Origin of the sequence: Microbacterium sp. ANT_H45B, assembly GCF_008369345.1 — a bacterium.
Taxonomy (GTDB): Bacteria; Actinomycetota; Actinomycetes; order Actinomycetales; family Microbacteriaceae; genus Microbacterium.
Map to the genome: position 1 here is coordinate 1,132,752 of NZ_VOBK01000001.1, position 57,471 is coordinate 1,190,222.

Here is a 57,471-nt window from a genome sequence, read left to right on the forward strand (position 1 = left end):
CGCCATGATCGCCGCCGAGTTCGTCGATCCCGAGACGAAGGCGCCCGACGCCGCGCTCACCGCGGCCGTCGCCAAGGCCTGCGTCGCGCAGGGGGTCATCGTCCTCACCTGCGGCACCTATGGCAATGTCATCCGCTTCCTCCCTCCGCTCGCCATCGGCGACGACCTGCTGAACGAGGGTCTCGACGTGGTCGCCGCCGCACTCGCCCAGGCCTGACATGTCGGCGGAATCGGAATCGCAGTGGGACCGGCCCGTCTCTCCTGAGACGTCGGCCGGTTTCGCCGGGGCGAACCCGCGCACGAAGAAGCTGCGGTCCCGTCACGTCACGATGATCACCCTCGGGGGGATCATCGGCGCGAGCCTCTTCGTCGGATCCGGCAACGTCATCCGCACGGTCGGACCGGCCGCCGTGGTGTCCTACCTCATCGGCGGACTGCTCGTGTTCCTCGCGATGCGCATGCTCGGCGAGATGGCGGCCTCGCGCCCGGCCATCGGGTCCTTCATGGAGTACGCCCGAGTCGGCCTGGGCAACTGGGCCGCCTACCTGGTGGGGTGGCTGTACTGGTACTTCTGGGTCGGAGTGCTCGCCTACGAGGCGGTGCTCGGCGGCGAGACCCTGGCGGGCTGGTTCCCGGTCGTCCCGTCGTGGGCATGGTCGCTGGTCCTGATCGCGATCTTCGTCGGCACGAACGTCATCTCGGTCCGCACGTTCGGCGAGGTCGAGTTCTGGCTCGCCAGCATCAAGGTGCTCGCCATCGTCGTGTTCCTCGGCGCCGGTCTGCTGTTCGCCTTCGGCCTCTGGCCGAACTCCGAGGTCTCGGTCTCGAACCTGTGGGAGCACGGGGGCTTCGCCCCGAACGGCTTCGGCGTCGCATTCACCGGAGTCGCGCTCGTGATCTTCTCGTACTTCGGCACCGAGATCGCCGTGATGGCATCCGCCGAGTCCGAGAACCCGGCCAAGGGCATCCGTCAGGCGACGAGCACGATCATCTGGCGGATCCTGCTCTTCTTCGTCGGATCGGTGCTCATCATCGTCACGGTGGTGCCCTGGGACGAGCTCCCCGTGCCGACCGACGTGGCCACCGCCCCGTTCACGTACGCGCTCGAGCAGTTCGGCATCCCCGGCGCGAGCATCATCATGCAGCTCGTCATCTTCACCGCGGTCATCTCGGTGCTGAACTCGGGTCTCTACTCGGCATCCCGCATGTTCTCGGCGCTCGCCGAGCAGGGTTTCGCGCCGCGCGTCGTGGCGAAGAAGTCGAGAAGCGGCGTGCCGGTGATGGCACTGCTCGCCTCGACGATCGGCGGGCTGATCGCCACGCTGGTGAACTTCTTCACGCCGGGGTCGGGGATCTTCGACTTCATCATGAACTCCGCCGGACTCGTCGCGCTGTTCGTCTACGTCTTCATCGCGCTGACCCAGTGGCGCCTGCGGCAGCGGATGACGTCGGAGGAGGTCGCGAACCTCACGCTCAAGATGTGGCTGCACCCGTGGCTGAACTTCCTGCTGATCGCGTGCATCGCCGCGGTGGTCGTCGTGATGCTCACGACCGAGGGCGGGCGCACCCAGGTGTGGACGAGCCTGATCGCCACCGGCGTCCTCGTTCTCTTCTGGCCGCTCGTGCGCCGAAATCTCGCGAAGCGCCCCGCGGTGCCGACCACCACGACTCCGGGAAGCGACGCCGTCGCGACCTGAACACCCGTCCGGTCGCGATCCATATCGGGGGATGTGGGATCGCGACCGGCACGACACTTTCCAACGAAGGAGAAGCAGATGGCTGAGATCACTCGTGACGTGCTGATCGTCGGCGCCGGAGCCGCAGGGCTCACGGCGGCGAACGACCTGCGCAAGGCCGGCCTGTCGGTCGCCGTGCTGGAGGCCCGCGACCGGGTGGGCGGACGGCTGTGGACCGACGTCGTCGACGGCGCCATGCTCGAGCTCGGCGGCCAGTGGGTCTCGCCGGATCAGGACGCGCTCAAGGACACGATCGAGGAGCTCGGTCTCGAGACCTACAGCCGCTATCGCGAGGGCGACAGCGTCTACGTCGGACCCGACGGACAGGTGCACCGTTTCACCGGCGAGATGTTCCCGGTGTCGGCGGCGACCGAGGCGGTCATCGCCGAGATCACGTCGCAGCTGGACGCGATGGTCGCCGAGATCGACCCCGACCAGCCGTGGGCGCACCCCCGCGCCGCGGAGTGGGACTCGGTGACGTGGGACGCCTGGCTGCGCGCGCAGACCGACGACGACGAGGCTGTGCTGAACCTCGCGTTCGCCACGGGCTCGGCGATGCTCACCAAGCCGACGCACTCGTTCTCGCTGCTGCAGTCGCTGCACATGGCCGCCTCGGCAGGGTCGTACTCGAACCTCGTCGATGCCGACTTCATCCTCGACCAGCGCGTGGTCGGCGGACTGCAGAAGGTGCCGCTGCTGCTCGCCGAGCGCCTGGGCGACGACGTCCTCCTGAACCAGCCCGTGCGCTCGCTCGAGTGGAGCGATGACGGCGTCACGGCGACGACCGACGAGCTCACCGTGCGCGCCCGCTTCGCGATCCTCGCGCACGCTCCCGTGCTCTACAGCCGCATCGCCTTCGTGCCGCCGCTGCCGCGTCGCCAGCACCAGCTGCACCAGCACCTCTCGATGGGCTTCGTCATCAAGGTGCACGCCGTCTACGACCGCCCGTTCTGGCGCGAGCAGGGCCTGAGCGGCACCGCCTTCAGCCCGTACGAGCTCGCCCACGAGGCGTACGACAACACCAATCACGGTGACGAGCGCGGCACCCTGGTCGGCTTCGTCAGCGACCAGAACGCCGACGACCTCTTCGCGCTGTCGGCCGAGGAGCGCAAGGAGCGCATCCTCGCCTCGCTGTCGCACTACTACGGACCCGAGGCCGAGAACCCCGTTGTCTACTACGAGAGCGACTGGGGCACCGAGGAGTGGACGCGCGGGGCATACGCCGCCAGCTTCGACATGGGCGGCCTGCACCGCTACGGAGCGGATCTGCGCACCGCCGTCGGCCCGATCCACTTCGCCTGCAGCGACATGGCGGGCGCCGGATTCCAGCACGTCGACGGCGCCATCCGCATGGGGCACCTCGTCGCGTCGACCATCGTCGAGTCCCGCAGGGCAGCCGGCGACCAGGCCGAGGTCGGCTGATGCCCGGCGCGGTCGTCGTGGGGTACACGGCGACGGACGCGGGTGCGGATGCCGCGGCTCTCGGCGCGCGGCTCGCCCGCAGTCTCGGGGCTGTCCTGCATCTCGTGATCGTGCTGCCCTCCGAGGGCACGCGCAGCGCGGCGGTCCCGCCGGAGCGCGCGTACGAGGACCACATCCGCCGCCAGGCGAAGGAGTGGCTCGAAGATGCGGTCGTGCGCCTGCCGCAGGAGCTGACCCGCACGGGGCACGTGCGGTTCGGGGAATCCTTCGCCGAAGGGCTGATCGCCGCGGGTGAGGAGTTCGACGCCCGCATCATCGTGGTCGGCACGGCCAACGGCAGCATCTTCGGACGCCACCGCCTCGGCAGTGTGGCGTCGGAGTTGCTGCACTCGTCGACCATCCCGGTCGCGCTGGCCCCCGCGGGCACCGCCGAGGAGGACGATCATGTGCTGCCGCGCGTCACCGTCGCGGTCGGCACCCGCCCCGGCGCCGACAACCTGCTCGACGAGGCGGCGGCGATCGCCACCACGTCGCGAGTCGGTCTCCGCCTGGTCTCCCTCGTCCCGTTCGACGTCCCACCCGGACTCGACACCGGTGCCATCCGCCTGGTGGGCACCGAGCACGGCCGCGACGTGCTCACGGTCGCCAAGGGGCTGCTGCCCGAGGACCTGCCCGCCGACGTCGAGGAGGCCCCCGGCGACACGGTCGAGGATGCGGTGTCGAACCTGTCCTGGCTCCCCGGCGAGGTCGTCCTGGTCGGCTCCAGCCGCCTGGCGCAGCCGCGCCGCCTGTTCCTCGGCTCGACCGCGGCGAAGATGCTGCACGAGCTCCCCGTCCCGATGATCGTCGTCCCGCGCACCCGCGCCGAAGCAGGAGTCCGCTGATGAGCAGCTCGAACCGGGCGACGGAGCCCGAATCCGGTGTGACGACCGGAATCTCGCAGAAGGGCCTCAGCGCGGGGTCCGTCGGCGTGCTCGGCGCCGTGGTCATCGGCGTCTCGACGATCGCCCCCGCCTACACGCTGACCGCCTCGCTCGGCCCGACGGTCGCGGTCGTGGGCACCCAGGTGCCGGCCATCATCCTCGTCGGTTTCATCCCGATGCTGCTGACGGCGTTCGGCTATCGCGAACTGAACCGGATGATGCCCGACTCCGGCACCTCGTTCACGTGGGGCGTGCGCGCCTTCGGCCCGTGGATCGGCTGGATGACCGGATGGGGACTCATCGCCGCCACCGTCATCGTGCTGTCGAACCTGGCGGGCATCGCGGTCGAGTTCCTCTTCCTCCTCATCGCGCAGCTCTCCGGCAACCCCGGGATCGCCGACCTCGCGTTCAACCCCGTCATCAACGTCGTGGTCTGTCTGCTCTTCATGCTGGGCGCGACCCTCGTGTCGTACCGCGACATGCAGACGACCCAGAAGTTCCAGTACATCCTCGTCGGCTTCCAGGTGCTCGTGCTCGTCGTGTTCGCGACCGTCGCGATCATCAAGGCGGTCTCGGGCGATGCGCCCGAACCCACCGCGTTCTCGTGGTCGTGGTTCAATCCGTTCGAGGTCCCCTCCTTCAGCGCCTTCGCCGCGGGCCTGTCGCTGTCGATCTTCATCTTCTGGGGCTGGGACGTCGTGCTCACCATGAACGAGGAGACGAAGGACCCCGCCAAGACCCCCGGCCGCGCCGCGATGGTCACCGTCTTTGTCGTGGTGAGCCTCTACCTGCTGCTCGCGATCGGCCTGATCATGTTCGCGGGAGTCGGCTCGGGCGCGTACGGTCTCGCGAACGAGGACATCTCCGCGAACGTCTTCTTCGCCCTCTCCGACCCGATCCTCGGGCCCCTCGCCTTCCTCGTCTCGCTCGCCGTGCTGTCGAGCTCGGCGGCATCGCTGCAGTCCACCGCGGTCGGCCCCGCCCGCACGCTGCTGGCGATGGGGCACTACGGAGCGCTGCCGAAGAAGTTCGCACGGGTGAGCCCGCGCTTCTTCACCCCCGGCTACTCCACGATCGTCTCGGCCGTCGTCGCCTCGGTCTTCTACGCCGTGATGCGCCTGGTGAGCGAGAACGTCCTCACCGACACGATCCTCTCGCTCGGCATGATGATCTGCTTCTACTACGGCCTCACGGCGTTCGCGTGCGTCTGGTACTTCCGGCGCCAGTGGTTCGACTCGGCCAGGAGCTTCTTCTTCACGTTCCTGTTCCCGCTTGTCGGCGGCGCCATCCTCGCGGTGCTGTTCGTGACGACCCTCATCGACTCGATGGATCCGGCCTACGGCAGCGGATCCAACATCGGCGGCCTCGGGCTCGTCTTCGTGCTCGGTGTCGGCATCATCGTGATCGGCATCGTGGTCATGATCTGGCAGTCCATCCGTCGCCCGGCGTTCTTCCGCGGCGAGACCCTCGGCGTCGACGCGCCGCCGAGCGCTCGCCGCCGCTGACCCTTCCTCCCGTTCCCATAGAAAGAGATTCCCATGAGCACTCAGACAGAGCAGGCGCTGCTCGACAGCATCCCCACCGGCCTCTTCATCGGCGGCGAGTGGGTCGAGGGCAGCACCGGCAAGACCTTCGACGTGCAGGACCCGGCCACCGGCGCGGTCATCCGCACGATCGCCGATGCGACGCCCGAAGACGGCATCCGCGCGTTGGATGCGGCCGTCGCCGCGCAGGACTCGTGGGCGGCCACGGCGCCGCGCACCCGCAGCGAGATCCTGCGCAAGGCATTCGACCTCGTGCAGGAGCACAAGGAGGACCTCGCGCTGCTGATGACTCTCGAGATGGGCAAGCCGCTCGCCGAGGCCCGCGGCGAGGTCGGATACGGTGGCGAGTTCCTCCGGTGGTTCAGCGAGGAGGCGGTGCGCATCAGCGGCCGCTACGGCATCAACCCCGAGGGCACCGGACACATGGTGGTCTCGCAGCGTCCCGTCGGCCCGTCGTTCTTCGTCACGCCGTGGAACTTCCCGTTCGCGATGGCGACGCGCAAGATCGCCCCGGCGCTGGCCGCCGGCTGCACGGTCGTGATCAAGCCCCCGGCACTGACCCCGCTGACCACGATCTTCTTCACTTCGCTGCTCGAGAAAGCGGGACTTCCGAAGGGCGTCGTGAACGTCGTGCAGACCTCGAAGTCCTCGGCACTGTCTGCTCCGATCATCGCGGACCCGCGGCTGCGCAAGCTCTCGTTCACCGGCTCGACCGAGGTGGGCCGCAAGCTCATCGCCCAGGCCGCCGAGGGCGTGCTGCGTGTGTCGATGGAGCTCGGCGGCAACGCCCCGTTCGTGGTGTTCGACGACGCGGACCTCGACAAGGCCGTCGACGGCGCGCTCGCGGCGAAGTTCCGCAGCATCGGTCAGGCCTGCACCGCCGCCAACCGCTTCATCGTGCACCAGGACGTCGCCGACGAGTTCGCGCGCAAGGTCACCGAGCGCGTGAACGCGATGAAGATCGGCCGCGGCACGGAAGAGGGCGTCGCGATCGGACCGCTCATCGACGCGGATGCCGTCGCGAAGGCCGGCGAGCTCGTCGACGACGCGGTGAACCGCGGTGCGACGCTGCTGGCCGGCGGCAAGGCCGTCGAGGGCACCGGCACCTTCTACGAGCCCACCGTGCTCACCGACGTGGTCGCCGGATCCGCGATCCTCCGCGAGGAGATCTTCGGGCCGGTGCTCGCGATCGCGACCTTCGAGACCGAGGACGATGCCGTGCGCCTCGCGAACGACACCGAATACGGACTCGTCTCGTACGTGTTCACCGAGAACCTGCAGCGCGGCCAGCGGATGATCGACCGGCTCGAGACCGGCATGATGGGTCTCAACGTGGGTGTGGTGTCGAACGCCGCGGCCCCCTTCGGCGGCGTCAAGCAGTCGGGCGTCGGCCGCGAGGGCGGCCTCGAAGGCATCCACGAGTACCTGTCCACCAAGTACACGCTGATCCCGGTCTCCTGACCGCTCGGCCCAGAGGAGGATGAACACATGACCGACTACACCGTCATCAACCCCGCCACCGGAGAGACGCTGGCGTCTTTCGACACGTTCACGGACGCGCAGATCGAGGAGGCGGTCGCCGCCGCCGACGCGGCGCACCGCGACTGGTCCCGGTCCTCGACCGTCGCCGAGCGCGCCGAGATGCTGCGCCGCGCGGCCGCTCTGCACCGCGAGCGTCGCGAGGAGCTCGCCGACGTCTTCGTGCGCGAGATGGGCAAGCCCCGTGAGGCCGCGCTCGGAGAGGTCGACTTCGCGGCCGATATCGCCGAGTACTACGCCGACCAGGCCGAGGCCATCATGGCCGACCAGCCGATCGCGATCCTCGGTGACGGCTCGGCCATCGTGCGTCGCTCGTCGCTCGGGCCGCTCATCGGCATCATGCCGTGGAACTTCCCGGCGTACCAGATCGTGCGTTTCGCGGCGCCGAACCTGATCGTGGGCAACACGATCCTGCTCAAGCCCGCGCCGCAGTGCCCCGAGTCGTCGACCGCCATCGAGGCGATCTACCACGACGCCGGATTCCCGAACGGGGCGTACCAGAACGTCCTCGCGACGAACGACCAGATCGCCGACATGATCGCCGACCCGCGCGTGCAGGGCGTCTCTCTCACGGGGTCGGAGCGTGCCGGTGCCGCCGTCGCCGAGATCGCCGGACGCAACCTGAAGAAGGTCGCGCTGGAGCTCGGCGGCTCCGACCCGTTCATCGTGCTCTCCACCGACGACCTCGACGCCACGGTGCAGGCCGGCGTCGACGCACGTCTCGACAACAACGGCCAGGCGTGCAACGGCGCCAAGCGGTTCATCATCGTCGACGACCTCTACGACTCGTTTGTCGAGAAGTTCACGGCGGCGATGGCGTCGGTGACGGCGACCGATCCGACGCTCGATGACACGGTGCTCGGCCCCGTCTCGTCGGAGGCCGCGGCGGAGAACCTGCAGAAGCAGATCGATCAGGCCGTCGAGCAGGGCGCGACGCTGCTGACCGGCGGCACCAGGGACGGCGCGTTCTTCGCGCCGACCGTGCTCGCCGACGTCACGCCCGAGATGAACGTCTACCGCGAGGAGCTCTTCGGCCCCGCGGCGGTCGTGTACCGGGTCGCAGACGAGGACGCGGCCGTCGCCCTGGCGAACGACACGACCTTCGGCCTCGGATCGTACGTCTTCACGACGGATGCCGAGCAGGCCGAGCGCGTCGCCGACAGCATCGAGGCGGGCATGGTCTACGTGAACCTCGTGCTCGCCGACAGCCCCGAGCTGCCCTTCGGCGGCATCAAGCGCAGCGGCACCTCGCGGGAGCTGGGCCACCTCGCCGCCGACGAGTTCGTCAACAAGAAGCTCATCCGCATCGGCTGAGCACCGGCCCGTCGTCTCGCCGCGCGGTTCCTGAGCGCAGCGACGAGACGAAGGGCCGCCCCGATCCAGGCCGTGCACACGGCGGCGGGCGTAGGTTGGAATCATGGCAACCGTCGCAGCGAACATCGTCAAGACCCTCCGCGCCAACGGGATCGACCGTGTCTACGGTCTCCCGGGTGATTCCCTCAACGGCTTCACCGACGCCCTCCGCAAGGACGGCGGGATCCGATGGGTGCACGTGCGCCACGAGGAGTCCGCGGCGTTCGCGGCGGCGGCGGATGCGGCGCTCACCGGCGACCTCGCCGTGGTGGCAGGTTCCTGCGGGCCGGGCAACCTGCACCTGATCAACGGCCTCTACGACGCCAACCGCTCGCGGGTCCCGGTGCTGGCGATCGCGGCCCACATCCCGACCACCGAGATCGGTACCGGATACTTCCAGGAGACCCACCCGCAGGAGCTCTTCCGTGAGTGCAGCGTCTACGTCGAGTACGTCGCCGATCCTTCGCAGATGCCGCGACTGCTCGAGATCGCCATGCGCGCGGCGATCGAGCAGCGGGGTGTCGCGGTGCTGGTGATCCCTGGTGATGTGGCCCTCTCCGAGATCGCCGACGATCGTGCGGTCGTCATCGAACGCACTCATCCGGTCGTCGTGCCCCGCGCCGACGAGCTCGAGCGGGCGGCGACCCTGCTCAACGCGTCGAAGAAGACCACCATCCTCGCGGGTGCCGGCGTCGAGGGTGCACACGACGAGGTCGTCGCGCTGGCCGACCGTCTGGGTGCTCCGATCGTGCACGCCCTGCGTGGCAAGGAGTTCATCGAGTACGACAACCCCTTCGACGTGGGGATGACGGGACTGCTCGGCTTCGCCTCCGGCTATCGCGCGATGGAGGCCGCCGACACGCTGCTGGTGCTGGGAAGCGACTTCCCATACGAGCAGTTCTATCCCGAGCACGCCACGACGATCCAGGTCGACATCCGCGGATCACAGCTGGGCAAGCGGCATCCGCTCGATCTCGGCCTGGTCGGCGACGTCGGCGCGACCGTCTCGGCGCTGCTGCCGCGCCTCGCCGAGAAGAGCGATCGCGGCCACCTCGACGACGCGACGGCGCACTACCGCAAGACCAGGGCGAAGCTCGACGACCTCGCCACGCCGACGAAGGCGGGGCGTCCGATCCACCCGCAGTACCTCGCCCGGCTGCTCGACGAGCAGGCCGCGGATGACGCGATCTTCACGGCCGATGTCGGCTCGCCCACCGTGTGGGCCGCGCGCTACCTGTCGATGACCGAGAACCGTCGACTGATCGGATCGTTCACGCACGGCTCGATGGCGAACGCATTGCTGCACGGGATCGGCGCCCAGGTGTCGCATCCCGACCGTCAGGTGGTCGCTCTCGCCGGCGACGGCGGACTGGCGATGATGCTGGGCGAGCTGCTCACCCTCACGCAGAACCGACTGCCGGTGAAGACGATCGTGGTCAACAACTCGTCGCTGAACTTCGTCGAGCTCGAGATGAAGGCGGCCGGGTTCGTGACCTACGGCACCGATCTCACCAACCCGAGCTTCGCGGCGATCGCCGAGGCCATGGGCATCTTCGCGCGTCGCGTCGAGAACAGCGAGGACCTGCCCGAGGCCGTGCGCGAGGTGCTCGCCCACGACGGCCCCGCACTGCTCGACGTCGTGACCGAGCGGCAGGAGCTGTCCATGCCGCCGGCGATCGAGGCCGAGCAGGTCAAGGGATTCGCCCTGTATGCCATCCGCACGGTCATGTCCGGCCGGGGCGACGAGCTGCTGGACCTCGCCAGGGCGAACTGGCGGCAGCTCCTCTGAGCTCGGCCGGCCCGCGTCGGCCGGGAGGAGCGCCGGCCCCCGTGTGCGTCAGCTGTCGAGCAGGCCCCGCACCTCTTCGGCCTCGGCGTGGCGTCCGAGCGTCTCCAGCGCGGTGCCCAGCTCCAGAGCGGCGACCTCGCGCAGCGCGGGCACGCCGTCGGCGTGTTCGATCGCGCTGCGATAGATCGGCACGGCGTCGCCGGGGCGCTCGTCCGACACGAGCAGCCGTGCCGCGAACAGCTCCGATCCTCCCGCCGCGCCGAGGTCCCCGACCGCGGCGAACCCGTCCGCCGCGGTGAGTGCTGCGGCGACGGCCTCGTCCGTGCGCCCGAACTGCGCGAGCACGCGACCGCGGGAGTCGGTGACATCGGCGAGCAGCCATCCGGCGTCATGCTCCCGGGCGAGGGCGGCGACCTCGTCGAGCAGCGAGAAGGCCCGCTCGTCCTGACGGGCTCCGTACGCCTGGCCGAGGTTGTGCAGCACGTCGGCGAGTGTGCCGACCGCCTCGGGGGCCTGCCGTGCGAGTGCGGATGCCGTTTCGAGCGCCTCGATCGCCTCGTCGTGCTCGTCGAACCTGGCGAGGATCTTCGCGCGCTCGGTCAGCGCCACGGCCTGCTCGGCGTGCTCGTCGTCCTGGCCGAAGAGCTCGGCGGCGTAGCCGAAGGCGCCGACGGCCTGTCCGTACTCTCCCGATGCCGCCAGCGCACGAGCGAGCAGGGACGCCGTCATCGCACGTGACGCGGCCGGCACCTCGGTCTGCTCCTCGCGCTCCAGCACCTGGGCGAACAGCTCCGCGGCGACCGCGGCATCACCGGCCGAGAGCATGGCGCGTGCGAGGCGGAAGTCGGCGCCGGCCTGATCGCCGCCCTCCTGCGCGACGAGCCGCGAGGTCACGCGGTAACGGGAGACCGCCTTCTCGGCGTCCCCCGCGTCTTCCCACAGTGCGCCGGCGAGCAGATGCGCGGCGGCCAGCGCCGTGGTCGCGCCGAGCCCGGCGAGCAGGCGGCACGCCTCGTCGGCATCCGCCGCGCCCTCGACGAACGCGTCGCTGCCGCCGCGCACCCTGGCCCGTGTCTGCAGCGCCTGCGCCCGGTGGCCGATGCTGAGGTCGTCCTGTGCGAGGAAGCGGTCGAGCACGGCCGACGCGTTCTCGATGTCACCCGCGTGCAGCATCGCCGCGATGGCCACCAGTGTCGTGGTGTTCGCGAGCCGCACGTCGCCGGCCTCGACGAAAGCCCTCGCGGCGATCTCCGCCATGTCGAGAGCCGCCGCGGGCTCCTCGGACTGCAGGTGAAGCGAAGCCCGGCTGAAGGCGAGGTCGCCGCGCGACCACGCGGGCAGGGATGCCGACTGGGCGAGCGCGTCTTCGAGGGCGGCCACGGCGTCGGGCGTGGTCGCGCCGAACGTCGCGAGGCCGAGCCGCTGTTCGAGCTCGGCCTGCGCGTCGAGTCCGGCCGCCCGCAGAGCGTCGACGCGCTCCGGGAGAATCTCGGCCGCCTCGGCTTCGCGGTCCAGGGCGACGAGGATCCCGAGCTGCATCGACAGGAGCTGCGCGATCTTCGCGGGATCCTCGACGCCCATCGCGTGCGGCAGCGCCTGGAGCGTCTCGTGCTCGGCGCCGAACTGGGCGAGCTGCATGGCGCGGTCGAACCAGGCGTCCGGATCCGCCGGAGCGGCGGCGTCGGGAGCGGTGGAGAAGACATCGGAGCGGATCGGCACGTCGTAGTGCTCGCTCGACAGGGCGCGCGTCCTGGCGAGGCTGCGCGCGTGGCCGTCGGTTCCGTCACGCCGGTCGAACTCCGCGCCGAGGCGTTCCGCCGCCGCCCACGATGCCGCGGCGAGCTCGTCGGCATGCCAGGCGCCTTCGTGGGCGCCGAAGAACTCGACGAGCGCGGGGGAGTCCGCACCCCGCACCGGGGTGTCGCCGTGTCCGGCCGCGGTCACCCGATCGAGTGCGAAGGCGAAGGCCCCCAGCGCCACGACGTGCGCGTCGACGTTGAGGCCGTCGTGGCCCAGCCACGAGATATGACGCTCGACCTGGGCGAGCGCGCGAGCCTCGTTGCCGGTGAGCGCCGAGAACACGATGTTGTTGGCCACGATGCGCAGGTTGTCGGGGTTGTCCTTGGCGAGGCGGTAGCTGCGCAGATGGGCGCTCCTCGCCTCGTCCAGCCGCCCGGCGCGCAGATACGGCACGAGTACGCGGGAGAGCGCGTGCTCGGGTTCCTCACCGCAGGAGAATCCACCCTCCAGCATCTCCTCGACCAGACGGATGGCCTGGTCCTCACGGCCCGTCTCGGCGAAGAATCCGGCGAACTGGCTGCGTCCGCAGGCGTCGCAATGGCTGTGGTCATCGCGGGGTGTGGCCTCCAGCTGCACGCGCAGCGCCTCGGCGTCGTCGATGCGGCCGGCCTCCCAGGCGTCCTCGAAACGCGCCGTCAGCACGCCGCTGAGCCCGAGTCCGCCCGCCCGGTAGTGCGCCTCCATGTCGTCCAGCACGGCCGCGATCTGCTCGGCGGAGAACGCCGGCGACGAGCGCAGCGACGAGGCCATCCACTTGAACTGCCACATCAGGTCGGCGCCGCCGTACTCGAGATCGGCGGGGAAGCGCTGCGGGTCCGCGTCGTGCCGGGCCAGGCACCAGGCGAACGAGTTCAGCATCACATCCGTCGCGCCGTTCATGTTGGCCGACGCGGTCTGCCGCATCCGCGCCTGGTACTCGAGTCGTTCGTCGCCGATCTCGATGGCGAGCGCCACCGCTTCGGCGACGAGGGCCTGCTCGGCCGGGCCCCAGGGGGTGCGGTCGATCTCCTCGACGAGCTGCGTGAAGCGCGTGCGCGAGCGTTTCATGGTGAGTCCTTCGGGCTGTGGTGGGCGGGTCAGAACGCGTCGTCGAACGGCAGCGAGTCCTCTTCGAGGCCGGCCGAGAGGGCGACCAGGTCGGTGAGGGCTGTCGTCATGAGGGCGCGGTCGGAGTCGGAGAGCGGATGGTGTCCGGACAGCAGGGCCTGGATGTAGAGCAGCTGCACGGTACGGGCGAACACCGCGTCGTCGGCGACGCGCACCAGGGCCCGCACCACGCGGTTCGACCAGTTCAGACACAGGCGGGCGCGGAGATCCTCGGGCCCGCTCGCCGCGGCGGTCGCGTCGATGCGATCGAGCACCCCGCCCCACAGCGATCCGGTGATCCCTCGTGTGCGACCGCGATCGATGCGGCGCAGCACCTCGGGGTCGGCGACGTAGAGCGCGGCGAGCTCGGGCTGGTCGACGGAGCGCACCGTGACCGAGCAGTCGGAGGCGCTCAGCACCGCGCTCGCCCTCTCCTCGAGGGCGAGCGCGGCGTCGCGGTCGTCCAGGGGAGGGGGATCGAGGCGGTCGAGTTCCCCGGTCACGTCGACGACCTCGACGGTGACCTGGGGATAGAGGTCGGGCAGCATGCGCACGATGTCGGAGTCGTAGAGGTAGCCGCCGTTGACCAGGACCTCGGATGTCGGTGAGATGCCCGCGACCTGACGGAACTCGTCGACCGACGGGGCGACGCGCACGTGCGGGTACCGCTCGACCAGATCGCCGATGCGCATCGTGCCGTGCGTGGTCTCGAGGGTCAGCCACCGGGTGATGAACCGCGCGAGCTCCTCGTCGTGGCGGACGAGCGACTTCAGCCCCACCTCGTGGATCGCCACGAACTGCGCGAGCCGGTGGGGTTCGCGCAGCCCGAGCTCGAGGACCCAGCGACGGATGCCGGCGCCGAGGTGCTCTCGCACGCGCTCGAGGGCAGCGTCGTCGACGAGGGACTCGCGGCTCGCGGTCGGCGACAGGCCGGTGGAGTCGACGACCGCGCGGACGAAGAACGCCCATTCCGGCAGCACGTCGTCGACGCGCTCGCCGAGCAGCATCCGACCCAGATACATGCGCGTCGCCTGGCGTGCGCCCGGAGGCGGGGCGAACGGCAGCACGTAGGCGAGTCCGCGCGTGCCGGTCGCCGGCTCGTGCAGCTCGATCGCGTCGAAGGGGGCGGCGCCGAGGAGGTCGCGCCCGTACCGCACGGCCTGCTCGATGTCGTCCGCGGCATCGAGGAACGGCGCGGGGCGGGTGATGTCGATGTCGCCGGTCGGTGAGTCCACCGTGACCCGCACGGGCAGGAACTCGGCGAACGCCGTCGCCAGCTCGCGCACCGCGGCGGGGCGCAGCAGGTCGTCGGCGTCGAACCGCGCCGACAGGTGCACGCTGGTGCCGATGGGCAGATCGTCGTCGATCTCGACGACGCGGAAGGTGCCGTCCGCGTTGCCGGTCCATTCGACCGCCGAGCCTCCGCGTGCGCTGCGCGAGCGGATCACGATGGTGTCGGCGACCATGAAGCAGCTGAGCAGCCCGATGCCGAACTGGCCGAGGTAGTCGCTGCGCGGGAGGTCGAAGATGTCGCGTTTCGAGCTGCGCCCCACGGTGGCCAGCAGATCCGCGACCTCGTCGATGGTGAGACCGATCCCGTCGTCCCGCAGCACGAACTCGCCGGAGGCGTCGGTGAGCGGGGTGATCCGGATGTGACCGCCCGCACCGTCGACCTCTCGGCGCGCCGTGACGGCATCCCGCGCGTTCTGCAGGAGCTCGCGCAGATAGACGCGTGGGCTCGAGTAGATGTGCCGGCTCAGAAGGTCGACGACCCCGCGCAGGTCCACCTGGAACTGCTGCACGTCAGCACTCACCGCATCGCCTCCTGTCGCGTCCGCTCGCCGAGCCTAACAACAACGGCACGTCGGGGTCCGGTTCGGCCGCAGCCGAAGGATGCCGTATGCTTGACGAGCAGTTGTTGTCTGCATTCTTTCGCCGTGCCCGGTCCTCCGGTCAGGTCAAGGATGGCAGGATGAAGATGACACCCCGAGACCATCCGGTCTCTAGGGCGGTAGCTCAATTGGCAGAGCAGCGGTCTCCAAAACCGCAGGTTGCAGGTTCGATTCCTGTCCGCCCTGCGCGTCAGCACACGCTGACACACGAAAGGTACATTCAGGATGGATCAGGACGAACCGCGCGGCGAGGTCGTCGCGTCCGGCGCCACCCGCGAGAAGAAGCGTGGACTCGTGGGCTTCTTCGCGGGCATCGCCCTGTTCTTCCGTCAGGTCATCGCCGAACTGCGCAAGGTCGTCACCCCGACCCGCAAGGAACTGGTCAAGTTCACCGCAGTGGTGCTCGTCTTCGTCTTGATCGTCATGGGCATCGTCTACGGACTCGACACCCTGTTCGCCTGGGTGACGCACGTGGTGTTCGGGGTTCCGGGCGCCTGACGCCCTCGCGGCCCTGGCCGCAGTGATTGGAAAGAAACAACGTGGCTGAACGATATTCCGACGACGCCGACTGGGCGACCGCTGCCGAGCAGTCCAGCGAGGAGGACGAGGCCCAGGAGGGCAACGTCCTCGCCGCTGAGGAGAACTCGGTCACCCCGGCCGAGCACGTCGCGCTGCACGTCGAGGACGTCGACGCCGAGCCCGACACGCAGGACGACACCGACATCGAAATCGACGACCCGGAGGCGGACGCGATCGTGAACGACGCTCTCAACCTGGACGAGGCGGCAGAGGCTGAGGCCGCCGCCGAGGTCCTGAACGAATCCGTGGCGGACGAGACCGCCGAGCTCGAGGCCGCCGAGGCCGATGAGGTCACCCCCTACGACGGTCCCGACGTGAACGGCGAGGACGACCGTCCTGCGGCGGACGCGGACGAGGATGACGACGACGCCGAGGAAGACCCGTACGAGGCGTTCCGCCTCGACCTGCGGATGCTGCCGGGCAAGTGGTACGTCATCCACTCGTACGCCGGATTCGAGCGCAAGGTCAAGGCGAACATCGAGCAGCGCAAGTCGACGCTCGAGGTCGAGGACGAGATCTACCAGATCGAGGTCCCGATGGAGGACGTCGTCGAGATCAAGAACGGCCAGCGCAAGATGGTCACCCGCGTGCGCATCCCGGGCTACGTGCTCGTGCGCATGGAGCTCACGGAGGACACCTGGTCCGTCGTGCGGCACACCCCGGGCGTCACCGGCTTCGTGGGCAACGCCCACAACCCGACTCCGCTGCGCTTCGAAGAGGCCTTCAACATGCTGAAGTCCCTCGTCGAGGTCAAGGACGTCCCCACGGCCAAGAACATCGCGTCGAAGGGCGGCGTCGCCGTCGCTCGTCCGCTGCCGGCCGAGGTCGACTTCGAGGTCGGCGAGACCATCACGATCAAGGAGGGCTCGTTCGCGGGTCTGCCCGGTTCGATCAGCGAGATCAAGCCCGAGAGCGGAAAGCTCACCGTGCTCGTGTCGCTCTTCGAGCGTGAGACCCCGGTCGAGCTGTCGTTCGACCAGGTCACGAAGATGATCTGACACACGTCGCACGAGAACGGCCGTCCCGCTTCGGGGCGGCCGTTCTCGCATGCGGGGTCACTTCTGCATCCGCGATTCTGTGCGGGGCCACTTCCGCATCCGTGATTCCGTCCGGGGACACTTCCGCATCCGGAACGGGCTGTTCCGCTGCGTTATCGACCCCGCTCGGCATCCGGCACGTCGATGAGGCGGCGTCCCGCGGACAGAATCCGTGCGGGGTCAGTTCTGCATCCGTCATTCCGGGCGGGGTCAGTTCCGCATCCGTGATTCTGTGCGGGGCCACTTCCGCATCCGGAACGGGCTGTTTCGCTGCGTTATCGACCCCGCTCGGCATCCGGCACCTCGATGAGGCGGCATCCCGCGGGCAGAATCCGTGCGGGGTCACTTCTGCATCCGTGATTCCGGCGGGGTCACCTAAGCATCCGTGATTCCGTCCGGGGTCACTTCCGCATCCCGAACCGGCTGTTCCGCTGCGTTATCGACCCCGCTAGGCATCCGGTACGTCGATGGGGCGGCATCCCGCGGACAGAATCCGTGCGGGGCCAGTTCTGCATCCGGGATTCGGTGCGGGGCCACTTCTGCATCCGGAACGGGCTGCTCCGCTGCGTTATCGACCCCGCTCGGCGTCCCGTGCCGCCGAAAGGCGTGCGTCGTCGGCATGTCCCCGGATCGGGTAGACTTACCTGGTTTGTGTGCCGCTTCGGCGTGCGCGCGAACCCCACCGCTGTCCGGAACCGCCGGATCGCGGGAGAAACGGATGCCGAGGCATCCGATTCGATGAAAGGAAAGAGAATGGCACCGAAGAAGAAGGTGACCGGCCTGATCAAGCTTCAGATCAAGGCCGGCGCTGCCAACCCGGCGCCGCCGATCGGCCCCGCGCTCGGTCAGCATGGCGTCAACATCATGGAGTTCTGCAAGGCGTACAACGCCGCGACCGAGTCGCAGCGCGGCAACGTCATCCCCGTCGAGATCACCGTCTACGAGGACCGCAGCTTCACGTTCATCCTGAAGACCCCGCCGGCGGCGGAGCTCATCAAGAAGGCCGCGGGCGTCCCCAAGGGCTCCGCGACCCCGCACACCGTCAAGGTCGCGAAGATCACCAAGGAGCAGGTCCGCGAGATCGCCGAGACCAAGCAGGCCGATCTGAACGCGAACGACATCGAGGCTGCCTCGAAGATCATCGCCGGCACCGCCCGTTCCATGGGCATCACGGTCGAGGGCTGAGGAGAATAATCATGGCTACCAAGTCCAAGGCTTACAAGGCTGCCGCCGAGAAGATCGAGGCAGACCGTTTCTACACCCCCTCCGAGGCCGTCGCTCTGGCCAAGGAGACCGGCTCGTCGAAGTTCGATTCGACCGTCGAGGTCGCGCTGAAGCTCTCGGTCGACCCCCGCAAGGCGGACCAGATGGTGCGTGGCACCGTCATCCTGCCGCACGGAACCGGTAAGACCGCCCGCGTCATCGTCTTCGCCACCGGCCCCGCGGCCGAGGCAGCGATCGCCGCAGGTGCCGATGAGGTCGGCGGCGCCGAGCTCATCGAGAAGGTCGCCGGCGGATGGACCGCGTTCGACGCGGCCGTCTCCACCCCTGAGCTCATGGGCCAGGTCGGTCGTCTCGGAAAGGTGCTGGGCCCGCGCGGCCTGATGCCGAACCCGAAGACCGGCACCGTGACCCCCAACGCTGCCAAGGCAGTCGAGGAGATCAAGGGCGGAAAGATCGAGTTCCGCGTCGACAAGCACGCCAACGTGCACTTCGTCGTCGGCAAGTCCTCGTTCACCGCTGAGCAGCTCGACGAGAACATCGGCGCAGCGCTCGAGGAGATCGTGCGTCTGAAGCCGTCGAGCTCGAAGGGCCGCTACATCCAGAAGGGCGCCGTGTCGACCACGTTCGGCCCCGGCATCCCGCTGGACGTCAACGCCATCTGAGTGTGACATCGGAAAGGCCCCCGCCGTGTGCGGGGGCCTTTTCGCATTCTCCCGGCGCGACATCCGACGACATCCGATGCGCGATGCGACCCGGATGCCGCGTACTGTGGGGGAGTTCCGCGCCACAGCACCGCGCCTCATCGCACCCCAGGAGGGTACCCATGTCCCGTCGCCTCATCGCCGTCACTGCACTGGTCGTCGCCGCCACCGCACTCACCGCATGCAGCGGCACAGCCTCCCCCGAGAGCACCTCGACATCAGGGGGAGCCGGGTCCGACCTCGGCCTCATCACCGACGGCACCCTCACGGTCGCGACCGAGGGCACGTACCGCCCCTTCAGCTTCCACGACGACGGCGGCACGGGAGACCTCACCGGCTTCGACGTCGAGATCATCCAGGCCGTGGCCGACAAGCTGGGACTCGAAGTCGAGTTCCAGGAGACCCAGTGGGACGCGATCTTCGCGGGCCTCGATGCGGGGCGCTTCGACGTCATCGCGAACCAGGTCACCGTCAACGACGACCGCACGGCGAAGTATCTCTTCAGCACTCCCTACACCGTGTCGCCCGGAGTCATCGTCGTCGCGGAGGACGACGACTCGATCTCCTCGTTCGACGACCTCGAGGGCAAGACCACCGCGCAGTCGCTCACCAGCAACTGGAAAGACCTGGCCACCGAGTCCGGTGCCACGGTCGAGGGCGTCGAAGGCTGGGCGCAGGCCGTCGAGCTGCTGCGCCAGGGTCGCGTCGACGCGACTATCAACGACAAGCTCACCTTCCTCGACTACGAGAAGACCACCAGCGACTCGGGTCTGAAGATCGCCGCCGAGACCGACGAAGCCGGCGAGCAGGCGTTCGTGTTCACCAAGGACAAGACCGCGCTCGTCGACGCGATCGACACCGCTCTCGACGAGCTGCGTGCCGACGGAACCCTGGCCGAGATCAGCGACAAGTACTTCGGCGAAGACGTCACCCAGTAACCCATGGACAACCCCTGGCAGCTGTTCCTCGACTCGCTCGGGCCCATCGCCCTCGCGGGTGTGACGGTCACGGTTCCGCTCGCGCTGGTCTCCTTCGCGCTCGGCCTCGTGATCGCGGTCGGCATCGCGCTGATGAGGATCTCGGTGAACCCGGTGCTCTCGGGCATCGCGAGGTTCTACATCTCGGTCATCCGCGGGACGCCGATGATCGTTCAGCTGTTCGTGATCTTCTACGGCCTCGGGTCGATCGGTCTGAAGATCGACCCGTGGCCGAGCGCGATCATCGCTCTGTCGCTCAACGTCGGCGGCTACGGGGCGGAGGTCGTCCGCGCGGCGATCCTCTCGGTCCCCAAGGGGCAGTGGGAAGCCGCGTACACGGTGGGCATGAACCGCACGCGCACGCTGACCCGCGTCATCCTGCCGCAGGCCGCTCGGGTATCGGTGCCGCCGCTGTCGAACACGTTCATCTCGCTGGTCAAGGACACCTCGCTGGCATCTCTGATCCTGGTGACCGAGCTGTTCAAGGTGGCCCAGCAGATCGCCTCGGCGACCCTGGAGTTCATGGTGCTGTACCTCGCCGCGGCGCTGGTGTACTGGGTGCTCTGCCTGATCCTCTCGTTCGGGCAGAGCGCACTGGAGAGGAGACTCGACCGCAATGTCGCTCACTGACCCTCCGCACTCGCCGGATCCGATGCCCGACGATGTGTCCTCCCCGGCGCCGGGCCCGACGGCCGACGCGCTGCTGACGGCTCGAGACCTGCGCAAGAGCTTCGGCGAAAACGAGGTGCTCCGCGGCATCGACCTGACTCTGCACCGCGGCGAGGTCGTGGTGCTGATCGGACCTAGCGGGTCGGGCAAGACGACCGTGCTGCGTGCGCTGAACGGGCTCGAGACTCCCGACTCCGGCACCATCGTGGTCGCGGGCGGCCCCGACATCGACTTCTCCCCGGCAGCCGCCGTCGCACCGCGAGTGCGGGCACGCAGGCGACTCGCGCTGCGCGACCGGTCGGCGATGGTCTTCCAGCACCACAATCTGTTCCCGCATCTGACGGTGCTCGAGAACGTCATCGAGGGGCCGTGGCGGGTGCAGCGTCGGCCGAAGGCCGAGGCGATCGCCGACGCGCGTGCACTGCTCGCGAGGGTGGGGCTCGCCGACAAGGAGGATGCGCACCCGCATCAGCTCTCGGGCGGGCAGCAGCAACGTGTCGGTATCGTGCGGGCGCTCGCCCTGCGGCCCGACCTGCTCCTCTTCGATGAGCCCACCAGCGCGCTCGACCCGGAGCTCGTTGGTGAGGTGCTGCTGGTGATCAAGGAGCTCGCCGACGAGGGGTGGAGCATGGTGGTCGTGACCCATGAGCTGAGCTTCGCGCGTGAGGCCGCCGACCGCGTCCTCTTCATGGATGCCGGGGCTGTGGTCGAGTCGGGAACCCCGGCCGAGATCTTCGGCGCACCGCAGCACGAGCGCACCCAGCGCTTCCTCGCGCGCATCCTGCGTCCCCTCGACGGCGCCTGAGGGCGGGGGCGTCGGTCAGGCGGCGATGGCGGGAAGCACGAGGCTGATCGCGAGTGCGATCATCACGACGGCGATCAGCGCGTCGAGCACCCGCCATGACCGCTTGGTGCGCAGCCATCGGCCGAGGTAGCGCGCACCGAAGCCGAGGGCGGTGAACCACAGCACGCTCGCCGCGATCGCCCCTGCGGCGAACAGCCACCGCTGCTCGCCGTGCGTCGCCGCGATGGAGCCGAGCATCAGCACCGTGTCGAGGTAGACGTGCGGGTTGAGCCAGGTGAGTGCGAGCACGGTGAGGACCACGGAGGCGAGGCCTGTGCGCCCGCCGGTGCCGGCATCCGCGGTCCGAGGGCGTGCGCCACCCTCGACCGTGTCGACGCGCAGCTGCCCGCCGCCCCGCCATGCACGGCGCGCGGCGAGCAGGCCGTAAACCAGCAGGAACAGCGCACCGGCCCATCGGGCGGCGACGACGAGCCAGGGCGCCGACGAGATGAGGAAGCCGAGCCCGGCGACCCCGGCGGCGATCAGCAGGGCGTCGGAGAGCGCGCAGATGACGACCACGGCCACGACGTGCTCGCCTCGCATGCCCTGTCGCAGCACGAAGACGTTCTGGGCGCCGATGGCGATGATCAGGGACAGGCCGAGGCCGAGACCCGAGAGGACGGAGAGCATGCCTCAAAGGTAAGGACCGCTGCACATGAGCACCAGCGAGGATTTCTACCGAACCATTAGCATGGCTGATGTGAAGATCGATCCCGAACTCGCCGCCACCGTGGCCGCCGTCGCCGACGAGGGCACGCTCGATGCGGCATCCCGCGTCCTCCGGATCACCCCGTCTGCGGTGAGTCAGCGCCTCAAGGCCCTCGAAGAGCAGCTGGGCAGAGTGCTGCTGGTGCGCACGAAGCCCGCCCGCCTCACCGAGGCGGGCGAGGCGGTGGTCCGGCTCGCCCGTCAGATGGCACTTCTCGAGCACGATGCGCTCGCCGGTCTCGGGCTGCAGAGCGAGGATGCGCCCCGCGCGCGCATCCCGCTCGCCGTGAACGCCGATTCGCTGGCGACCTGGTTCCTGCCGCCGCTCGCCCGGCTCTCCGCCGTCCACGACCTCGACTTCGACCTGCACCGCGACGATCAGAACTTCACGGCGCGGCTGCTCGAGTCGGGCGCGGTGATGGCCGCTGTCACGAGCGAGGCGACCCCGGTCGCCGGCTGCTCGGTCTCGCCCCTGGGGGTGCTCGAGTACCACGCGATGGGGGAGCCCGCGTTCGTGCGGCGCTGGTTCCCCGACGGGGTGACCGCGCAGGCTCTCGCCGCGACCCCGTTCGTCGACTTCGATCGCCGCGACGCGCTGCAGCATGAGTGGCTCGCGGCGCAGGGGGTCGATCAGCAGGGGGTGCCGCGGCACTATGTGCCCGCATCGCACGACTACGCGCTCGCCGTGCGGCTGGGGCTCGGCTGGGGAATGGTCCCGGTGCTGCAGCAGGGTGACGGCCTCGTTCCCCTCGGTGGCCCCCCGCTGCGGGTCACGCTGTTCTGGCAGCAGTGGAATCTGCGCTCCTCCCTGCTCGACACGATCGCCGCCGACATCGCCGCGGAGGCGCGGCGCGTGCTGTCGCGCTGAGGTCCGATCCGCAGACGACGACGCGCAACCATCCGACCGGTAGCTAAGACGCGTAGACGTTTTTATCTCAAAATGGGCACAAGTCGTACAGCTATGCGACTTCAGGGCTTGCTTTCCCGCATTACGTGGACAAAACTGTCCAGTACCGAACCGCGGATGCGCCCACAGTGGGCATCCCCAGAGCATCCGCGGTTCTCGGTTCCTGAGGGGGAGACACATGGTTCAGAAGGACACGACACGGAAAGTGCGGGCCGTTCTGGCCGGCGGGTTGGTGCTCGGCGTGGGAATCGGGGTGACACTCGCCGCCTGGAACGATTCGGAGTTCGCGTCGGGGACCTTCACCGCCGGATCCTTCAATCTCGAGGGCTCGACGACGAGCGCCACGACCGCGTATGCCAGTCACAACGTGGACAACGGCGACACCGCGGCCTCGCTGGTGTTCCAGCTCCCGGCCGTCGCCTCGTCGATGGCGCCGGGTGATGTGGTCTACGCCCCGTTCTGGGTGCGTCTCGACAGCACGACGACGAACAGCGCGACGCTCCTGCCCACGGGGGTCACCGCCGGGGCGGGCGGCAACACCGCGAACCTCGCCTACACCGTGACGGCCATCGCGCCGGGTGCGACCTGCGGGGCGGCGGCGACGGGAACGCTCGTCGCGTCGGGTGCCACCCTCGCCGCACAGACCGGCGCGACCTCGGTGCCGCTGACCAAGGGGTCGGCGGCAGGCACCGCGGGGACGCCGGTGCAGCTGTGCTTCGCCGTCACGGCCGGATCCGGCCTCACCCAGGGCGCTGCGGCGACCGCGACATGGAAGTTCACGGCGACCTCGACCGCCAACTGATCATGGCCGGCACCCGCAGATCCATGCGGGAGGGAAGGCTGTCGCGGTCCCGCCGGATCCGGGCCGTCCTCGCGGGCGGGCTGGTGTTCGGCGTCGGCGCGACGATGACCCTCGCGGCATGGAACGACTCCGAATACAGCAGTGCGACCTTCACCGCGGGCCGCTTCGACATCGTCGGGGCCGTGGACGGCGCGACGTTCAGCAGTCATCCGACGAGCACTCCGATCGGTTCAACGGCCGCACTGGCCTTCAGCGCCCCCTTCGGTGCGATGGTCCCGGGCACCACGGTCTACGCGCTGTTCAGCGTGAAGACCGCCAACCCGTCGGTGACAGGCTCGCTGCAGCTGAGCGTGGCATCGACGGCGGGGACCGGGCTCGGTCCCTACCTGCGCTATGGGGTGCGCACGATCTCGGGAACCACGTGCAATGCCACGACGTATCCGGCCGGCACCGCGGTGGTCGCCGACAATTCGACGATGTCCACCGCGGGCACCGGAACCCAGACGGTCGCCGCCAACGGCGGATCGACGGTCAACTACTGCATCGCGGTGACCCTCCCCTCCGGCGCCGACAACGGAGCGCAGGGGCTCACGGCGATCCAGACCTGGCAGATCCTCGGGACGGCGTCCTGACCGGGCGCCGCAGAAGCGGAGGGACGGCATGAGCGCACCGGCGACGAGACGAGGCCTCCGCGAGCAGGGGGCGGAGCGATTCGCTGTGCCGGATGCGGCCGGGAGCGAGGCGCGGCGTCGGGGTGCGATGTCCCGGGCCGGGCGTCTCGTCGTCGACGTGCTGCTGTGGGCGGCCGCGATCGCCGGGACGATCTGCATGGTGCTGGTGGTCCTCGCACTCACCGCGCAGATCACGCTGATCATGTTCCGCACCGGGTCGATGTCGCCGACCATCCCCGCAGGTTCCGTGGCCGTCGTGCAGCAGGTCCCGGCATCCGAGATCGCCGTAGGTGACGTCGTGACGGTCGATCGCCCCGGTGACCTGCCCGTCACCCACCGGGTCACATCCGTCGCCCCGGGCGAGAGCGGTGAGCAGCGAGTCCTCACGATGCGCGGTGACGCGAACGCGGCCGACGACCCCTACTCCTACACCGTGGAGTCGGTGCGCGTGGTGCTGTTCTCCGTTCCGGGAATCGCCACCGTGATCGTGGCACTCGGCGATCCGGTGGTGCTCGGAGGGCTCACGATCGCGGCGACCGCGCTGGTGGTCTGGGCGTTCTGGCCGCGCCGCGCACGAGGTGCCACGGGGGTCGACTCATGATCAGCAGGGCAGGAGTCAAGGCTGCCGTCATCGCGAGCGCGGTCGCCGCCGGCGTGATGCTCGTCGCGCCGACCGCCGCCTGGGCCGCGCCCTCGACCCAGATCGTGCAGGGGGAGGTGCTCACGCTCGTGTCGGTCGCCGACTGGGACGCCGCGTCGAGTCTGCGCCCTGGACAGCCCGTCCGGTGGGATGTCACCGTCAGCGCGGACGCCCCCGAGCCCGGAACCGTGCGCGTGGGCATCAGCGCCACCGGCGATGCCGGCCTCGTCCTCGACGCCGCCCTGTGCACGCACGCCTGGACCGCGGGAGGATGCCCCGGCGGAGAGACGGTCGTGCGGTCGGCCTGGCCGATCCCCCGAGACGGCTCCGAGATCTCGCTCGTCGAGATGTCCGACAGCGACGCGGCGCATCTGCGTCTGTCGATCGCTCTCGCCGATGAGCAGCCCGGCAGCACCGAGGTGCGCGTGCACGCGCAGGGCGCGGGGGAGTCGGCGACCGTGGGGCCCGGCGGGGGACTGGCGGCCACGGGCCCGTCGCCGGTGGCTCCCTGGGCGGTGGGCGGCGCGCTCGTGCTGCTGACTGTCGGGTGGGCGCTCGCCGCGGCCGCGCGTGCGCGTGCGGCCGCCCAGGGCGGCGGATCGTGAGCGCGCGCGGGCGGCGACGGATGCTCGGCGGAGTCGCCGGCGCCCTGCTGCTGATCGGGGTCGGCCTCACGCCACCCGCACAGGTGACGGACGCGGCCTTCACCGATCGCGAGTACTCCAGCGCGACGTTCGGCGCCTTCACCGTTCCGGCGCCGACGATCACCTCGTGCACCACGGTGAACAACGGCCTCGGGATCTTCCAGAGCGTGACGCTCGTATGGGCTTCTCCCTACCCCGCCACGGGGGTGAGTCTGACCCTGACGCAGGGGGCGACGACCGCCACGGTCCCCGCCGCGAACATCACGACCACAGGTCCGGTGTCGGGTTCCTACACCCATACGGCGCTGCTCACTCAGGGACTGCTGTCGAGTCTGCTGACGAATCTGCTGGGCAGCACCACGACGATGACGGCGCGCAACCTGCTCGCCGGCACGACCTGGGTGTCGGCCGGGGCGAGTCGACAGCTCGCGGTCGGTGCGCTGGGCGTCGGGTCCAGCTGCACCTGAGGCGCACGAGCGCCAGGATGCTCGTGCGGGAGGGGCGTCAGTCGGCGAGCGCCAGCGCGCGGAAGGCGTCGCGCTCGCGCAGGTGCTCACGACGGCTGGCGGCGGCGGCCGCCGCGGCTTCGGCGATCCGGGGCGGCACCTGCATGCCGGTGGTCCGTCGGTAGAGCTCGTCGATGAGGTCGGTGGCGAGACCGACGAGCTTCGCGATCTCGCGGTCGTCGCGGTCGATCCAGACGCACCGCGGCTCGTCGTGGATCGGAGCGAAGTCGACGTGCTCCTCCCAGACGAAGAGCGTGCGCTCGGCGCCGAGCACGTGCTGCTGCCACCAGATCTGGCGCAGGTACGTGCGGGGGATGCCGCGGAAGGCCTTGTTGGTCGTCTTGATCTCGGCGAGCTCGATGCGGCCGTCGGCATCGACGGCGATGCCGTCGGGGGTCGCCAGGTGGCGGTGCTCGACCTCGGCGCGGAACAGGGCCGACGAGGGGAGGATGCCGTGCGTCGCCGCCACCCACGCGGCGATCTCGGGCTCTCGGCGTCGGCCGTGATCGGTGTAGGCGTTGCCGCCGAAGCGGGGACCTCCGCCGAGCTTGGAGTCGGCAGCGCGGGTGATCGAACGTTCGCTGGTGAGCCCTGCGACATCCGTCGCGGTGATGCCGCGCGAGCGGGCTCGCATCCAGGCCACACGGTCACGGGAATCCGCGACGATGCGTGCGCGGAGTTCGGGAGTCACCTCTCGACCCTAACCCCGCCCGGGGACTCTGCGTCCCTTCACACGCCGCTCCGCCGCAGGTGCGGTGGTCAGGCGGGGGTGGGCCAGTCGGCGGGGCCGGACGACCCCGCCGGGTACTCGTCGAGCGGCACCTCGTCGCGCCGCCACGCGTCGAGGATGGGGGCGACGATCCGCCAGCACTCCTCGGCGGCGTCGCCGCGGACGGCGAGCAGCGGGTCGCCGTCGAGGACTCCCGACAGCACCTCGGCATAGGCCTTGAGAGCGCCCTCGCCGAGTTCGGCCGACAGGGCGGCGCGCTCCAGCTCGAACGGGTCGTCCGCGGCGTTGAGATTCAGCTCGAGGGAGATCCGATCGGGGCCGAGCGAGAATCGCAGCACCGCTCCGTCGGACGAACCGGTGAGCCCGGTCGGCAGATGCCGCACGGGCCGGAAGCGCACGACGATCTCGGTCGCCGGCGTGCCGAGTGCCTTGCCGGATCGCAGCCGGAACGGCGTTCCCGCCCAGCGGGCGTTGCGCACCTCGAAGGTCGCCTCTGCCAGAGTCTCCGTGCGGCGGTCGGCATCCACCCCCGGTTCGTCGACGTAGGAGGGCTTCTGCGCACCGCCGACCGATCCCGCGGTGTACCGGGCCCGACGCGAGGAGGCCACCGGGTCGTCGTCCCACACGGTGGTGGCGCGGAGGACGGCGCTCGTCGCGGCGCGGAAGTCGACCTCGTCGAGCGTGGCGGGCTCCTCCATAGCGAGCACCGCGAGCACCTGCAGGAGGTGACTCTGGATCATGTCGACCAGCGCGCCGGCCGCGTCGTAGTAGCCGGCGCGCCCCTCGAGCGCGAGCGCCTCGTCGTACACGATGTCGACGGATGCGATGCTGTCGGCCGACCACAGCGGCTCCAGGATGCGGTTCGCGAAGCGCGCACCGAGCAGGTTGAGCGTGGTCGAGCGTCCGAGGAAGTGGTCGACCCGATAGATCTGTCCCTCGGGGACCAGGGCGGTGAGGGTGCGGTTGAGGGCGCGGGCACTCGCCTCATCGGTGCCGAAGGGCTTCTCCATGACGAGCATCGCCCCCTCCGGCAGCATCTCGGAGGTGAGGGCGCCGATGGAGGCCTCGGCCACCGACGGCGGCACGGCGAAGTAGAGGGCGACCTGTCCGGTGCAGCCCTCGAGCAGCGCGCGCAGGTCATCCGCCTCGGTGATGTCGGTGCGTACGTAGGTCACGTCGACGCGGGAAGCGGCGTCTGCGGCATCCATCGAGGCGAAGGCCTTCTTCACCACCGTCTCGAGGTCGGCGTCGGTCCAGTCCGCGCGGTCGGCCCCCACGATGCGCACCGCACGGGACGGCTCCCGCGTCAGCAGTTGCCCCAGTGCGGGAAGGAGGAGCCGGGAGGTGAGGTCGCCCCCGGCACCGAAGATCACGAGCGTCGTCGCAGCGGCCATGGTCCCACCGTAACCGGTCCGACCCACAGACTGTCGTGCCAGAATCGGGCGATGCCCGCTCCCATCGAGGACTATGCCCTGCTCAGCGACTGCCGCACCGGCGCGCTCGTCTCGCGCGAGGGCAGCATCGACTGGCTCTGTCTGCCCCGGTTCGACGCCCCCTCGCTGTTCGGGGCGCTGCTGGGCGAGCCGCGCAACGGATGCTGGGGCCTGCGCCCCACCGAGGCGACGGCCACCTCGCAGCGTCACTACGTCTCGGACACGTTCCTCCTCGTGACCCGGTGGGAGACGGCCGACGGCGTCGCCGAGGTGCAGGAGTTCATGCCCCTGCATCCGACGCGCAGCGACGTGGTGCGACGGATCGTCGGCATCGCAGGTCGGGTCGAGTTCGCCACCGAGCTCCGGCTGCACTTCGACTATTCGCGTCGGCTGCCCTGGGTGCGGCAGGTGGGATCGGTCGAGGACCCCGCGCTCCACGCGACCGCGGGACCGGAGGCGGTGATCGTCCGCGGGGTGCGTCTCGTCGCCGAGGATCATGTGCACAGGGCGACGTTCACGGTCGCGGCCGACGAGGTCGTCGACCTCACGCTCAGCTGGTTCCCCTCGCACGAGCATCCGCCGAAGCCGCTCGATGTCGACGAGGCGATGGCCGCCACGCGGTCCTGGTGGCAGGGATGGGCGAGCGGCATCGAGCACGAGGGTCCTTATCGCGACGAGGTCGTCCGCTCGCTGCTCGTGCTGCGGGCGCTGACGAACAAGGACACCGGGGGCATCGTCGCCGCGGCCACCACATCGCTTCCCGAGGAGTTCGGCGGCGCGCGCAACTGGGACTACCGCTTCGTCTGGCTGCGGGATGCCGCGCTGACGCTCGAGGCCCTCATCGCGCACGGGTTCCTCACCGAGGCGCACCACTGGCGGCGATGGCTGTTGCGCGCTGTCGCGGGGGAGCCGAGCGAGGTGCAGATCATGTACGGGATCGCCGGGGAGAGGGACCTCGTCGAGCGCGAGCTGTCGAGCCTGCCCGGATACGACGGCGCGGCGCCGGTGCGCATCGGCAACGGCGCGGTCGACCAGTACCAGGGCGATGTGATCGGCGAGGTGCTGGTCGCGCTCGAGTGTGCGCGGATCGCGGGTCTCGAGGAGGGCGACTTCTCGTGGCCGCTGCAGCGCGCCCTCATCGAGCAGGTGATCGCCTCGATCTCGCGCCGCGACAACGGCATCTGGGAGATCCGCGGCGAACCGCAGTGGTTCACCCATTCCCGGGTCATGATGTGGGCGGCTCTCGACCGCGGCGTCCGCGCCGTGCAGGAGCAGGGCCTCACCGGTGATGCCGGTCGGTGGGCCGAGGTTCGCGACGGCCTGCGTCGCGAGATCGACGAGCGCGGAGTGGATGCCGAGCACGGGTACTTCACGCAGCATTACGGGTCCACCGAGGTCGACGCGTCCCTGCTCGTGCTGCCGCAGGTCGGGTACTGCGCGCCGGACGACCCGCGGATGCTGCGCACCGTGGAGCAGATCGAGAGCACGCTGCTCACCGACGGGTTCGTCCGCCGCTACCGCACCGAATCGGGTGTCGACGGGCTGGAAGGGGGAGAGCATCCCTTCATCGCCTGCAGCTTCTGGCTCGTCGAGCAGTACGCGAGCAGCGATCGCCCGGGCGACGCCCGAGACCTCATGGAGCGGCTGATCGCGATGGCGAACGATCTCGGTCTGCTGTCGGAGGAGTACGACGTCGCGAATGCGCGGCAGGCGGGCAACACTCCGCAGGCGCTCTCCCATCTGAGCCTCATCCGTGCGGCGGATGCCCTCGCCGGGCACGGCGGGCGTTCCGCCCATCGTCGGTGATCCTCCTGATTTGGGGAGGCGGCGGGGGTGGGGTACAGTGGGATCAACCGAAGACCGCTGGTCATCGTCGAGCGTGTGAACGCGAGTCGATCGAAGCTCTGCTCAGCAGGGGCCCGCGCAGGACACGAACTTCTCAAAGCTCCGTGCGCTTGCGCCGGAGCTTTTCTGTTGCATGCGGTCGGAGTCGGCGCCCCACCACCGTGCGGCGCCTCGTACACACCAAGGAGTGACCATGGCGCAGAAGGATGCATCGGTCGCCGAGCTCACGAAGTCATTCGAGAACTCGTCCGCCGTTCTGCTGACCGAGTACCGCGGTCTGACGGTTGCCCAGCTCAAGGAGCTGCGCAACAGCATCCGTCAGGACGCTGAGTACGCCGTGGTGAAGAACACGCTGACCAAGATCGCCGCCAACAAGGCTGGCATCACCGCGCTGGACGACGACCTCAAGGGTCCGTCGGCCGTCGCGTTCGTGCACGGTGACTTCGTCGCCACTGCCAAGGCTCTTCGTGACTTCGCCAAGGCCAACCCGCTTCTCGTGATCAAGGCCGGCATCTTCGAGGGCAACGCCCTCTCTGCCGACGAGGTCAACAAGTACGCCGCGCTCGAGAGCCGTGAGGCTCTGCTGGCGAAGGCTGCGGGCATGATGAAGGCGACGATGGGCAAGGCTGCCGCGACCATCGACGCGCTTCGCGAAAAGCTGGAGACCGCAGAGGCCGCGTAAGCGTCCGGCGATCTCGTCTACAAACCCCATCTATCTAGGAGATACATCATGGCTAAGCTCACCACTGAGGAGCTGCTCGAGCAGTTCGCCGGCCTGACCCTCGTCGAGCTCAACGACTTCGTGAAGGCGTTCGAGGAGAAGTTCGAGGTCACCGCTGCTGCACCCGTCGCCGTTGCCGGCGCTGGTGGAGGGGCCGCAGAAGAGGTCGAGGAGAAGGATTCCTTCGACGTCATCCTCGAGTCTGCCGGCGACAAGAAGATCCAGGTCATCAAGACCGTCCGCGAGCTCACCTCGCTCGGTCTCGGCGAGGCCAAGGCCGTCGTCGACGGTGCTCCCAAGGCCGTGCTCGAGGGCGCGAACAAGGAAGCAGCCGAGAAGGCCAAGGAGGCCCTCGAGGCCGCCGGCGCCACCGTCACCCTCAAGTAATCCGCTCCGGGTCGCGGCTTCTGCGCCGCGACCCGGATGGACGCTTCACGAAAGCCCCGGGTCGCCCCGGGGCTTTCGTGCGTCCGGGGCGTGCGCCTCAGCGTCGGCTGGCGGTGGAGCTGCGCACGACCAGGGCGGATGCCGTCACGGTGCGTTCCCGGGGCGCATCCGGATGATCGATCTGCCTCTGCAGCAGCCGCACCGCCTCGTGCCCCTGCTCGCGGGGGGACTGCTTGATGGTGGTGAGGGCGAACATCTCGGCGTGCTGGTGGTCGTCGACGCCGACGATGCTGAGCTCTGTGGGTACCGCGATGCCCAGGCGCCGCGCGCCGATCATGGCCCCGATCGCGGTCTCGTCGCACACCCCCACGATCGCGGTCGGGCGTCCCCGACGGTCGCCGAGCAGCTCGACGGCGGCCGCGTACCCGCCGGGCATGGTCGGCGGTGAATCCGCGATCCGCGCGATCGACTCGAGGCCGGCGGCGGCCAGGGCCTCGAGATACCCCTCGACGCGCTGGGCGTCGCCGAAGCTCAGGTCGTCGGATTCGCTCGCGCCGCCGACGAAGGCGATGTCGGAGTGTCCCAGCTCGATCAGGTGCTCGGTGGCGATGCGTGCCGCGCCCACATCGTCGATCGACACGGCACTGGACCCCTCGCTGTAGGGGCCGACGCTGACGAGCGGGCGGTCCGATCGGCGCAGGCGGTCGAGTTCATGGGCGCTCGGCTGGATGCCGACAGCGATGATGCCGTCGAAGCGGCGCCCCGGCAGCACGGAGTCGAAGAGCCGCTCCCTGGTCGCGGTGCCCTCCGGCATCCCGTACAGGGCGAGCTCGTAGTCGAGCGCGAACAGCGACTCCTGGATGCCGGCGAGCAGCTCGGAGAAGAACCAGCGATCGACCGGCGGGGTGATCACGCCCACGGTCTGCGTGCGCCCGGTGGCGAGGCTGGTCGCCGAGGGGTGCGCGACGTAGGCGAGTGCGGCGGCGGCCTCGGCGACCCGGCGGCGCGTATCGTCCGACACGTAGCCGCGGCCGCTGAGCGCGCGACTGGCCGTCGCCTTCGATACGCCCGCACGCGCCGCGACGTCCGCGATCGTGCTCATGTGGTCCTCCTCGACCATGCGGCGGCCATCGGCCCCTCCGCCGCCGTTGTCAGCGTAACGGCTGACCTCATAAAAGGGAACCGGTTCCAGCTCGCTGTGGAGGGAGCGCTCCCACGCGAGTCTCCGCGTGCGGGCGAAAGGTTGCGAGCTTGTGATGTTCTCGTGTTGTGTCCGGTTGTCGCGCCCCGGTAGGTTGGCCTGGAATCGGTTCCCGATTCCGCGCCAGGGGCGGCGCGGAATCAGCTCGGGACCGTGAAACTCGAAGAGGAGAATTCACATGGGTCTGTCACAGCGTTCTCGGCGTTACGCGCCAATCGCTCTGCTCGGAGTCGCAGGCATCGCGCTCGCCGGTTGTGGTGCTCCCGGCGGTGCGGCCGGCGGTGGCGGAGGGGGCGGCGGTGACAACACCGTCACCATCTACGGAACGATCGTCGAGGGTGAGGCGGAACTCCTCGCGCAGTCGTGGGCGGACTTCGAGAAGGAGAACGACATCACGATCAAGTACGAGGGAAGCCAGGACTTCGAGACGCAGCTCGGCACCCGCGCACAGGGCGGGAACCCGCCGGACATCGCGATCTTCCCGCAGCCGGGTCTGTTCGCGGACTACGCGTCGCGCGACCTGCTGAAGCCGGCTCCGGATGCCGTCAAGAAGAACGCCGAAGAGGGGTGGACCCAGGGCTGGATCGACTTCGGCACCTACGACGGCACCTTCTACGGCGCTCCGCTGATGGCGAGCGTCAAGGGATGGATCTGGTACTCGCCCACCAAGTTCGCCGAGTGGGGCGTCGAAGAGCCCACGACCTGGGACGAGCTGATGACGCTCACCCAGACGATCAAGGAGAAGAGCGGCGGGGCACCGTGGTGCGCCGGCTTCGAGTCGGGCGTCGCGACCGGCTGGCCTGGCACCGACTGGATCGAAGACCTCGTGCTCCGCAACGCGGGCCCCGACGTCTACGACCAGTGGGTCAAGAACGAGATCCCGTTCACCGACCCGCAGATCAAGGACGCCTTCGACACGGCCGGCGAGATCCTGCTCAACCCGGAGTACGTCAACGCCAGCTTCGGTGACGTGCGTTCGATCAACTCGACCGCCTTCGGCGACGTGGCGGGCAAGGTCGCCAGCGGCGAGTGCGCGCTGACCCACCAGGCGTCGTTCCTCTCGGGCTTCTTCCCCGAGGGCACCAACTTCGCCGAGGACGGCGACGTCTGGGCGTTCCTGACGCCGAGCTCGAGCCCGGACGAGACGCTCATCACCGGTGGTGGCGAGATCGTCGGAGCGTTCAGCGACGACGAGGCGACGCAGAAGGTGCTGGAGTACCTGTCGAGCCCCGAGTGGGCGGACAGCCGCCTCGCTCTCGGCGGTGTGACCTCGGCCAACAAGGGCGTCAACCTCGACGTGGTCGAGGACCCGATCCTGCAGGAGTCGATCAAGCTCCTCCAGGACGACTCGGTGACGTTCCGCTTCGACGGATCCGACCAGATGCCGGGTGCGGTCGGTTCGGGAACGTTCTGGAAGGGGATCGTGGCCTGGGTCAACGGCACCTCCACGGATGAGGTCCTGACGCAGATCCAGACCGGCTGGCCCTCCAGCTGATCGGATGAGGAGGGCCGCCCCGAGGGGCGGCCCTCCTTCTCACACCCGGCCTGAGCGGTGTCGCTCGGGCCGCTCGATCTGCTCCGTCTCTGCAAAGGGGAATCCGTGAACGCGACTGTGTTCTTCCAATGGATCGGCACGTTGCCGCCGATCCTCCAGGCCGTCGCCGTGGTCATCGCCTTCGCGGTGGTCGTGGTGGTCATCCTGCTTCTCGTCGACATCGCCCCCCGAAAGGGCGCGCTCTACACCGGCATCCGCCTCGCGATGTGCCTGCTCATCCCGCTCGCGGTGATGTTCTTCTTCAACTCCTACTACTGGGCGATGGGAGTCGCCGTCGCCGTCGGTGCACTGTTCTTCTTCCTCGACTACCGCTCCCGCGACGGCGCGGGATACCTGATCCAGCTCGTCGCGTTCATGGCACCGGCGATGCTGCTGCTGCTGGCGGGCCTGATCCTCCCGTCGATCCAGACGGTCTACGCGTCGTTCTGGAACTCGACGGGCAGTGACTTCGTCGGCTTCTCGAACTACCTCTGGATCTTCACCCAGTCCGACGGCGTCTCGTCGGTCGTCAACACGATCGTCTGGGTGCTGCTCGTCCCGACCCTCTCCACCCTCATCGGCCTCGCATACGCCGTCTTCATCGACAAGACCCGCGGCGAGAAGGTCTACAAGCTGCTGGTGTTCATGCCGATGGCGATCTCGTTCGTCGGTGCCAGCATCATCTGGCGCTTCGTCTACGCCTACCGCGGCGGCGAGTTCGAGCAGATCGGTCTCCTCAACCAGATCCTGGTCTGGTTCGGCGGCGAGCCGCAGCAGTTCCTGCTGAACGGGCCCTGGAACAACCTCGCTCTCATCGTGGTGCTGATCTGGGTGCAGACCGGTTTCGCGATGGTCGTGCTGTCGGCCTCCATCAAGGGCGTGCCGCAGGAGCTGCTCGAAGCGGCCGAGCTCGACGGCGCGAACGCCTGGGAGCGCTTCTGGTCGGTCACGATCCCGTCGATCCGACCGGCACTCATCGTCGTGCTGACCACGATCTCGATCGCCTCGCTGAAGGTCTTCGACATCGTGCGCACCATGACCGGTGGAAACTACGGCACGTCGGTGCTCGCGAACGAGATGTACACCCAGTTCTCGAAGTTCGAGGCGGGACGCAGCGCTGCGCTCTCCGTCATCCTGTTCATCCTGGTGCTGCCGATCGTCATCTACAACGCGCGCCAGATCAAGAAGCAGCGGGAGATCCGATGACCGACACCGTGAAGTCAGAGACCCCCGCCAGCACGAGGGCGATCACCACCGGGGGCAGGTTCGAAGCCTCGGCCGGACGAGCGCGCAAGCGTCTCAGCCGACCCTGGGCGACCGTCGCATCGATCGTCATCGCCGTCCTCTGGACGATCCCGACGGTCGGCCTGTTCATCTCGTCGTTCCGCGAACGCGAGGCGATCGAGACGACCGGCTGGTGGACCTTCTTCACCAACCCGCAGCTGACCCTGGACAACTACGCGGCCGTGCTGCAGTCCGGCACCACCCAGCTGACGATCCTGGAGTCCTTCTTCAACTCGATCGTGATCACGATCCCGGCCACGATCATCCCGCTGATGATCGCGGCCATGGCGGCGTACGCCTTCTCGTGGATCGAGTTCAAGGGACGCAACGCGCTGTTCATCTTCGTGTTCGCCCTCCAGATCGTGCCGATCCAGATGGCGCTGGTCCCGCTGCTGTCGTCGTTCTCGCGGGGCATCAACCTCTTCGGGGTGCAGGTGACGCTGGGGCTCGATGTCGCGGGCGGGTATGCGCAGGTCTGGTTCGCCCACACCATGTTCGCGCTGCCCCTGGCGATCTACCTGCTGCACAACTTCATGTCGGAGATCCCGGGCGAGATCATCGAGGCCGCGCGCGTCGACGGTGCATCGCGCGGGCAGATCTTCTTCCGCGTGGTGCTGCCGCTCACGATGCCGGCGATCGCGTCGGTCGCGATCTTCCAGTTCCTCTGGGTCTGGAACGACCTGATCGTCGCCCTGGTGTTCGCCGACGGCGCCGCCTCGCCGATCACGAAGGTGCTCGCCGAGATCACCGGTCGCGGCGAGGGCTGGTACCTGCTCACCGCCGGGGCGTTCGTGTCGATCATCGTTCCGCTGATCGTATTCTTCTCGCTGCAGCGGTTCTTCGTCCGCGGACTCCTGGCCGGGTCCACGAAGGGCTGATCCGGCAGGTTACGGAAGCGGATGACACGATGCCGCGATCGGGTGACATACAGTCCCGGTCGCGGCATCGTCGCACGTACGCTGTGAACATGAAGTACGCAGACTCCATCGTCGACCTCGTCGGCGACACGCCCCTCGTGAAGCTCCGGCATGTCACCGAGGGCGTGGAGTGCACCGTGCTCGTGAAGCTCGAGTACCTGAACCCGGGAGGGTCGGCGAAGGACCGCATCGCCTCGCGCATCATCGACGCGGCCGAGGCCTCGGGAGAGCTGAAGCCCGGCGGCACGATCGTCGAGCCGACGAGCGGCAACACCGGCGTGGGCCTCGCCCTCGTGGCGCAGCAGCGCGGCTACACCTGCGTCTTCGTGCTGCCCGACAAGGTCGGCGAGGACAAGATCGACGTGCTGCGCGCTTACGGCGCGCAGGTCGTCGTCACCCCCACGTCGGTCGCCGCCGACAGCCCGGAGTCGTATTACAGCGTGAGCGATCGACTCGCCCGCGAGATCCCCGGCGCCTTCAAGCCCAATCAGTACGAGAACCCGAACGGCCCCCGCAGCCACTATGAGACCACCGGTCCCGAGATCTGGCGCGACACCGACGGGCGGATCACGCACTTCGTCGCCGGCGTCGGCACCGGGGGCACCATCACCGGCACCGGCCGCTACCTGCGCGAGGTGTCGGACGACCGCGTGCGCATCGTGGGCATCGACCCCGAGGGCAGCGTGTACAGCGGGGGGACGGGACGCCCGTACCTGGTCGAGGGCGTGGGCGAGGACATCTGGCCCGGCGCCTACGATCCGAGCGTGCCCCATGAGATCGTTGCGGTCGGCGACGCCGAATCATTCGCGATGACCCGGCGGCTCGCCCGCGAGGAGGGGATCCTCGTCGGAGGATCCAGCGGGATGGCCGTCGTCGGAGCGCTGCGGATCGCACGCGAGCTGCCGGCCGACGCGATCATGGTGGTGCTGCTGCCCGACGGCGGGCGCGGCTACCTCGGCAAGATCTTCAACGACGGCTGGATGCGGTCGTACGGCTTCAGCGAGGTGGAGGAGGGGGAGACCGTCGCCGACGTGCTGGCGACCCGTTCCTCCCGGCGCGGCGAGGGGATCCCCGACCTCGTGCACGCGCATCCCACCGACACGGTGCTCGAGGCCATCGGCATGATGACCGAGTACGACGTGTCGCAGCTCGTGGTGCTGAGCGCCGAGCCGCCCGTCATGATGGGCGAGGTCGTCGGCACGGTCGACGAGAAGGGGCTGCTCGACCTGCTGTTCCGCGGAGACGCGAAGCCGGCCGACGCGGTCGGCCAGCACGTGGGGGAGAGGCTGCCGCTCATCGGCATCCACGCGCCCCTCGCGCAGGCGCGTGCCGCACTCGCCGATGTCGACGCGCTGCTGGTGACCGCCGACGGCAAGCCCCACACCGTGCTCACCCGCCAGGATCTGCTCTCGTACATCTCGCGGTGAGTCGCGGGCGACCCCGGGCGTAACAGGAGCGGATGCCGTCACCCGGCCGGACGTAGGGTGGAGGGCATGTCAGAGCATGCCTTCGCCACCCGAGCCATCCACGCAGGTCAGGCGCCCGACCCCACCACCGGGTCGATCATCCCGCCCATCTACCAGGCCTCCACCCATGTGCAGGACGGCATCGGCGGGTTCCGCGGCGGCTACGAGTACAACCGTGCGGGCAACCCCACCCGCTCATCGCTCGAGACGCAGCTCGCCGCCCTCGAGGGCGGAACGACCGCGCTGTCGTTCGCGTCGGGGCTCGCGGCCGAGGACGCGCTGCTGCGCGGCATCCTCAGGCCCGGGGACCACGTCGTTCTCGGCAACGACGTCTACGGCGGCACATATCGCCTGTTCGCGCGGGTGTTCGCGAACTGGGGCGTCGAGACGACGACGGTGGAGTTGTCCGATGCCGATGAGCTGCGTGCGGCGATCCGCCCGGAGACGAAGATCGTCTGGGTCGAGACGCCCAGCAACCCGCTGCTCAAGATCGTCGACATCGCGGCCGTCTCCGAGATCGCGCACGCGGCCGGTGCGATCGCCGTCGTCGACAACACCTTCGCCTCGCCGGCGCTGCAGCAGCCGCTCTCCCTCGGTGCGGATCTGGTCGTGCACTCCACCACGAAGTATCTCGGCGGGCATTCCGACGTCCTCGGCGGAGCGGTGGTGTTCGGCGACGACCGCTTCGTCGAGCAGGTCACGTTCCAGCAGTTCGCCGTCGGCGCCGTGTCGGCGCCCTTCGACGCCTGGCTCACGACGCGCGGCATCAAGACGCTCGCGGTGCGCGTGCGACAGCACTCCGAGAACGCGCAGGCGATCGCCGAGTGGGCGACCGGACGCCCGGAGTTCTCGACCGTCTACTACCCGGGACTCGACTCGCACCCCGGCCATGACATCGCGGCGGCCCAGATGAGCCGGTTCGGCGGGATGCTGTCGCTCGGCCTCTCGGCCGGAGCCGGCGCGGCGAAAGCGTTCGCCGAGTCGACCGAGCTCTTCCAGCTCGCGGAATCGCTCGGCGGCGTCGAGTCGCTGATCGGCTATCCGCCGGACATGACGCACGCCTCGGTGCGCGGCACCGCTCTCGCCGTGCCGGAGAACGTCGTCAGGCTGTCGGTGGGGATCGAAGGCGTCGACGACCTCATCGCCGACCTCGAGCAGGGGCTCGCCCGACTCTGAGGTCGACCGGTCGGCGGGACGCGCCTCCCCACATCTGCAGGTCCCGAAGACGGATGCAGGCGGGAACCCCCGGGGTTTTCGTCCTGCATCCGTCTTCTCGGCATGCGGATGCGCGCGAGCGGGGAGGTAGCATGGAGGCTCGCCCGGATCGAATCGATTCGAGATTCCTCGACCATCCGACCGTGCTGCGACTCGATCCCCTCCCCTCGACATCCCGGAAGGACCGTCGTGCCCGACGCTCCACGCACAGACTCCATTCCCACGACGCCCGACGTCGAGCGGACGGCCACCGGTAGCATCCGCGTCCCGTCCGCCACCGGCGCGATCCGCACGCTGGGCTCGAATCCCGCCACCGCGCCGATCATGCTGCACCCCGGCGACTCGCTCTCGAACGGCCGTCGCGCGCTGTACATCGTGCTGCTCGGCGCACTCACCGCTCTCGGTCCGTTCACGATCGACCTGTACCTGCCGGCGTTCCCCGTGCTCGAGCAGGATTTCGAGACCACCGCGGCGGCGATCCAGCTCACCCTCACCGGGACGATGATCGGCTTCGCGCTCGGTCAGCTCGTGGTCGGACCGCTGAGCGACAAGGTCGGTCGGCGGGTGCCTCTGATCGCCGTGACGGCGTTGCACGTGCTCGCGAGCGCCGCAGCCGCCTACGCCCCCACTCTTCCGCTGCTCAGCGGCGCCCGCGTGCTGATGGGCGTGGGTGCCGCGGCCGGCGGCGTCGTCGCCATGGCGATCGTGCGCGACCTGTTCGGCGGGCGTCGTCTGGTCGTGATGCTCTCGCGGCTCGCCCTCGTCTCGGGGGTCGCCCCGGTCGCCGCGCCGCTGATCGGCTCGTGGCTGCTCACGCTCATGCCCTGGCGCGGGATCTTCGTCGTGCTCGCGCTCTACGGCGTGGTCATGCTCGTCTCGACCGCGCTGTTCGTGCCCGAGACGCTGCCGGCCGCCCGGCGTCAGGAGAAGGGCGGCGCCACGGTGCTGCAGCGCTACCGCTCGGTGTTCTCCGACCGCGTCTTCATCGGCGTGCTCATCATCGGCGGCATGACCTTCTCGGGTCTGTTCTCGTACCTGTCCGCGTCGCCGTTCCTGTTCCAGCAGACGCACGGTCTCGACGCGCAGCAGTACGGGCTCCTCTTCGCGGTGAACTCGCTGGGCGTCGTCGCCGGTGTGCAGACCGCCTCGCGGCTCGCCGCGCGGTTCGGTCCGCAGTGGGTGATGGCCTACTCGACCGCCGTGCTGCTGATCGCAGGCGCGGCGATCATCGTCACCGACCAGCTCGGCCTCGGGCTGTGGGGCACCGTCGTCCCGCTCTTCGTCTTCATGACCGCCTGCGGATTCACCTTCCCGAACGTGCAGGTGCTGGCCCTCGACCGACACGGCAAGGCGGCGGGCACCGCGGCCTCGGTTATCGGGGCCACCAACTTCGGCGTCGCGGGGCTCATCTCCCCGATCGTGGGGTGGATCTCGCAGGGCGCGGGGATCACCGCCACCACGATGGCCTCGGTCATGGTCGGCTGCGCGGCGATCGGCGTGCTGTCGCTGTGGCTCATCGTGCGTCCGCGCACCGTGGGGATGCTCGCCCCCTGACCGCTCGGCGCCAGACGACTCGGCCCAGCGTCCCGAACGCCCAGGCTCCGACCGGCAGAATGGTCGGATGAGAACACGTGCGCTGCTGTGGTGGGGAATCGGGATGCTCGCTGCGGCGACGCTCCTCGGGGCGGCCATCGTCTTCGGGTACACCGAGCCGCCCGGGTTCGACGTCTGGTGGAACCGGGAGGTCGTCGAGAACCGCGCCGACTGGATGCTGTCGTTCGCCCTGACCCTCGATCACATCGGCGGCGGCTGGGTGGCGATCCTCGTCGTGCCGCTGCTCGTGATCCTCGCGCTGCTCATCGCGCGGCGATGGCAGGCGGCCGTCTTCGCCGCCATCGCCTTCCTCGCGAGCGCGGGAGCCGTGCAGCTGCTCAAGCAGCTCTTCGGTCGCGCGCGCCCGGAGGACATGATCGTCGCGAGCGACTTCGGGTCCTTCCCGTCGGGGCACACCGCGAACGCGGCGACGATCGCCGTGGTGCTCTGGCTGGTGTTCCCGCGTCTGTGGACGGCGATCCTCGGCATCGCCTGGATCGTCCTGATGGCGATCTCGCGCACGCTGCTGTCGGTGCACTGGGCGACCGACACGCTGGGCGGAGCGCTGCTCGGGGCCGGTGTCGTCCTGGTGCTCGGCGCGCTGCTCCTGCCGTGGGTGCGGCGGGACTCGCGGCGGGAGCCGGCACCCGCGCCGATAGGCTGAGCGCACACCCCATCTCATCGAGGAGCCGTCGTGTCCCGCATCCGTCCGTACCGTCCGTCCGATCGCGCCGCACTGTACGAGATCTGCACGAGGACCGCGGACGCCGGCGCCGACGCCACGGGCGTCCTCTCGGACGACGCGCTGTGGGGTGACCTCTTCGCCGTGCCCTACGTGGAGCGGCATCCGGATCTCGCGTGGGTGGTCGAGGCCGACGACGGCCGGGCGATCGGGTACATCGTCGCGACCGACGACACCGAGGCGTTCGCGACCTGGTTCCGTGACGAGTGGTGGCCGGCCCTGCAGGGGCGCTACCCCCGCGCCGAGACTCCGACGACCCGCGAGGAGCGGATGATCGAGCACGGCTACACCCAGGCGCCCGGACGCGACGCCCACTCCGCGGAGTACCCCGCGCACCTGCACATCGACCTGCTTCCGGAGACGCAGGGGCAGGGACTCGGTCGGCAGCTGATCCGGACCCTGTTCGCCGAGCTCACCCGGCGCGGGGTGCGCGGACTGCACCTGGGCATGGACCCGAACAACACCGGCGCCGCGGCGTTCTACGAGCGCCTCGGCATGACGCCGTTGCCGGCGGAGCCCGGCGGCCAGAGCTACGGTGTGCGCTTCTGACCCGACCGCGGCGTGGCGGGGCGGTGACGGCGGGACTCCGATCCTCGCTGGCGCTCGGTTCTCCCCGAATCCCACGGTGCTCGATAAAAAGATCAAGGGCCCCCGCTGGCGCGGAGACCCTTGATCTTTTTGGCGGTGACGGCGGGACTCCGGTGCTCGCTGCGCTCGCTCCTCCCCGAATCCCCAACGCTCGATAAAAAGCACGAAGGGCCCCCGCTGGCGCGGAGACCCTTCGTGCTTTTTGGCGGTGACGGCGGGATTCGAACCCGCGGTTGCTTGCACAACACACGCTTTCCAAGCGTGCTCCTTCGGCCGCTCGGACACGTCACCAGGAACAACCTGAACAGTCTAGCCGATCGGATGGAGGGGCCATGACCAGGCGGGGGCGGAGGGGACGCCCACGCCTGGTCGCGGTTCGGATGTACCGGAATGCGATCGTGCGAGCCGTTGCATCCGGGCTACGCGGTTCCTATCCTCGAATGAGGACGTTATGCTGTCAGGCGTACGTGTCAGTTCATGGAAGGACCTCGATGACGACCGTCGGTTCGACACCCCTGATCAGCAGCTCTGTACGCTCCGCGATGCGGGCGGCGCATGCGCGAGCCCTCGCGGAGATGGGGGCGCGCGGTCTCGGTCGCGTCAGATTCGGGTGGCGGGATCGCTCCATCGGCTCGGTCGTCGAGCACGCCGGGGCGCAGGTGTGGCTGCGGGTGGTCCGCTCCCGTCGTGCGCAGGCGGGCGGCGATTGGTGGACCGGCAATGTCGACGCGTCGACGCTCGTCGGCATCCCCAAGCCCAGGGTGCTCGACGTACGGGCCTGGGAGGATGCCTCCCTCGTCTACCGAGCAGAGCTCATGAGCCTGCTGCCGGGCCGGGCCTGCGCATCGACGGCGGTGCTCGAGCGGGTGCCGCGGCTGGGTGACTCGTGGTGGGAGGCGCTCGTCCAGAGCCTCGGCACGGTGTCACAAGCGACGACGGAGCGCAGAGTGCTCGACCCAGAGACCGTGCAGCGCCGCGTCTCGGTGTTCTTCGGCATCGATCTCGACGTCGACCCGAGCGCCTGGGTGCCCGGGCACGGAGACCTGCATTGGAACAACCTGCACTGCGATCCGTTCGCCATCGCCGACTGGGAGGCGTGGGGGCTCGCACCTCGGGGATACGACGCGGCGTTCCTGCTGGGGCATTCGCTCGGTGTGCCGCGCATCGCCGAACGGATCTCCCGCCTCTTCCGCGCCGACCTCGAGTCCGAGGGCGGTGTCGTCTCGCAGCTGTACGTGATGACGAGGCTGCTCGCCCGCGCCGACGCCGGAGAGAACGTCGCACTGGTCCCGGCCGTGCACCGCCATGTCGGCCGGCTGCTGGGTGCCAGGGCCCCGCTGCGCACGACGTAGGATCTCTGGGTGGCAACCCCCAAGATCGTCCTCTTCTACGTCTTCACCCCGATCGCCGACCCCGAGGCGATCCGGGTGTGGCAGCGAGACCTCGGAGAGGCGCTGGGGCTGCGCGGTCGACTGCTGATATCGAAGGACGGGGTCAACGGCACCCTCGGCGGCGACGTACGCGTGCTCAAGCGCTGGGCGCGGTCGTTCCGCTCGTACGCGCCGTTCGCCGACACCGACATCAAGTGGAGCGACGGCACCGGCGTCGATGCCGACGGGCGCAGCATCGACTTCCCGAAACTGAGCGTCAAGGTGCGCGAGGAGATCGTCTCGTTCGGGGCTCCGGGCGAGCTGCGGGTCGACGAGCACGGCGTCGTGGGCGGCGGTCAGCGCCTCACTCCCGACGAGCTGCACGAGCTGGTCGAGCGCCGCGGCGACGACGTCGTCTTCTTCGACGGGCGCAACGCGCTGGAAGCCCAGATCGGACGATTCCGCGGGGCCGTGGTGCCTGACACCGAGACCACCCGCGACTTCGTCCAGCTGCTCGACTCGGGCGCGTACGACGACCTCAAAGGCAAGCCGGTCGTCACCTACTGCACGGGCGGGATCCGCTGCGAGGTGCTCTCGAGTCTGATGACCGCACGGGGCTTCGGAGAGGTGTACCAGCTCGAGGGCGGCATCGTCCGCTACGGGGAGCAGTACGGCGACGACGGACTGTGGGACGGATCCCTCTACGTCTTCGACAAGCGCGGGTCGGTGGACTTCTCGCCCCACGCCGCCGTCATCGGCCAGTGCGTCGGATGCGGCGCGGCCACCAAGCGCACGGCCAACTGCCCCGATGCGTCATGCCGCACCCAGTTCGTCGTCTGCGAGGACTGCGACTCCGTGCGCTGCGAGCGCCACGCCGCCTGACCGCGTCAGGGCGTCAGCAGCGCCGGGTCGACGCGACCGCCGATGAACAGCGAACGCGGCGCCAGGAATGCGCGCACGCGCGCACCCCGGTCGACACTGTGCCGCAGACCTGCCAGCACCGTGTCGAGGGCGGCGCCGAGGGCGGTGTCGAGATCGTGCGCGGTCCGCGACGACGCACGGGCGTAGTTCGCCCGCTCGACCGCGGCGACGATCGTGCGCATCGCCTCGGCATCCACCCGGTCATCCCGGATGAGGTCATCGCCGCGCACCCGCGGAGTCTCCGCATCCGACAGCGGCAGATGCAGATCCTCCAGGGTGGCGCGCAGTTCCGCCCACGCGGCCGCCGCGTCGCCGCGTCGAGCACGCCCGCGACGTGAGGCGCGGACCGCGAGGCGGATCAGAGCCGGAAGCAGCAGCGCCACCAGCACGGCGAGCGTCGTGAGCAGCACCGGGGTGGGGTCCAGGGTGCGCAGCTGCGAGGTCGCGCCGGAGTTGTCCCCGGCATCCTGGCGCTCGATGTCGGGTCCCGAGCTGGTCTGCGCTGTCGGAGCGGTCGTCGGTGCGGGGGTCGCCGCCTCCAGAGAGCCGCCGCCCGTCGTGGCCGCCGCCGTGAACGCCGTGGGCACACCCAGCGAGGCGGTCGGCTCGAAAGGCACCCATCCGATGCCAGGGAAACGCACCTCGGGCCAGGAGTGCAGCTGATCGCTGGACACCGAATACACGGACTCGTCGCCGCGCTTCGTCTCGGTGAGCACACCGGGCAGGTACCCCACGACGATGCGCACGTCCATGTCGAGGCTCTCGGCCATCAGCGCGAACGCTCCGGCGAAGTGGATGCAGTACCCGGAGCGCACGTCGAGGAACTGCTCGACCGCGTCGGCGCCCGTGCCGTCGAAACCCTCGTCGACCGGCGTCTCGAGGGAGTAGGTGAACTCGCTGCGGAACCAGGACTGCAGATCGATCAGGCGGTCGTAGTCGTTGGTCGCACCGGCGGTGACCTCGGCGGCGGTCTCACTGACCGCCTCGGGGATCTCGAACGGCTCGTTCTCCGGGTCCGTCGCCGCCTCGGCGGCGGGGATCGCGCGGATCTGCTCGAGCGTGGGAGAGACCTCGACCGAGCGCACCGTGTAGTCGCTGCCGACCGCATCCGCGGTGCGCGAGGCGAGGGTGCGATTGTCCGGACTCACCCTCCAGGACGCGGGGAGGCCCTGCACGTCGGTGGCGGGGTAGGGGACCGGCAGCCAGGCGCTCGACATGCGGATGACGCGGATCGACGTGTTCTTGTCGGTGGTCTCGATGTCGTCGGTCCACTCCGCAGGCCCGAATCCCTCGTCCTGGGACTGCAGGCCGCCGCGGTCCGGCTCCCACACGCGTCCGTCGAACTCGGAGAGGGTCGTGAGCCGGAGATAGGGCGCGGTGTCGGCCGTGGTCGCGACCGTCAGCACCTCGACCGGATTCGGCTGGCGCAGGTCGTCGCCGAGGCGCAGCGAGGCGTCGACGGTGACGCCGGCACCGGTACCCGCGAGACTCGCGGACACCGGGAGCAGGGGGGCCACCACGACGGTCACCGCGAGCGCGGCGACGCCCACGACCATCCCGACCGCCACGGAGGAGCGTCGAGGGGACTCCGGGTCCTGGGTTCCCGAATACCGGAGCAGAGCGAGGATCAGGATGGCCAGGGCGATGAACCACACGATGTCCACGCCGCCGAGGGTGACGATCATCGGAACCGCTCCGACGACGGCGGTCAGGAGCCCGGCGAGCACGGCTCCACGTTGCGCGACGAGCTGGTCGAGCAGCACGGCGACGAGGGCGAAGCCGGCACCCATCATGGCCTCGAGGCCGGGCGACGCCGCGATCGGGGCGGCCCCGTACACGATCTCCTCCCAGGCGGCGGAGGCGAGCGTCTGGAACACGAAGACCGTCGAATCCGTCGGGATGACCCCGAGGACGGCGGTGTCACCGGCGACCACCAGCACGATGAGCCCGGCGGCGACCACCACCTGCACGCCGATCGTGGTGAGATCGCGGACCCAGGACGCACGTCTGCGCATCGAGGTGCGCACGACCATCCCCGTGAGGGCGATCGCGACGATGAGCAGGAGGACAGTGGACGCCCAGGCGCCCGGCTCGATGACAGAGGTGAACGGCCACAACGCGACGAGCGCGGCCGCCGCCGCGAGGACGGACGGCAGCACGGTGCCCGCGGGGAGCTCGTGCTCGCGACGCCACGGCAGCCGGGTCGAGCGCCGCGACCTGCGTTCAGTCCGCGACATCTGCGACCTTCCGCGGACCGGCGTGGCTCGGTGCGGTGCGCTCGGGGAGGGCATCCGCCCATGCCTCGGCGATGTCGTCCGAGAGCTCCGCGAAGCGCCAGCCGTGCTGTCCGGCTGCCTCCGCCGCGCCGGGGAGGGCACCCGTGGCGAACAGCAGGGGCGCGGCGGCGCCGGAGGGGCGCAGGAGCGCCGCATCCTCCTCGTCCAGCTCGCCGGTGATGTACACGAGAGGGCCGGGAGGCGTGCCTCCGACGAGGGCCGCGATGTCCCGCGCGTCCCCGCGCGGAGCGACCAGCGCGAGGGAGACGAGCAGGCCGTCGCGGTCGTCCTCATGTCCGCGCAGGGTGCCGAGGAGCGTGCCGCCGCTGTCGATCACGTCGACGCCGTACCCCTCCTGCTCCAGATGCACGGCGACGGAGGCGCACATCGACACCGCCGCCTCGAAGGCGGGGTCCGCCGCATCTCCCGGCCGTGCCCAGCGCCCCGCGCTGCGGTCGAGGACGACGAGCGCGTCCGGGCTCGATTCCTCCTCCTCCTGCCGCACCATCAGCTGCCCCCGATGCGCGGTCGCGCGCCAGTGGATACGACGCATCGAGTCGCCGGGGATGTACCGACGCGGCGAGAGGTTGTCGCTGCCCTGGCCGAGCCTGCTCGACGAGGTCTGCGCCGTGCCGCCGGCGGCGCCCACCTTGACCGCGAGCGGGGCGAGAGCGAACACCTCGGGGACGACCGTCACGCTGCGGGTCTCACCGAAGGCCTGCTCGCGCTGGGCGAGTCCGAAGGGATCCACCGTGCGCAGCACGAAGGGGCCGACCGGCCACACGCCTCGGCGCACGCCGGTGATCGCATAGCCGAGCTGACCGGCCTCGGGCGGGTACTCGCCCGCGGCGTCGCCCGTCACCGCATCGGGCAGGACGTCTCGCCACAGTCCTCGCGGCACGCGCATCGCACGCAGCGAGACGCGCACGGTGACGCGCGAGGTCTCGGAGACGGTCAGCAGGTCGGTGGAGACCTGCCGTGCCACCGAACCGGAGCGACGGGGCAGTCGTACCGCGAGCACCGAGAACGCGGTCACGGCGAGGAAGAGCACGCCGACGTACAGGAGGATCTGCGCGCCGACCAGGTTGGCGGCGATCAGGCATCCGAGGCCGGCGAGGAGCGCGGCCGTACCCCGCAGCGTGAGCGTTCGACGACGAGGCATGGCGGCGGGGATCAGGAGCGGGCGGCCACGGGCACGCGCACCCGCTCGACGATCTGACGCAGCGCCGCCTCGACCGGCTGGGCACCGGCACGCTGCGCTCCGCGGGCCGGGAGCAGACGGTGTGCGAACACCGGGAGCAGGAGCGCGGTGACGTCGTCGGGGATCACGAAGTCGCGGCCGTCGAGGGCCGCCCACACCTTCGCGGCCCTGATCAGCTGCAGTGTCGCTCGTGGGCTCGCCCCCAGATGCAGGTTCGGGTCTGATCGTGTCGCCTGAGCGAGGGCCACCGTGTACTCCTCGAGCGCCGGCGCGACATGCACCGACCGCGCCCACGCGATCAGACCCGAGATCGACGCGGCGTCGGCGACGGGGGTGATCGATGCGAGGGGGTTCACGACGTCGCGCTGACGCAGCATCAGGGCCTCGGCCGCGGCATCCGGATACCCCATCGAGATGCGCATCATGAAACGATCCCGCTGAGCCTCGGGGAGCGCGTACGTGCCCTCCATCTCGAGGGGGTTCTGGGTCGCCACCACGAGGAACGGGTCGGGCAGCATGTGGGTCGACCCGTCGACCGTCACCTGTCCCTCCTCCATCGCCTCGAGCAGTGCGGACTGGGTCTTGGGGGAGGAGCGGTTGATCTCGTCGGCGATCACGATGTGCGCGAACACCGCGCCGCGCTTGAACTCGAATTCCCGATCGACGGGGTTGTAGACGCTGACCCCGGTCACATCTCCCGGCAGCAGGTCGGGGGTGAACTGGATGCGGCGGACGGTCGCATCGACGCTCGCGGCCAGAGCACGCGCCAGCATGGTCTTGCCGACGCCGGGGACGTCTTCGATCAGCAGATGGCCCTGGGCGAGCAGGCAGACGAGGGCGCTGCGCACGGCATCGGGCTTGCCGTCGATCACCCGTCCGACCGAACCGAGGATGGCAGTCGTCTGCGCGGCGAACTGCTCGGCGTCGGCGACGGCCGGGGTCAGGGGCGGATTCTCTGGCATGCGTTCCCTCTCGCGTGGGCGCTGCGGTGCGCGTGAACCGATCGTAACCCGGCTCCCTTCGGATGGGGTGACAACGGTCGCCGCATCCGAAGGGCGCGACGTCGATGATCGGCCGGTCTGTCGTAGAGGGGGTCCGCGCATCGGCTAGACTCGTCCACGGCTCTCCGCGTGGCGGCATCCAGGCCAATTCCCCCAGGGCGGAAACGCAGCAAGGGTAACCGGGCTCTGCTGGGTGCGCGGAGGGCCGCTTTCTTTTTGTCAGCGTCCTCCGGGGCAGTCCTGCCAGGATCGTGACGTGACAGGGCCAGACGTGATCAGAACCGCCGACTCTCCGCGCTCCCGCGCACTCGGTCGTTTCGCATCGCCCGTTCTGCTGGTCGCAGCCATGTGGCTCATCCAAGCCGCCGATGCCGTGCTCCCCGGATCCTTCACCGGCTTCGGCCTCCGTTCGTGGGATCTCACCGGCCTCGGCGGTATCGTCGTCGGTCCTCTCCTGCACGCGGACTGGGCACACCTGATCGGCAACACCGTGCCGCTGCTGGTGCTCGGCTGTCTCGTCGCCGTCGAGGGCGCACGGCGATTCTGGGCGGTGACCGCGTTCGCCGCGGTGATCGGCGGCCTCGGCACCTGGATCCTGAACGCGCCGGGGGCGCTCACCGTCGGCGCCTCCGGTCTCGTCTTCGGGTACTTCGGCTACACGATCATGCGGGTGTTCGCGCCCGGTCGGGTCTCGCACCGAGTGCTGTACGCGGTGATCGCGATCATCGTGATCGGACTGTACGGAGGATCGATGCTCGCCGGCGTCGTCGGCGTGCGCGAGGGCATCTCCTGGCAGGCGCACCTGTTCGGTGCCGTCGGCGGCGGGCTCGCCGCTCTCGTCGGTCGGCGGCCGGTGCCGAGGGCGCGCGCGGGCGGAGTCCGGGGCGGATGAGCGGCACCGGGGGAGGGCGCCGTCCGACGGCGCGTCGGCGCACAGGATCTCGGGTCGGGACAGGATCACGGGCCGGCGGAGGGTCTCGCGCCGGCGCGGCGAAGCGCCGTGGGCCGTCTGCGCGGGCCCGCTCGCGCCGCAGGCGGATGTCGCCGCGCCGTCGTGCGCAGCGCAGGATCAGGCGGATGCGGCTGCTGCGGCGCATCGCGTGGTCGTCGGCCGCCGTCCTCGCGGTGGCGCTCGCCGCGGTGCTGATCCCTCTGGGCCTCGCCCACGAGAAGCCGACCGCGATCTGCGTGGACGATCCGCGCACGTTCCCCGCCTCGGGGATCGAGGGGTGGCAGGGCGAGCAGCTCGAGAACGCCGCGACGATCATGCAGACGGCCACCGCGCTCGGGTTCGGCCGTGACGGGCAGATCCTCGGGGTGATGACGGCCATGGGCGAGAGCAGCCTGCACAACATCGACTACGGCGATTGGGAGACGCGGGGATTCACGAACCCCGACGGCAGCCGCACGACCAGCATCGGACTGTTCCAGCAGCAGGAGTGGTGGGGACCCCCCGAAGCGCGGATGGACCCGGCGACCGCCGCGACGCTGTTCTACGAGCGGCTGGCGCGGGTCGCGGACTGGCCCTCGATGCCCCGCTCGCACGCCATCCACCGGGTCCAGATCAACACCGACCGCGACTACTACTCCCGGTATGAGTCCGACGCGGTGTCCGTGGTCGACGCCCTCTCCGGCCACTGCTGAGAGGCGTCGCAGACCCAGCCCCGCCATAGCAGCGTGCGCCTAAGGTGGGACTGTGGCGCAGAGCATCTACATCACCTCGGCCGAAGGCCATACCGGCAAGTCCACCATCGCCCTCGGCGTGCTCGATGCGCTCATGCGCGTCACGCCGCGGGTCGGGGTCTTCCGCCCGATCGCACGTTCCGTGACCGAACGCGACGACGTGCTCGAGCTCCTGCTCGCCCACGACGGCGTGCAGCTCGACTACGAGGACTGCATCGGGGTCACCTACGACGACGTCCGCGACGACCCGGATCGTGCGCTCTCGAGCATCGTCGCCCGGTTCAAGGCGGTCGAGGCCCAGTGCGATGCCGTCGTGATCATCGGCAGCGACTACACCGACGTGGCCAGCCCCGCCGAGCTCGGATACAACGCCAGGATCGCCGCGAACCTCGCAGCCCCCGTCCTGCTCGTGCTGAGCGGCCGTGACCAGCGGCGTCAGGCCGAGCAGCTCGGGACCACCACCGCCCGCACGCCGGCCGCGGTGGGCCAGATCGCCGCGCTCGCGCTCTCCGAACTCGACGTCGAGCGTGCCGAGCTCTTCGCCGTGGCCGTGAACCGGGCCGATCCCGGCGCCCTCGAGGCCATCGAAGACGCCGTCGCCGCGGTGCGGCCGGAGAAGACCACCCCCGTGTGGGCGATCCCCGAGGACCGCGCCCTCGTGGCGCCGTCGATCGACGGCATCCTGACGGCCGTCGACGGCCGTCTCATCAAGGGAGACCCCGACCGGCTCGCTCGCGAGGCGCTGACGATCGTCGTCGCCGGGATGTCGATGGTCAACGTGCTCCCGCGGCTGACCGAGGAGTCGGTCGTCGTGATCCCGGCCGACCGCACCGAGGTGCTGCTGGCGACGTTGCTCGCCGACGCCTCGGGGACGTTCCCGCGGGTCGCCGGCATCATCCTGAACGGACCGTTCCCCCTGCCGGAGCCGATCGTGCAGCTGCTCGACGGCTTCACCTCGACCGTGCCGATCATCGCGACGGATCTCGGCACCTACGACACCGCGGTGCGGGTGATGGGAGCACGGGGGCGCATCTCACCGGAGTCGCGCGGCCGCTACGACCGTGCGCTCGGGCTCTTCCAGACCCACGTCGACATCACCGAGCTCACCACGCAGCTCGGTCTCGCAGAGTCGCGGGTCGTGACGCCGTTGATGTTCGAATACGGCCTCATCGAACGGGCGAGGGCCGACAGGCGGCGAATCGTGCTGCCCGAGGGCGACGACGACCGGATCCTCCGCGCCGCGGCGACCCTGCTGGCACGCGAGGTGGCCGATCTCACCATCCTCGGCGAGGAGTCGGCCGTGCGCGCGCGTGCGACCGAGCTCGGAGTCGACATCTCCGGTGCGCAGGTGATCAGCCCCACGGATCCTGAGATGGTGGAGAGGTTTGCGACCGAGTACGCCAGGCTCCGTGCGCACAAGGGGATCACTCTCGCCCAGGCCGCCGACACCGTCACCGACGTGTCGTACTTCGGCACGATGATGGTGCACCTCGGCCTCGCCGACGGCATGGTCTCGGGTGCGGCCCACACCACCGCGCACACGATCCGCCCGTCGTTCGAGATCATCAAGACGAAGCCGGGCGTCACCGTCGTCTCCAGCGTCTTCCTCATGGCGCTCGCCGACCGGGTGCTCGTCTACGGCGACTGCGCCGTCATCCCCGATCCGACCAGCGAGCAGCTCGCCGACATCGCGATCTCGTCGGCGGCCACCGCGCAGCAGTTCGGGATCGAGCCGCGCATCGCGATGCTGTCGTACTCGACGGGCGAGTCGGGGTCGGGCGCCGATGTCGACAAGGTGCGCGCCGCGACGGCACTCGTGCACGAGAGGGCACCCGAACTGCTCGTCGAGGGTCCTATCCAGTACGACGCGGCGGCCGACGCCGCGGTCGCGAAGGCGAAGCTGCCCGACTCCGCCGTCGCCGGCCGCGCCACCGTCTTCGTGTTCCCCGACCTCAACACGGGCAACAACACCTACAAGGCCGTGCAGCGCTCCGCCGGCGCCGTGGCCATCGGGCCGGTGCTGCAGGGACTCAACAAGCCCATCAACGACCTCTCCCGTGGGGCGCTGGTCGACGACATCGTCAACACCGTGGCGATCACGGCGATCCAGGCGCAGGCCGAAGGAGCGACGGCATGAGTGCCATCCTCGTGATCAACAGCGGCTCCTCGTCGTTGAAGTACAGCCTCATCGACATCGAGGACGAGACCGAGCTCGCCGCCGGTCTGATCGAGCGGATCGGTCAGGATGCCAGTGCGATCCGGCACACCGTGCGGCCCGCCGCCGGTGCGGGGGCCGCGACCACGATGCTCGACGCGACGTACGACTCCGAGCAGCAGCTCGCCGATCACGATGCCGCGTTCGCGGTGATGTTGGAGCAGTTCGCCGCGCACGGTCCGCTCCTCGACGAGCATCCGCCGGTCGCCGTCGGGCACCGCGTCGTGCACGGCGGCGCGCGGTTCTACGCGCCGACGCTCGTCACCCCGAACGTCGAGGAGCAGATCGAGGAGCTCGCGGTCCTCGCTCCGCTGCACAACCCGGCGAACCTGGCCGGGATCGTCGCGGCGAAGGCGGTCTTCTCCGACGTGCCGCACGTCGCGGTCTTCGACACCGCGTTCCACCAGACGCTCCCGCCCGCCGCGTACACCTACGCGATCGACGCCGAGCTCGCCGCCGCGCATCGGGTGCGACGCTACGGATTCCACGGGACCAGCCACCAGTTCGTGAGCGAATCGGCCGCCGCGTTCCTCGGCCGCGATCTCGGCACTCTCCGCCAGCTCGTCTTCCACCTCGGGAACGGCGCCTCGGTCACGGCCGTCGACGGCGGGCGGTCGGTCGAGACCTCGATGGGCCTGACCCCGCTGGAGGGCCTGGTCATGGGCACGCGCTCGGGCGACCTCGACCCTGCCGCCCTCGTGCACCTCTCGCGTCGCGCCGGGTATTCGATCGACGATCTCGACGCGCTGCTCAACAAGCGCAGCGGTCTGCAGGGGCTCGCCGGACGCAGCGACATGCGTGACATCCTCGCCGGTCGCGAGAGCGGCGACCAGGCGGCGACGCTCGCGTTCGACGTCTACATCCACCGCCTGCGCGCCTACGCCGGGGCCTACATCGCCCAGCTTGGCGGCGTCGACGTCATCTCGTTCACCGCGGGCGTCGGCGAGAACGCCGCGGCGGTCCGCGCCGAGGCGATGGCGACCCTCGGATTCGCGGGCGTCGTCATCGACGCCGGACGCAATGCCGCGCGTGAACGCGGCATCCGTCGGATCTCCGCCGACACCTCCTCGGTGGCGGTGCTGGTCGTCCCGACGAACGAGGAGCTGGAGATCGCCAGACAGACCTCGCGCCTGCTCTGACCCATCCGATCCCGGGGGTGTGCGGCGGCGCCGTGCCGCACTACGCTTGCACAGTGGCACGGAGAGGTGCCGGTACCCCTCACCCGTTCCCCACGGAGGCTCCTGTGCCCGAAGCCCTGCCCGATCTGCTCCGCGCCGACGGCGTCCTGTTCGACCTCGACGGCGTGCTGACCCCCACCGCCGAGGTGCACATGCGCGCCTGGAAGGCGGTGTTCGACGAGGTGTTCGAGCGCCTGTCGCTGACCCCCGAGTACTCGGATGCCGACTACTTCGACTACGTCGACGGCAAGAAGCGCTATGACGGGGTGGCGAGCCTGATGCGCAGCCGCAACGTCGAGATCCCCTGGGGCGCCGTCGACGATCCGCCCGAGGCCGAGACCATCTGCGGCATCGGCAATCGCAAGAACGCCGCCTTCGCCGCCTCCTTGCGCGCCGAGGGCATCGCTCCGTTCCCCGGCTCGCTCGCGGTCGTCGAGAAGCTCGCCGCCGCCGGCGTGCCGCTGGGCGTCGTCTCGAGCTCGAAGAACGCCGAGGAGGTGCTGGCCGCCGCCGGCATCCGCTCGTTCTTCCGCATCGTCGTCGACGGGGTCGTCGCCGAACGCGATGACCTCGCCTCCAAGCCCGCCGCCGACATGTTCCGCGCCGGCGCGATCGCCCTGGGCGTCGACCCGGCGCGCAGCGTCGCCGTCGAGGATGCGACCTCGGGCGCGGCGTCCGCCGCCGCCGCCGGATTCGCCGACGTCGTGGGCGTGGATCGCGGCGCGGGGGCCGAGGCCCTGCGTGCCGCAGGAGCCACCGTCGTGGTCGAGGACCTCGACGCGTTCCTCGCCGACGCCACGCACGAACCCGCACAGACCACCGCACACCAGGCCGCCCCTTCCGGCACCGAGGAGACCGCATGATCGCCCGCGACCGCTTCCCCGTCGACCCCTGGCGGCTCATCGAGACGCGCTACTCCGAGGACGGCGTGGGGGAGACCCTCTTCGGCGTCGGGAACGGCTACCTCGGTCTGCGCGGCAATCACATCGAGGGACGCGGAGCACACGAGCACGGCACCTTCATCAACGGGCTCCACGAGACCTGGCCGATCCGCCACGCCGAGCAGGCCTACGGGTTCGCGGAGGTCGGGCAGACGATCGTCAACGCACCGGATGCCAAGGTCATGCGCGTCTACGTCGACGATGAGCCGATCTCGTTCGACGAGGCGGACGTGCGCGAGTACCGGCGCACGCTCGACATGCGCACCGGCGTGCTCGAGCGCGTCGTGGTCTGGGAGACGCCCTCGGGGAAGCGCGTGCGGATGCGCGACGAGCGCATCGTCAGCTTCGAAGAGCGTCACCTGGCGGTGCTGCGCCTCGAGGTCGTCGTCGAGAACGCCGACGCCCCGGTCACCGTCAGCTGCCAGATGATCAACCGTCAGGACGGGGCGGGCGTCTACGCGGGCACCCCGAATGAGGCGAAGAGCGGGTTCGACCCGCGCAAGTCCGAGAAGATCGCCGAGCGCGTGCTCGAGCCGGCGGAGTACTGGCAGGACGGCCTGCGCTCGGCGCTGTCGTACTCGGTCTCGGCGTCGGGGATGACCGTCGCGGTCGTCGCCGACCACATCATCGAGACCGAGAACGACTACACCTCGCGCACCCTCATCGAGGCGGACATCTCGAAGAACGTGTTCCGCGTGCAGGCCAAGGCGGGCGTGCCCATCACGGTCACCAAGCTCGTGAGCTACCACACGTCCCGCGGTGTCCCCCCGCGCGAGCTCGTCGACCGCTGCCGTCGCTCGCTCGACCGGGTCGCGTTCGAGGGCGTGCAGGCGCAGTTCGACCGCCAGGCCGAATGGCTGGCGGCCTTCTGGGAGCGGAGCGACGTGCAGATCGGCGGGCACGACGACATCCAGCAGGCGACCCGGTGGTGCCTGCTGCAGCTCGCCCAGGCCTCCGCGCGCGCCGACGGCACCGGTGTGCCGGCCAAGGGCGTCTCGGGATCGGGCTACAGCGGCCACTACTTCTGGGACACCGAGATCTACGTCCTGCCGTTCCTCACCTACACGTCGCCCCAGTGGGCCAGGAACGCCCTGCGCGCCAGGGCGCTCATGCTCCCCGCGGCACGCCGCAGGGCCTCGCAGCTGAACGAGGCCGGCGCACTGTTCCCGTGGCGCACCATCAACGGCGAGGAGGCATCGGCCTACTACGCCGCGGGCACCGCGCAGTACCACATCAACGCCGACGTCAGCTTCGCGCTGGGCAAGTACGTCCGCGCGACCGGCGACGAGGACTTCCTGCGCCGTGAGGGCATCGACATCGCGATCGAGACGGCGCGACTGTGGGCGACGCTCGGGTTCTGGCGCACGTCGCGCCTCGTCGCCGACCCGAGCGACGACGGCGTCGAGACCTTCCACATCCACGGGGTCACGGGCCCCGACGAGTACACGACCGTCGTGAACGACAACCTGTACACGAACGTCATGGCCCGCTACAACCTGCGCTATGCGGCGCGGGTCGTGCGGGAAGCGCGCGAGGCGAACGGCGAGGAGTTCGCCAGGGTCGTCGAGCGCACGGGCCTCGCCGAGGGTGAGGCGGAGGGATGGGAGCGCGCCGCCGACGCGATGTTCATCCCGTTCAGCGAGACGCTCGGCATCCACCCGCAGGATTCCCTCTTCCTCGAGCGCGAGGTCTGGGATCTCGCGCACACGCCGCCCGAGCAGCGGCCCCTGCTGCTGCACTTCCACCCGCTGGTCATCTACCGGTTCCAGGTGCTCAAGCAGGCGGATGTCGTGCTGGCGCTCTTCCTGCAGGGCAACCACTTCACGCCCGAGGAGAAGAAGGCGGACTTCGACTACTACGACCCGCTGACCACGGGTGACTCGACGCTGTCGGCGGTCGTGCAGTCGATCCTCGCTGCAGAGGTCGGCTACCAGGATCTCGCCCTGCAGTACTTCCGGCAGTCGCTCTTCGTCGATCTGCACGACCTGCACCACAACGCGGCGGACGGCGTGCACGTGGCCTCCGCCGGAGGTGTGTGGACGGCGCTCGTGTGCGGCTTCGGCGGTATGCGCGACTACGCGGGCGAACTCAGCTTCGATCCGCGCCTTCCCGCCGACTGGCCGTCGCTGTCGTATCCGCTGCAGTGGCAGGGGTCGACGCTCCAGATCACTCTGACCACCGACGAGCTGCGCGTGCACGTGGGCTCCGGGGGTCCGGTCTCTTTCACCGTGCGTGAGGTCGCCTACACCGCCACCTCCGACGAGGACGTCGTCGTGCCGCTGGCCGACCAGGGTCCGCGCATCGAGGGGCGCCCGTCGCTGCGTCAGTTCGCGGACGCGCTTCGCGACGACGGCACCCTGATCTCGGCATCCGTGCCGGTGATCACGACCGTCATCCCGGTGATCGAGCCGATCGACTGACCTCGCCGATCAGGGGGGGTCGCGGTGACGTCTGTCGCGCCGCGGCCCCGATCGGCGGGCGGGCCTGCCTGAACGTCCGTGGCACGCCGTAGGCTGGTGTGGTGACCACAGCCCTCTACCGCCGCTACCGCCCCGAGTCGTTCGGCGAGATGATCGGGCAGTCCCAGGTGACCGAACCGCTGATGACCGCCCTGCGAGGCGACAGGGTCGGCCACGCGTATCTGTTCTCCGGACCGCGCGGATGCGGCAAGACGACCTCCGCCCGCATCCTCGCCCGGTGCCTGAACTGCGCCGAGGGCCCCACCGATGTCCCCTGCGGCACGTGCCCGAGCTGCGTCGAGCTGTCGCGTGCGGGTGGCGGATCGCTCGACGTGGTCGAGATCGACGCGGCCAGCCACAACGGTGTCGACGACGCCCGTGATCTGCGCGAGCGGGCGACCTTCGCCCCCAGCCGCGACCGCTACAAGATCTTCATCCTCGACGAGGCGCACATGGTGACGCCGCAGGGATTCAACGCGCTGCTGAAGCTCGTCGAAGAGCCGCCGGAGCACGTCAAGTTCATCTTCGCGACCACGGAGCCCGAGAAGGTGCTCGGCACGATCCGCTCGCGCACGCA

At 69.6% G+C, this 57,471-nt stretch carries 50 protein-coding genes, 2 tRNA genes and 1 other RNA gene (2 of these 53 running past the window's edge); 43 read left to right on the top strand and 10 right to left on the bottom strand.

The features are described 5' to 3' along the window. From gabT to poxB, 8 genes are all read left to right on the top strand, one after another. Nucleotides 1–217, top strand: partial view of a 4-aminobutyrate--2-oxoglutarate transaminase gene (gene gabT / locus FQ142_RS05465; protein WP_149422523.1) — the end only. It extends 1,145 nt beyond the left edge of the window; 217 of the gene's 1,362 nt are visible here — the last part of the coding sequence; its start codon lies off the left edge, out of view; its stop codon occupies nt 215–217. 1 nt (nt 218) lies between these two features. Next, nucleotides 219–1,697, top strand: coding sequence for an amino acid permease (locus FQ142_RS05470; protein WP_149422524.1), 1,479 nt, complete (start codon nt 219–221; stop codon nt 1,695–1,697). Nucleotides 1,698–1,775: 78 nt separating this feature from the next. Then, nucleotides 1,776–3,158 (top strand): flavin monoamine oxidase family protein, encoded by a 1,383-nt coding sequence (locus FQ142_RS05475; RefSeq protein WP_149422525.1) that lies wholly within the window; start codon nt 1,776–1,778, stop codon nt 3,156–3,158. Continuing rightward, nucleotides 3,158–4,042 carry a universal stress protein gene (locus FQ142_RS05480; RefSeq protein ID WP_149422526.1) on the top strand — a complete coding sequence of 295 codons (885 nt, stop codon included), beginning with the start codon at nt 3,158–3,160 and terminating at the stop codon, nt 4,040–4,042. The genes FQ142_RS05475 and FQ142_RS05480 overlap by 1 nt, the downstream gene beginning before the upstream one ends. Further along, nucleotides 4,042–5,586, top strand: a complete 1,545-nt coding sequence (locus tag FQ142_RS05485; protein WP_149422527.1) for an APC family permease — start codon at nt 4,042–4,044, stop codon at nt 5,584–5,586. Before FQ142_RS05480 ends, FQ142_RS05485 begins: the two co-directional genes overlap by 1 nt. A 33-nt stretch (nt 5,587–5,619) precedes the next feature. After that, nucleotides 5,620–7,086 carry an NAD-dependent succinate-semialdehyde dehydrogenase gene (locus FQ142_RS05490; protein ID WP_149422528.1) on the top strand — a complete coding sequence of 489 codons (1,467 nt, stop codon included), beginning with the start codon at nt 5,620–5,622 and terminating at the stop codon, nt 7,084–7,086. A 27-nt stretch (nt 7,087–7,113) separates the two neighbouring features. Further along, the gene (locus tag FQ142_RS05495; protein ID WP_149422529.1) at nt 7,114–8,478 is read left to right on the top strand and encodes an NAD-dependent succinate-semialdehyde dehydrogenase; all 1,365 of its coding nucleotides are present in this window, start codon (nt 7,114–7,116) and stop codon (nt 8,476–8,478) included. A 103-nt stretch (nt 8,479–8,581) separates the two neighbouring features. Continuing rightward, a complete protein-coding gene (gene poxB / locus FQ142_RS05500) occupies nt 8,582–10,306 on the top strand; it encodes a ubiquinone-dependent pyruvate dehydrogenase (RefSeq protein ID WP_149422530.1) in 1,725 nt (574 codons plus the stop codon). Between the two features lie 48 nt (nt 10,307–10,354). On the opposite strand, the gene FQ142_RS05505 is transcribed toward poxB, so the two are convergent. Then, nucleotides 10,355–13,153 (bottom strand): hypothetical protein, encoded by a 2,799-nt coding sequence (locus FQ142_RS05505; RefSeq protein WP_149422531.1) that lies wholly within the window; start codon nt 13,151–13,153, stop codon nt 10,355–10,357. Nucleotides 13,154–13,182: 29 nt separating this feature from the next. Then, a complete protein-coding gene (locus FQ142_RS05510; RefSeq protein WP_149422532.1) occupies nt 13,183–15,006 on the bottom strand; it encodes an HSP90 family protein in 1,824 nt (607 codons plus the stop codon). Nucleotides 15,007–15,197: 191 nt separating this feature from the next. Between FQ142_RS05510 and FQ142_RS05515 the strand changes: the two genes are divergently transcribed. The 8 genes from FQ142_RS05515 to FQ142_RS05550 all read left to right on the top strand — a co-directional run bounded on the left by FQ142_RS05515 (nt 15,198) and on the right by FQ142_RS05550 (nt 21,076). Beyond that, nucleotides 15,198–15,270: transfer RNA gene (locus tag FQ142_RS05515), tRNA-Trp, on the top strand. 39 nt (nt 15,271–15,309) lie between these two features. After that, entirely contained in the window at nt 15,310–15,582 is a 273-nt protein-coding gene (gene secE, locus FQ142_RS05520) for a preprotein translocase subunit SecE (RefSeq protein WP_056420099.1), read from the top strand. A gap of 41 nt (nt 15,583–15,623) precedes the next feature. Next, on the top strand, nt 15,624–16,661 hold the full coding sequence (gene nusG / locus FQ142_RS05525) for a transcription termination/antitermination protein NusG (RefSeq protein ID WP_149422533.1): 1,038 nt from the start codon (nt 15,624–15,626) through the stop codon (nt 16,659–16,661). A gap of 792 nt (nt 16,662–17,453) precedes the next feature. Beyond that, the gene (gene rplK / locus FQ142_RS05530) at nt 17,454–17,885 is read left to right on the top strand and encodes a 50S ribosomal protein L11 (protein WP_056420105.1); all 432 of its coding nucleotides are present in this window, start codon (nt 17,454–17,456) and stop codon (nt 17,883–17,885) included. A gap of 11 nt (nt 17,886–17,896) precedes the next feature. Then, the gene (gene rplA, locus FQ142_RS05535; protein ID WP_045254236.1) at nt 17,897–18,586 is read left to right on the top strand and encodes a 50S ribosomal protein L1; all 690 of its coding nucleotides are present in this window, start codon (nt 17,897–17,899) and stop codon (nt 18,584–18,586) included. Nucleotides 18,587–18,747: 161 nt separating this feature from the next. Then, nucleotides 18,748–19,563: an amino acid ABC transporter substrate-binding protein gene (locus tag FQ142_RS05540; RefSeq protein WP_149422534.1), complete on the top strand. Its 816-nt coding sequence runs from the start codon at nt 18,748–18,750 to the stop codon at nt 19,561–19,563. Between the two features lie 3 nt (nt 19,564–19,566). Continuing rightward, complete coding sequence (locus FQ142_RS05545; protein WP_056420111.1) at nt 19,567–20,232, top strand: amino acid ABC transporter permease; 666 nt, start codon at nt 19,567–19,569, stop codon at nt 20,230–20,232. A gap of 22 nt (nt 20,233–20,254) precedes the next feature. After that, complete coding sequence (locus FQ142_RS05550) at nt 20,255–21,076, top strand: amino acid ABC transporter ATP-binding protein (protein WP_149422692.1); 822 nt, start codon at nt 20,255–20,257, stop codon at nt 21,074–21,076. 15 nt (nt 21,077–21,091) lie between these two features. On the opposite strand, the gene FQ142_RS05555 is transcribed toward FQ142_RS05550, so the two are convergent. Continuing rightward, nucleotides 21,092–21,745: a LysE/ArgO family amino acid transporter gene (locus tag FQ142_RS05555; protein ID WP_149422535.1), complete on the bottom strand. Its 654-nt coding sequence runs from the start codon at nt 21,743–21,745 to the stop codon at nt 21,092–21,094. 70 nt (nt 21,746–21,815) lie between these two features. Between FQ142_RS05555 and FQ142_RS05560 the strand changes: the two genes are divergently transcribed. The 6 genes from FQ142_RS05560 (at nt 21,816) to FQ142_RS05585 (ending at nt 25,954) form a co-directional block, all read left to right on the top strand. Beyond that, the gene (locus FQ142_RS05560) at nt 21,816–22,691 is read left to right on the top strand and encodes a LysR family transcriptional regulator ArgP (RefSeq protein WP_188042331.1); all 876 of its coding nucleotides are present in this window, start codon (nt 21,816–21,818) and stop codon (nt 22,689–22,691) included. A 217-nt stretch (nt 22,692–22,908) separates the two neighbouring features. After that, nucleotides 22,909–23,532, top strand: a complete 624-nt coding sequence (locus tag FQ142_RS05565; protein WP_056420122.1) for a SipW-dependent-type signal peptide-containing protein — start codon at nt 22,909–22,911, stop codon at nt 23,530–23,532. Then, nucleotides 23,499–24,164: a SipW-dependent-type signal peptide-containing protein gene (locus FQ142_RS05570; protein WP_262492062.1), complete on the top strand. Its 666-nt coding sequence runs from the start codon at nt 23,499–23,501 to the stop codon at nt 24,162–24,164. Before FQ142_RS05565 ends, FQ142_RS05570 begins: the two co-directional genes overlap by 34 nt. A 28-nt stretch (nt 24,165–24,192) precedes the next feature. Further along, nucleotides 24,193–24,804 (top strand): signal peptidase I, encoded by a 612-nt coding sequence (locus FQ142_RS05575; RefSeq protein ID WP_149422537.1) that lies wholly within the window; start codon nt 24,193–24,195, stop codon nt 24,802–24,804. Beyond that, complete coding sequence (locus FQ142_RS05580) at nt 24,801–25,448, top strand: hypothetical protein (RefSeq protein ID WP_149422538.1); 648 nt, start codon at nt 24,801–24,803, stop codon at nt 25,446–25,448. Before FQ142_RS05575 ends, FQ142_RS05580 begins: the two co-directional genes overlap by 4 nt. After that, nucleotides 25,445–25,954, top strand: a complete 510-nt coding sequence (locus FQ142_RS05585) for a hypothetical protein (protein WP_149422539.1) — start codon at nt 25,445–25,447, stop codon at nt 25,952–25,954. Before FQ142_RS05580 ends, FQ142_RS05585 begins: the two co-directional genes overlap by 4 nt. A gap of 37 nt (nt 25,955–25,991) precedes the next feature. Here the strand turns inward: FQ142_RS05585 and FQ142_RS05590 are convergent, their stop codons facing one another. Then, the gene (locus tag FQ142_RS05590; RefSeq protein ID WP_056420138.1) at nt 25,992–26,684 is read right to left on the bottom strand and encodes a YqaJ viral recombinase family protein; all 693 of its coding nucleotides are present in this window, start codon (nt 26,682–26,684) and stop codon (nt 25,992–25,994) included. 68 nt (nt 26,685–26,752) lie between these two features. Beyond that, nucleotides 26,753–28,117: a glucose-6-phosphate dehydrogenase gene (locus FQ142_RS05595; RefSeq protein WP_149422540.1), complete on the bottom strand. Its 1,365-nt coding sequence runs from the start codon at nt 28,115–28,117 to the stop codon at nt 26,753–26,755. 51 nt (nt 28,118–28,168) lie between these two features. On the opposite strand from FQ142_RS05595, the gene FQ142_RS05600 reads away from it, so the two are divergent. The 3 genes from FQ142_RS05600 to rplL all read left to right on the top strand — a co-directional run bounded on the left by FQ142_RS05600 (nt 28,169) and on the right by rplL (nt 31,109). Further along, complete coding sequence (locus FQ142_RS05600) at nt 28,169–29,962, top strand: glycoside hydrolase family 15 protein (RefSeq protein WP_149422541.1); 1,794 nt, start codon at nt 28,169–28,171, stop codon at nt 29,960–29,962. A 232-nt stretch (nt 29,963–30,194) separates the two neighbouring features. After that, a complete protein-coding gene (gene rplJ / locus FQ142_RS05605) occupies nt 30,195–30,683 on the top strand; it encodes a 50S ribosomal protein L10 (RefSeq protein ID WP_045254248.1) in 489 nt (162 codons plus the stop codon). 48 nt (nt 30,684–30,731) lie between these two features. After that, a complete protein-coding gene (gene rplL / locus FQ142_RS05610) occupies nt 30,732–31,109 on the top strand; it encodes a 50S ribosomal protein L7/L12 (protein ID WP_056420148.1) in 378 nt (125 codons plus the stop codon). 97 nt (nt 31,110–31,206) lie between these two features. Here the strand turns inward: rplL and FQ142_RS05615 are convergent, their stop codons facing one another. Further along, nucleotides 31,207–32,211: a LacI family DNA-binding transcriptional regulator gene (locus FQ142_RS05615; RefSeq protein WP_149422542.1), complete on the bottom strand. Its 1,005-nt coding sequence runs from the start codon at nt 32,209–32,211 to the stop codon at nt 31,207–31,209. Nucleotides 32,212–32,488: 277 nt separating this feature from the next. Here FQ142_RS05615 and FQ142_RS05620 point away from each other — a divergent pair, with 277 nt between their 5' ends. The 8 genes from FQ142_RS05620 (at nt 32,489) to FQ142_RS05655 (ending at nt 41,610) form a co-directional block, all read left to right on the top strand. Further along, nucleotides 32,489–33,805, top strand: coding sequence for an ABC transporter substrate-binding protein (locus tag FQ142_RS05620; protein WP_149422543.1), 1,317 nt, complete (start codon nt 32,489–32,491; stop codon nt 33,803–33,805). A gap of 105 nt (nt 33,806–33,910) precedes the next feature. Continuing rightward, nucleotides 33,911–35,050: a carbohydrate ABC transporter permease gene (locus tag FQ142_RS05625; protein ID WP_056420510.1), complete on the top strand. Its 1,140-nt coding sequence runs from the start codon at nt 33,911–33,913 to the stop codon at nt 35,048–35,050. Further along, a complete protein-coding gene (locus FQ142_RS05630; protein WP_056420153.1) occupies nt 35,047–36,006 on the top strand; it encodes a carbohydrate ABC transporter permease in 960 nt (319 codons plus the stop codon). The genes FQ142_RS05625 and FQ142_RS05630 overlap by 4 nt, the downstream gene beginning before the upstream one ends. Before the next feature lie 89 nt (nt 36,007–36,095). Continuing rightward, nucleotides 36,096–37,472, top strand: coding sequence for a cystathionine beta-synthase (locus tag FQ142_RS05635; RefSeq protein ID WP_149422544.1), 1,377 nt, complete (start codon nt 36,096–36,098; stop codon nt 37,470–37,472). A gap of 66 nt (nt 37,473–37,538) precedes the next feature. Beyond that, nucleotides 37,539–38,687 (top strand): cystathionine gamma-synthase, encoded by a 1,149-nt coding sequence (locus FQ142_RS05640; RefSeq protein ID WP_149422545.1) that lies wholly within the window; start codon nt 37,539–37,541, stop codon nt 38,685–38,687. A 228-nt stretch (nt 38,688–38,915) separates the two neighbouring features. Next, nucleotides 38,916–40,280 (top strand): multidrug effflux MFS transporter, encoded by a 1,365-nt coding sequence (locus FQ142_RS05645; protein WP_410477426.1) that lies wholly within the window; start codon nt 38,916–38,918, stop codon nt 40,278–40,280. A 67-nt stretch (nt 40,281–40,347) separates the two neighbouring features. After that, nucleotides 40,348–40,983 (top strand): phosphatase PAP2 family protein, encoded by a 636-nt coding sequence (locus FQ142_RS05650; RefSeq protein ID WP_149422546.1) that lies wholly within the window; start codon nt 40,348–40,350, stop codon nt 40,981–40,983. 30 nt (nt 40,984–41,013) lie between these two features. Continuing rightward, nucleotides 41,014–41,610: a GNAT family N-acetyltransferase gene (locus FQ142_RS05655; RefSeq protein WP_149422547.1), complete on the top strand. Its 597-nt coding sequence runs from the start codon at nt 41,014–41,016 to the stop codon at nt 41,608–41,610. A 242-nt stretch (nt 41,611–41,852) separates the two neighbouring features. Here FQ142_RS05655 and FQ142_RS05660 read toward each other — a convergent pair. Further along, a tRNA-Ser gene (locus tag FQ142_RS05660) sits at nt 41,853–41,940 on the bottom strand. 200 nt (nt 41,941–42,140) lie between these two features. On the opposite strand from FQ142_RS05660, the gene FQ142_RS05665 reads away from it, so the two are divergent. Next, a complete protein-coding gene (locus tag FQ142_RS05665) occupies nt 42,141–43,001 on the top strand; it encodes an aminoglycoside phosphotransferase (RefSeq protein ID WP_149422548.1) in 861 nt (286 codons plus the stop codon). 9 nt (nt 43,002–43,010) lie between these two features. Continuing rightward, nucleotides 43,011–43,901: a rhodanese-related sulfurtransferase gene (locus tag FQ142_RS05670; RefSeq protein WP_149422549.1), complete on the top strand. Its 891-nt coding sequence runs from the start codon at nt 43,011–43,013 to the stop codon at nt 43,899–43,901. Nucleotides 43,902–43,906: 5 nt separating this feature from the next. On the opposite strand, the gene FQ142_RS05675 is transcribed toward FQ142_RS05670, so the two are convergent. From FQ142_RS05675 to FQ142_RS05685, 3 genes are read right to left on the bottom strand one after another with little or no spacing between them, the layout of a single operon-like run. Next, nucleotides 43,907–46,177, bottom strand: a complete 2,271-nt coding sequence (locus FQ142_RS05675; RefSeq protein WP_149422550.1) for a transglutaminaseTgpA domain-containing protein — start codon at nt 46,175–46,177, stop codon at nt 43,907–43,909. Then, the gene (locus FQ142_RS05680; RefSeq protein WP_149422551.1) at nt 46,164–47,378 is read right to left on the bottom strand and encodes a DUF58 domain-containing protein; all 1,215 of its coding nucleotides are present in this window, start codon (nt 47,376–47,378) and stop codon (nt 46,164–46,166) included. The genes FQ142_RS05675 and FQ142_RS05680 overlap by 14 nt, the downstream gene beginning before the upstream one ends. Before the next feature lie 11 nt (nt 47,379–47,389). Beyond that, on the bottom strand, nt 47,390–48,379 hold the full coding sequence (locus tag FQ142_RS05685) for an AAA family ATPase (protein WP_045254260.1): 990 nt from the start codon (nt 48,377–48,379) through the stop codon (nt 47,390–47,392). Nucleotides 48,380–48,534: 155 nt separating this feature from the next. Here FQ142_RS05685 and ffs point away from each other — a divergent pair. From ffs to FQ142_RS05725, 8 genes are all read left to right on the top strand, one after another. Then, nucleotides 48,535–48,631: signal recognition particle sRNA small type (gene ffs / locus FQ142_RS05690), an RNA gene on the top strand. Nucleotides 48,632–48,674: 43 nt separating this feature from the next. Next, on the top strand, nt 48,675–49,310 hold the full coding sequence (locus FQ142_RS05695) for a rhomboid family intramembrane serine protease (RefSeq protein ID WP_262492063.1): 636 nt from the start codon (nt 48,675–48,677) through the stop codon (nt 49,308–49,310). Between the two features lie 185 nt (nt 49,311–49,495). After that, nucleotides 49,496–50,062, top strand: coding sequence for a hypothetical protein (locus FQ142_RS05700; RefSeq protein ID WP_253384043.1), 567 nt, complete (start codon nt 49,496–49,498; stop codon nt 50,060–50,062). 52 nt (nt 50,063–50,114) lie between these two features. Further along, complete coding sequence (gene pta, locus FQ142_RS05705) at nt 50,115–52,238, top strand: phosphate acetyltransferase (protein ID WP_149422553.1); 2,124 nt, start codon at nt 50,115–50,117, stop codon at nt 52,236–52,238. Next, nucleotides 52,235–53,455, top strand: coding sequence for an acetate/propionate family kinase (locus FQ142_RS05710; protein WP_149422554.1), 1,221 nt, complete (start codon nt 52,235–52,237; stop codon nt 53,453–53,455). Before pta ends, FQ142_RS05710 begins: the two co-directional genes overlap by 4 nt. A 104-nt stretch (nt 53,456–53,559) precedes the next feature. Next, nucleotides 53,560–54,357, top strand: coding sequence for an HAD family hydrolase (locus FQ142_RS05715; RefSeq protein ID WP_149422555.1), 798 nt, complete (start codon nt 53,560–53,562; stop codon nt 54,355–54,357). After that, a complete protein-coding gene (locus FQ142_RS05720) occupies nt 54,354–56,855 on the top strand; it encodes a glycoside hydrolase family 65 protein (protein WP_056420194.1) in 2,502 nt (833 codons plus the stop codon). Before FQ142_RS05715 ends, FQ142_RS05720 begins: the two co-directional genes overlap by 4 nt. Before the next feature lie 101 nt (nt 56,856–56,956). After that, nucleotides 56,957–57,471, top strand: the start of a protein-coding gene (locus FQ142_RS05725) for a DNA polymerase III subunit gamma and tau (protein ID WP_188042318.1). 1,909 nt of this gene lie beyond the right edge of the window; only the first 515 of its 2,424 coding nucleotides appear in the window; it begins with the start codon at nt 56,957–56,959; the stop codon falls past the right edge of the window.

Excerpts from the sequence above, each read along its gene's own strand:
- FQ142_RS05495 (WP_149422529.1), top strand. The coding sequence starts at position 7,114 with ATGACCGACTACACCGTCATCAACCCCGCCACCGGAGAGACGCTGGCG.
- FQ142_RS05475 (WP_149422525.1), top strand. The coding sequence starts at position 1,776 with ATGGCTGAGATCACTCGTGACGTGCTGATCGTCGGCGCCGGAGCCGCA.
- FQ142_RS05555 (WP_149422535.1), bottom strand. The coding sequence starts at position 21,745 with ATGCTCTCCGTCCTCTCGGGTCTCGGCCTCGGCCTGTCCCTGATCATC.
- FQ142_RS05675 (WP_149422550.1), bottom strand. The coding sequence starts at position 46,177 with ATGTCGCGGACTGAACGCAGGTCGCGGCGCTCGACCCGGCTGCCGTGG.
- FQ142_RS05720 (WP_056420194.1), top strand. The coding sequence starts at position 54,354 with ATGATCGCCCGCGACCGCTTCCCCGTCGACCCCTGGCGGCTCATCGAG.
- FQ142_RS05485 (WP_149422527.1), top strand. The coding sequence starts at position 4,042 with ATGAGCAGCTCGAACCGGGCGACGGAGCCCGAATCCGGTGTGACGACC.
- FQ142_RS05685 (WP_045254260.1), bottom strand. The coding sequence starts at position 48,379 with ATGCCAGAGAATCCGCCCCTGACCCCGGCCGTCGCCGACGCCGAGCAG.
- FQ142_RS05545 (WP_056420111.1), top strand. The coding sequence starts at position 19,567 with ATGGACAACCCCTGGCAGCTGTTCCTCGACTCGCTCGGGCCCATCGCC.
- FQ142_RS05635 (WP_149422544.1), top strand. The coding sequence starts at position 36,096 with ATGAAGTACGCAGACTCCATCGTCGACCTCGTCGGCGACACGCCCCTC.
- FQ142_RS05480 (WP_149422526.1), top strand. The coding sequence starts at position 3,158 with ATGCCCGGCGCGGTCGTCGTGGGGTACACGGCGACGGACGCGGGTGCG.
- FQ142_RS05710 (WP_149422554.1), top strand. The coding sequence starts at position 52,235 with ATGAGTGCCATCCTCGTGATCAACAGCGGCTCCTCGTCGTTGAAGTAC.
- poxB (WP_149422530.1), top strand. The coding sequence starts at position 8,582 with ATGGCAACCGTCGCAGCGAACATCGTCAAGACCCTCCGCGCCAACGGG.
- FQ142_RS05640 (WP_149422545.1), top strand. The coding sequence starts at position 37,539 with ATGTCAGAGCATGCCTTCGCCACCCGAGCCATCCACGCAGGTCAGGCG.
- FQ142_RS05650 (WP_149422546.1), top strand. The coding sequence starts at position 40,348 with ATGAGAACACGTGCGCTGCTGTGGTGGGGAATCGGGATGCTCGCTGCG.
- FQ142_RS05575 (WP_149422537.1), top strand. The coding sequence starts at position 24,193 with ATGAGCGCACCGGCGACGAGACGAGGCCTCCGCGAGCAGGGGGCGGAG.
- secE (WP_056420099.1), top strand. The coding sequence starts at position 15,310 with ATGGATCAGGACGAACCGCGCGGCGAGGTCGTCGCGTCCGGCGCCACC.
- FQ142_RS05580 (WP_149422538.1), top strand. The coding sequence starts at position 24,801 with ATGATCAGCAGGGCAGGAGTCAAGGCTGCCGTCATCGCGAGCGCGGTC.
- FQ142_RS05620 (WP_149422543.1), top strand. The coding sequence starts at position 32,489 with ATGGGTCTGTCACAGCGTTCTCGGCGTTACGCGCCAATCGCTCTGCTC.
- FQ142_RS05680 (WP_149422551.1), bottom strand. The coding sequence starts at position 47,378 with ATGCCTCGTCGTCGAACGCTCACGCTGCGGGGTACGGCCGCGCTCCTC.
- rplJ (WP_045254248.1), top strand. The coding sequence starts at position 30,195 with ATGGCGCAGAAGGATGCATCGGTCGCCGAGCTCACGAAGTCATTCGAG.
- FQ142_RS05615 (WP_149422542.1), bottom strand. The coding sequence starts at position 32,211 with ATGAGCACGATCGCGGACGTCGCGGCGCGTGCGGGCGTATCGAAGGCG.
- FQ142_RS05550 (WP_149422692.1), top strand. The coding sequence starts at position 20,255 with ATGCCCGACGATGTGTCCTCCCCGGCGCCGGGCCCGACGGCCGACGCG.
- rplK (WP_056420105.1), top strand. The coding sequence starts at position 17,454 with ATGGCACCGAAGAAGAAGGTGACCGGCCTGATCAAGCTTCAGATCAAG.
- rplA (WP_045254236.1), top strand. The coding sequence starts at position 17,897 with ATGGCTACCAAGTCCAAGGCTTACAAGGCTGCCGCCGAGAAGATCGAG.
- FQ142_RS05565 (WP_056420122.1), top strand. The coding sequence starts at position 22,909 with ATGGTTCAGAAGGACACGACACGGAAAGTGCGGGCCGTTCTGGCCGGC.
- FQ142_RS05630 (WP_056420153.1), top strand. The coding sequence starts at position 35,047 with ATGACCGACACCGTGAAGTCAGAGACCCCCGCCAGCACGAGGGCGATC.
- FQ142_RS05470 (WP_149422524.1), top strand. The coding sequence starts at position 219 with ATGTCGGCGGAATCGGAATCGCAGTGGGACCGGCCCGTCTCTCCTGAG.
- FQ142_RS05505 (WP_149422531.1), bottom strand. The coding sequence starts at position 13,153 with ATGAAACGCTCGCGCACGCGCTTCACGCAGCTCGTCGAGGAGATCGAC.
- FQ142_RS05490 (WP_149422528.1), top strand. The coding sequence starts at position 5,620 with ATGAGCACTCAGACAGAGCAGGCGCTGCTCGACAGCATCCCCACCGGC.
- FQ142_RS05665 (WP_149422548.1), top strand. The coding sequence starts at position 42,141 with ATGACGACCGTCGGTTCGACACCCCTGATCAGCAGCTCTGTACGCTCC.
- FQ142_RS05540 (WP_149422534.1), top strand. The coding sequence starts at position 18,748 with ATGTCCCGTCGCCTCATCGCCGTCACTGCACTGGTCGTCGCCGCCACC.
- FQ142_RS05570 (WP_262492062.1), top strand. The coding sequence starts at position 23,499 with ATGGAAGTTCACGGCGACCTCGACCGCCAACTGATCATGGCCGGCACC.
- FQ142_RS05595 (WP_149422540.1), bottom strand. The coding sequence starts at position 28,117 with ATGGCCGCTGCGACGACGCTCGTGATCTTCGGTGCCGGGGGCGACCTC.
- FQ142_RS05600 (WP_149422541.1), top strand. The coding sequence starts at position 28,169 with ATGCCCGCTCCCATCGAGGACTATGCCCTGCTCAGCGACTGCCGCACC.
- rplL (WP_056420148.1), top strand. The coding sequence starts at position 30,732 with ATGGCTAAGCTCACCACTGAGGAGCTGCTCGAGCAGTTCGCCGGCCTG.
- FQ142_RS05700 (WP_253384043.1), top strand. The coding sequence starts at position 49,496 with ATGCGGCTGCTGCGGCGCATCGCGTGGTCGTCGGCCGCCGTCCTCGCG.